A 54,721-nucleotide genomic window follows, 5' to 3' on the forward strand; every position below is an offset into this window, starting at 1 on the left:
AAGGAGCCCAGATCCAATGGATGTTCACGACCCAAACGGCGCGCGAAAAACTCCGCAAGGCCTACCCCGTCAAAGAGTCATAATCTCTGTGGCGTGGTACTAGGGGGATATTCGCAGTCGGTTACAGGCGCGCGCGGGGATGGTTCCGATTTCGAGTTATTTCCGGGCCGTTGGCGGACGGGTCGTGCTGTTCCGCCAGTATTGTTCACCGGAATCGTGCAATATCGTCCGACGCCGGCTCGGTATCAGCCCTGCTGCAGCGCGCGGCCGATCTCCATGAAGTCCGCGCGCAGCGTCTCGACCTTGTGCGGATCGAACGAGATCGCGCAGTCGAGAAGCGTGCGCCTGGCCGATTCGTAGAGGTGCTTGAGTGCCCCCGCGACGTCCGAATCGCCGGACACGCCGAGTTGCAGCGCGGTGATCGCCGTCAGGGCGCGGGTCATCGAGCTGCTTTTCAGGCTGTTGTCGCCGATGCCGTGGGCATGGATCGCTGTGCCGAGCGCGCTGACGAGATGCTCGTAGCACAAGTGGACCAGCTCGGCCGGGCTCGCGCCATGCACGCGCGCGTCGAAGTCGACGCGGCGGTAGGCTTCGTGGGGGGTTCTGTGGGCCAGCATATCAGTCGTTCGAGCTATTCCAGGCGTCGATCTGGTTCTGGAGGAACGTCAGCGTCGACTGGGACGAGGTGATCCGCGATTCGGTGACCGCGAAGCGGGAAATGAGCTGGATGCGAAGCGCCTCCTGCTTTTCGGACAGCTCGGTCAGATCCTCGGAGGCCTGCGTGAGCTGCTTGTTGTAACGCTTGATCGAGCTTCCCAGCGATCCGGGATCGGTGGTGCTGGAGGCCCCGCGGTAAAGCTTGTCGAAGCTGGAGTAGACCCCGTGAATGCCGGTCGTGAACATCGCGACGACGCCGTCGGGATCCGCCTCCATGGTCGCGTTGAACCGGCTCGTGTCGAACGTGAATGTGCCGTCGCGTTCGGTCTTGAGGCCAAGATCGGCCAGCGTCCTGGCGGTGCCGGTCGCGTTGGGCATCACCACCGCGCCGGCGAACTGCGAGAGCTTGCGCTTGAGCGCCCGCGTCCCGCTGTCGTTGGCGAGATCGCCGCCGATGCCAGTTGCCGCGTTGAGTTCGCTCATGATCTCGTTGAGCGCGTCGGTGAAGTCCCGCATCGCCGAGGCAATGGTGTCCTTCGGATCGTTGAAGCTGATCGTCGTGGGCGAACCGGCATTCGTCCCCGTGAGGGTCAACTTGACGCCCGGAATGGCGTTGGCCGCAGTGTTCGAGCTGGCGGTCATCGAAAGGCCGTCGATCTTGAACGCGGCGTCCGTCGCGCCGGCGAGCAGTTGGCCGGATCCCGACGACGGGGTCCAGGCAAGATTGGAAAGCCCGGGATCGGCCACGTCTTCCGCCGCTTCGAGAATGAAGCCGTTGGCCGCGCCTTCCTGCCCGCGCAGGACAAGCTGCGCGCCGTCCACCGTGTTGGCGATATAGGCGGTCACGCCGGAATTCTTGGCATTGATCGCGGTCGCCACGTCGGCAAGCGTGGCGCCGCTCGCAACGGTGATGTCGACCGCGGCGTGCCCCGTATCCTCGGTGAAGGTCATTCCCGAGACGGTGCCGAAGCGCAGAGTGAGCGTGCCCGCGCCGACCGTGTCGGTCGATGCGGTATAGGCGTTGCTGGCAAGACGTTGCCCGCTCGCCAGTTGCGTGACCTCGAGCGAGTAATTGCCCTTGGTGGTCGCCGTGCCGGTCAGCGCGGCCGTCGCGACCGAGCCGTTGGCGACCATCGGCGTGCGGGCGAGTTCGCCGGAACGGACCAGCGTGCCGAGCGAGGTATTGAGGTTCAGCATCATCGACCGGATGTTCGAAGCCGCGGAAATCTGCGCTTCGAGCGTTTCGGACTTGGCGGTCAGCCGGTCGCTGCGGGCCGCGAACTGCGCGGCCGAAAGGTTCGTGGCCAGTGCCCCGAAATCGATCCCGCTTCCCGCGCCGAGCGACTGGATCAGCGACGACGTTGCCGACGTCGATGAGGAGGTGCTGTCTACCATGGGTCTTCAGAACGGTCCTGTTGCGTGCGAGTTAAGGGCATGAGTCAGGAAACCGAGGCCGGATCGAGGCGGCCCTCCGCGTCGAAGCGCAGGGTGACCGGCACCGCGACTTCCGGCCGGACCCGCTTCTCGCCGCGCTTGAGCGACAGCACGAAGGCGAGGATCGAGGCGACGGCGGCATAGTGTTCCTCGCGGATCATCTGGCGCTCGCGGGTGGTGTAGAACACCGAGCGGGCCAGCGCGGGGTATTCGAGCACCGGTACCGCGTATTCGGCGGCCAGCTCGCGCATCGCCAGCGCCTTCTCGCCGCGGCCCTTGGCGAGGACGATCGGCGCGTGGGCCTTGTCCGGGTCATAGGCGAGCGCGACCGAGAAGTGCGTCGGGTTGGTGATGATGAACTGCGCTTCCTTCATCGCCGGGATCAGGCCGCCCATGGCGATCTTGCGCTGACGGTCCCTGATTGCCGCCTTCTTCTCGGGCGAGCCTTCGCTTTCCTTGTTCTCGTCGCGCATTTCCTGGAGCGTCATCTTCAGGCGCATGAGGCGGCGCACCATCTGCACCGGCATATCGATCATGGCGATCACGAACAGGCCGGCGGCGAGCAGGAACAGCAGCAGGATCACGCCGTTCCAGGCATAGGCAAGCTGGCCCCACAAGTCGCCGCGTCCAAGGCGGGCGATGGTTTCGATCCGCCCGCTGGCCCAGAACCAGGCGATCGCGCCGAGCAGACCGACCTTGGCGACGCCCTTGGCCATCTCGATCCAGCCGGTCGGCCCGAACATGCGCTTGAGGCCGGAAGCGGGATTGATGCGCGATGCCTTGGGCGCGATATTGCCGCCGATCCAGCGGCCCTCGCCGAAGCCGAGCTGCGAGACGAGCGAGACGGCGATGATCGCCAGACCCAGGACGAACACCGGCGGCAGCGCGGCGATGGCGGCGGCCTCGATCAGCTTGCCGGGCGCGAAGTCCATGATGGCGCCGCGGTCCCAGGTGAAGCCGGCGCGCAGCGTGTCGGTCAGGCGGCCAAGCACCCAGGGGCCGGCCGCCAGCAGCCAGACCGCGCCTACGGTGACCGCGCCCGCCGTCGCCAGCTCGCGCGAACGCAGCACGTCGCCTTTCTGAGCCGCGTCGCGTTTGCGCTTTTCGGTTGGCGCAAAGTTCTTTTCGCCGCTCTGTTCGCTCATGGTTTCATCAGGTCCGAAGTGGCGCCGATGGCATCGGCGGAAAGGCGCACGACCAGGTCGGTGAGCACCGGGGCGGAAATCAGCAGCGCGGCGATGCCGGCCAGCACGCCGGCGGGCAGGCCGAGCGCGAAGAGGTTGAGCGAGGGGGCCGAGCGACTCAGCACGCCGGTCACCACCTGGACAATCAGCAGCACGAGGCTGACCGGCAGTGCGATCATCACCGCCGTGGTGAACATGTAGGTGGCAAAGCCGGCGATCTCGGCGAAGCGTTCGGGGCCGAGCCAGGTCTGGCCCGGCGGAAAGGCCTTGTAGCTTTCGACCACCAGCGAGAACCACTGCAGGTGTGCGCCGAGCGCCAGGAAGATCAGCGTCACGACGACCGAGAAATACTGCCCCAGCGCGGGCGACTGCGCGCCCGAGTTGGGATCGACCGCGGTTGCCATGCTCATGCCCATCGAGCCGCTGATGATCTCGGCCGCGAGCACCGGCGCGGCGAAGGCGAGCTGCAGGATGAAGCCGAGCGAGAGGCCTACCAGAACTTCACCCGCCACCGAAACCAGGCCCGAAAGCGACAGCAGCGCTTCGGGCGCCTGAACCGGCGTCCAGGCGCAGATCAGAACGGCAATGGCTCCGGCGGCGACCACGCGCAGTTGCGGCGGCACGCTTGGCGTTCCGAACAGCGGCGCGGCGACCAGCGCCGCGCCGATGCGCGTCATCACGAAAAGCAGCCGCCAGAATTCCTGCTCCAGCGCGCCAAAGCCGAAGTCGAGGCCGATCACCGGATGACCCGCTCGGCCTGGGATATATTCGCGATCTGGGCGAAGATCTCCTGCGTGAAATCACCGATGAGGCCCATCATCGACCCGCCGAACATCACCAGCACCAGCGCGGTGATCGCCAGCTTGGGCACGAAAGTCAGCGTCTGTTCGTTGACCGAGGTGGCCGCCTGGACGATGCCCACGGCAAGGCCGACCGCGAGCGAGGCGATCAGTACCGGCGCCGCGACCAGCGCCGCGACCCAGAGCATCTTGTCGGCAAGGCTGAGGAGGTTGGAGATGTCGTCCATGGTTCAGCCTAACCGAAACTCGATGCCAGCGAGCCCATCAGCAGCGCCCAGCCGTCGACCATGACGAAGAGGAGCAGCTTGAAGGGCAGCGAGACGACCATCGGGCTCATCATCATCATGCCGAGCGACATCAGCACCGAGGAGACGACGAGGTCGATCACCAGGAATGGCAGGAACAGCATGAAACCGATCTGGAACGCGGTCTTGAGTTCGCTGGTGACGAAGGCCGGCAGCAGGATCGAGAAGGGCACGTCGGCCGGCCGGGCGAACCTGGGCGCGCCTGCCATCTCGGCAAACATCATCAGGTCGCGTTCGCGGGTCTGGCGGATCATGAACTTGTGGAATTCATCGCCGGCATTGGCGATGGCCTGTTCGGCATTGAGGGTCCCGGCGGAGTAGGGCGCGATCGCGGTCTGGTTCACGCGCTCCAGCGTGGGCGCCATGATGAACAGCGAGAGGAACAGCGAAAGCCCGATCAGCACCTGGTTGGGCGGCGATTGTTGCAGGCCCAGCGCCTGACGCAGGATCGCCAGCACCACCAGGATGCGGGTGAAGCTGGTCATCATCAGGATCAGGCTGGGCAGGATCGTGAGAAGCCCCATGATGAGCAGGAGCTGGAGCGAGAGACCCATGCCCGGGCCTTCGGTGCCGCCGAGCGAACCGAAGGCCCGGTCGAGCGCGCCGGGGATCGCGGAGTCTGAAGGGGCGGCCGGCATCTGCGCCTGGGCGAAGGCCACGGCGGGGAGGAGGAATGCTGAGATGGTTGCGCCCAGCCCGGCGAGAATGCCCACCCGGCTGCGACTACCCTTGCCTGCGGCAAGGCAAGTCTCGCTCCCCTCCCGCAGGCGGGAGGGGCTGGGGGTGGGCTTGGTCAGCGCTACGCGGCCGGTCACTCCGCGATCCTTTCACGCGCCGGCGCTTCGGCGAGCCGTGTGAGGCCGCCGCGCGAGGCCGAGACGAGGATCTCGCGCCCGTGGAACTCGATCACCGCGAGTTTGAGCGTGGGCGAGAGCATGGTCGTCTCGACGATGCGGATCGATTTCGATCCGGCGCCGATCCCGGCCTTCTCCTGCATCTTCTTCGCCAGCTTGAGACAGCCCCAGGCTATCGCGGCGATCAGCGGCAGCAGGATGATCAGCTTGAGGATGTACCAGAGCATCGAGTGTCAGGCCTCCGCGCCGACGGGCAGCGGGATCGCGCTCTCGTCGGCGGCATCCTCGGCGCCGACCATCGCGACGATGCGCAGGCCGAAGCGGCCGTTGTGCGACACGACTTCGCCCTTGGCGATCGGCTTGCCGTTGACCAGCACGTCGAGCAGTTCGTCGGTCATGCGGTCCAGCACGACGACGCTCTCGGGGCCGAGCGAGAGAATGTCCTTCAGCTTCATTTCGGTCCGGCCCAGTTCGACCGAAAGCTTGACGTCGACATCGCGCAGGAAATCGAAACCACGGGGATGAGTGCTCATGGGATGATCGTCTTTCGTTGTCAGAATGCGTTGGAAACCTGAACCGCGACGCAATCGTCGAGTTCGCCGATGGTGCCGGTGGCGATGGTGCGCTCACCGACCTTGAGCGGGACGCTGCGCGCGACCGCTACCGGCAGGACATCGCCGGGCTTGAGGCTGGAGAGGCGCGAGAAGCCGATCGTCATGTCGACCAGCACTGCCTTGACCGGCAGCGGCATCGACGCGAAGGGCTCGGCCGCCGGATCGGGCGCGGCGGCGTTCGCGCGCGCCTTGCGGGGATGGCGCGGCACGGTGATGATCCCCGCCAGCGTCGCCTGCGGGAAGGCCAGCGACAGCGACCAGGGGTCGAAACCGTCCTCCTCGACCTCGAGCGAGAGCTGGAGAAGGTCCTCACCGCGTTCGAACGGGGCGAGATGGCGCAGGCTGGTATCGCGGCGCAAGGCGCGGACCACGTGCTCCGCGTCGCCGCCGAACGCGGCCGAAAGAGCCTCGGCAACGGTCTGTTCGATGCGGGCGATGAGCAGTTCGGCGGAGAGCGGGAAGGCATCGGGCAGCGGATCGGGCACGTCGCCGCGGCCGCCGAACGTCCGGTCGACCAGCCGGAACACCGGTGCGGCCTCGAACGTCGCGAGCATCGGCCTGCCTTCGGGGCCGACGGTCATCAGCGTGTGCGAGGCAAGGCCCTCGATGTCGGCCTGGATCGAGGCGAGAGTGCCGTCCATCGGCATGCCGACCCGCACCACCGGCGCATCGTCGCCCAGCATCGCCGCAAGGCCCGCGCTCAGCGTGCGGGACAGCCGTTCGCCGATCAGCGAAAGCGCGGGGACGAGCTGGTCGAGCGTCGGGCCGGTGCCCAGCAGGTCTTTGCTGTGCCTGGCCTTCACGCGTTCGGCGCCATGGGGAAGAGCGGTGTTCATGGGCGGATCACTGGACGATGAAGTTGCGGAAGTAGACGGCGTCGACGCCGCCGAAGCCTTCCTTGCGGGTCAGGACGTCGTTGATCGCGGCGGTCATTCGCTTCTGCAGGCGCTCCTTGCCGGGGATCGTGTAGACGTCGTCCTCCGCCGTGTCGGCGATGATGGCGAGAAGCTGTGAACGGATCGCCAGCTCGTGCTTCCTGAGCCAGATCAGCACGCGTCCGTCGCGGCGCGTGGAACAGACCAGCGAGATCTGGACGAGCGCTTCGGAGTTCTTGAGGTTCGAAGTGAAATCCTCGCCGAAGGTGAAGTAGGCCGTGCGGTATTCATCGCCGCCCTCGCCATCGACATCGATCGCGCCTTCGTCCTTGTCCTTGTTGACCGGGGCGTAAGGATCGACTTCGCCCTTGCGGATCAGCTTGGGCGTGTTGTCTTCCTTTTCCTGCTGATGGCCGCCGCCGATCACGCCGGCCTGGACCAGGCCGAACATGCCTCCGCCGCCCACGGCCAGAAGGCCGGCCGCGCCCAGGATCAGGCCGAGCTTGCCCTTGGCCTTCTTGGACTTGCCTTCCTTCGCAGACTTGTCGCTCATGTGAAGTTCCCCCGAAATTTCAGATGTCAGGCGTAGATGCCGCTACGCTGGTTGTCGGTGCCGGTCCGGCCGGATGACCCGGTCCGGTCCTGCTGCGCGCCGGCCGAACTGGCCTGCCCGCGATGAAAAGCGCGCTCGCCTTGCTCGGCGCGGGCCTGCGCGGCCTGCTGCTGCCCCTGGCCATTGCCCGAGGAGGCGGACTGCTGCTGGGCCGCGCTCTGCTGCTGCTGCTGTTGCTGGTTCTGCTGGCCTTCGCCGCGCTGCTGTTCGCCATTGCCGGCGGCATGGCCTGCCAAGGAGGCGGCCACGGCGGTCTGGACGGCGGAAGTGAAGCCCGGGTCGGCGTTTGCCATGGTCACGCTCAGCTTCGCGTCGTCATGACGGAACTGGAGCGAGACCCTGCCGAACTCGGCATGCTGGAGCGCGGTGCGCACGACCTGCGGCGAAGCGGCCTCGCGCGCTTCGGTCAGGCGTTCGACGAGCGTGGCGAAATCGTGCGGCTGCTCGGCGCTCGCCGGAGCGGACGTCGCGGCGAGCGCGGGATCCGCCGGGCGGGCGGCGGCAGCGGCCTGCGCAAGGTTGAAGAGGGGCTGCTGCGGCGCGCTCTGGATGGCCGGGCTCGTGACTTCGGGGCCGGACGGGGCTTCGGCGGTCATGGGCGAAGCAGGCATGGCGGGGGCGGATGCTTTCGGCTCGGCCCTTGCATCCGTGGTCATCACTCTGGCCTCAGGGGCGGTGGCGGGCGCGGCCTGTGCGCCGATGACCGGCGACGGCGCGGGGGTGAAGATTCTCGGAGCAGCGGATGCTGCCCGCTCGTCCCCTCCGGCAGTGCCGGACGCGGCGGAGGCGGTGCGTGTGTCGGCTGCGGTTGCAGGTTCGGCGGTGGCTGGCGCAGTGGTCGTGGCGGCAGACGCGGGCGCGGGCCTGATGGTGACTGCGGCGACTGGTTCAGCGACAGCGGTCGGCGCGGCATTGTTGGCGATTTCAGGCGTGGCCCTGACCGTGGCTGCCGGAACGGTTTCGCGAGCCGCCATCGCAGGCGTTGTTGCCGCGCCCGTCATGCCGGGCACCGGCATCTGTGCGGCGCTGGCTGTCGCCGAACGGAAGGTGGTGGCGGACGCTGCCGGCGGAGCCTCGCCCCCGACTTGCGGCTGTGCGTCGGCGAGAATGATCGGAGAGAGGCTGACGCGCATGACCTGCGCGCGGGCAATGCCATCGGCGGCCGCCTGTCCAATGATCGGCACGCTCGCCATGATGCGCGTCACTTGCGCGGTGGCTTCGGGAAGCGTCGGACGCGGGATGGCCGGGGCGGGCGCGGCGGAAACGGGACCCGCTGCCCGGAATTCGACAGGACTGTCGTTACCGGGCAGCGGTGGGACGATGAGCGGCAGGACGGGAATGGCAGCCGCGATGGGCACGTCTGCCTGATCTGAAGCCGCGTCGTCGGGAGCTTCGTGGGTTTCGGGGGCACTGGGAATGGCAAGGCCGGTATCGGTGGTTCCGGCAACGGCGGGGGCGGCAACCGGCAAAGTCTTGCCGCCTTCCTTGCCGGCATTGCCGCTCGGCAACCCGGCAAGCGACGCCGCGATGGCGGCAGCCATGTCTTGCGCGGCGGTTTCGGGTGTGGCGGTGAGGCTGCCGGCCGCGCCCAGGAGAGCGGCGAAACCGGCCGATTCCGCGCCCTGCGCCGACGCCGAGGGCATCATGCCGTTCGTGCCGGGGGCATTCGCCGAAATCAAAGGAGCCGAAACCTGGATCATGCCTTGCTGGACCTCGCGGTTAACCATGCAAGGTACTAATCAAGATCCGTGCCAGATCCCTTTCTGCCGCCAAGAGCCGGGCTTTGCGCCGCCTTGGCGATCATGCGTTCCTGCAGGAGCGCGCGTTCCTCGATGGCGGCGCGGCGACGCTCCGCCTCGGCGAGCAGGCGCTGCTTGGCATCGGCGATGGACTGGGCGCGCAGGGCATCGCCGTCGGTCGATTTGCTCAAGGCCTGAAGGCCGCTGACGAAGCTCCCGACCTGGTGAAGCGCGGCACCGTCGTCCATCTCGCGGCGGCTGGCATAGTCGCTCGCCATCTGGCGCGTGCGTTCGGACAGCGCGCGCAGCTGGGTGAGCGTGCTTTCCGCCTGCGCCGATTCCAGCGCGGCGGTCTGCTTGGCGATCTCGCGGATCTTCTCGAGCCGCCGCAGCCGCGCGAGGCGCTTGCGATCTTCCTTCACGGCGTGGCTCCGCGCTCATGACGTTTCACGGGCAGGCGCATGGCGCTCATCCCAACAATGCCGCGAGCTGGGCGGCGCTGTCGTCGAGGTCGATGATCTCGCCGGCGGGCTGGCACAGGAAGGCGGTCAGCAACTGGTGCATGGCGATCGCCTTGTCGAGCTGGGGATCGGCGCCGGCGCGATAGGCGCCCATCAGCACGAGATCGCGGTTGGCCTCGTAGCTGGCGATGAGTGCGCGGAACTGGCGGGCGAGCTGCTGGTGGCCGGAGGTCACGATGTCGTTCATCACGCGGCTCAGGGAAGCGGCGATGTCGACGGCCGGGTACTGGCCGCGCTGCGCGAGATCGCGCGAGAGCACGATGTGCCCGTCGAGGATTGAGCGGGCGGTGTCGACCACGGGGTCGTCCTGGTTGTCGCCGTCGGCGAGCACTGTGTAGAGCCCGGTGACCGAACCGCCGCTTGCCGCCGAATTGCCCGCGCGCTCGACCAGCTTGGTGATCGTCGCGAGCGCGGAAGGGGGATAACCGCGCGCCGCGCCCGGCTCGCCGAGCAAAAGACCGATTTCGCGCGCGGCATGGGCGACGCGGGTCAGGCTGTCGAGGATGAGCAGCACGCGCTTGCCTTGCGCGCGGAAGTGTTCGGCCATAGACGTCGCGAGCATCGCGCCGCGCAGGCGCAGGTTGGGCGCGTGATCGGCGGGAACCGCGACCACGACGGTCTTGCCCTTCTTTTCGGCGTTCATGTGCCGCTCGACGAAATCGGAGACTTCGCGGGCGCGCTCGCCGATCAGGCCGACGATGATGACATCGGCCGAAGCGCCGCGCGCGATCATGTCGATCAGCACCGACTTGCCGACGCCGGAGCCGGCCATCACGCCGATGCGCTGACCGACGCCGAAGGTGGTGAGGGCATTGAGCGAACGCACGCCGGTGTCGAAGCATTCGCGCACCGGGCTGCGGTCCAGCGCGGACGTGCGTATGCCGCCGGCCGGCCATTCCAGGCGGGTGTGGATCGGCAGGCCCCCGTCGATCGGGTGGCCCTCGCCGTCGACCGCGCGGCCCAGGAAAGCATCGCCCACCGGCAGCATGCCGGGGCGCCCTTCGGGACAGACGCGCGCGCCGGGGCGCAGCAGGATCGTGTCGCCGAGCAGCATCATCATCGTCTTGCCGTTGCGAAAGCCGATGACTTCGGCCGAGAGCGTCTTGCCGCGGCCATGGCCGACGCGGCACATCGCGCCCACCGGCACGGACAGCCCGCTTACTTCGAGTAGGCCGCCGTCGCAGGCCGTGACCAGGCCGAAGCGGCGCGGCGAGAGATCGACCGGCTCGTCGGCAAGGTCGGCAAGGATCGGGTTCCAGAGCTTCAGCACGGGCCGGTCAGCAATGCTGGAGCGCTTCGGCGATGGCGAGGCGCCAGGTCGCCGGGCCGTCCTCGACGCCGCCATTGGCGGTTTCGATGCGGATCGTGCCGCGCTCCATCGCCGGGTCGGGCTCGATTGTCCATTCGGCCGACATGCGCTGCGAAATCAGCCGGATGTCTTCCGGGTGAAGCCGGATCAGGCGGTCGTCATCCGCGCGCGACAGCATCGCGATGGCCGCTTCGATCCGGCGCAGCAGCGCGTCCTGGTCGATGGCGAGCGGCGCCACCGCGCTTTCGCACAGCGCCGCGACGGTCTCGCGAAGGCGCATGCGCAGTTCCTCTTCCTGTTCTGCGTCGAGGCGGGTTAGCGCCAGCGCCAGCCCTTCGCGCGCGGCCGCCTCCGCCTCGGCCCTGGCCCTGGCTTCTTCCAGCGCCTGTTCGTAACCGGCGGCAAAGCCCTGGGCGAAGGCCTCGTCCACGGGATCGGGCGGCGCAGGCCCCTCCTCGATCGGCTTTGATGGCGGTTCCGGCGGCGCAAGCGCGCCGAACCGTGCGTCCGCGCGAAAGCCCGAGGGCTGGGCGAGCGCCTCGAACAGGCTGGCGCCCTGGACCGGAATCTTGAATCCGAGGTCAGACATGGCGGCGCTCAGACATATTCATCGTCGCCGCCGCCGAACACGATCGCGCCGTCGGCCGCGAGCTTGCGGGCGGTGACCACGATCTCCTTCTGCGCCGCGACGACATCGGCCAGCTTGGTGCGTCCGCGCGCGGCGATCTCGTCCTTGACGCCGTCGGCAGCGCGGCTCGACATGGCCCGGAAGAAGAACTCGCGTTCGTCCTCGGTGATGCCCTTGAGCGCATCGATCAGGGCATCGTTGGGAATGTCGCGCAGCAGCGTGCCCATCGACATCGGATCGAGCACGAAGAGGTGCTCGAACTTGAACATCTCGTTCTCGATCTGCTTCGCGAGCGCCTTGTCGAGCTTGCCGATCTCGCCCATTATGCGCTTTTCCAGTACCTTGCCGGCGCCGTTGATGATGTCGGCGGCTTCCTTCGGCCCGCCCATGGCGAGCGGGCGCTGGCCGTGGCATTCGGTGATGCGGCGGGTCAGCAGCTCCTCAAGCATGGCGAGCGCCTGCGGCGAGACCGGGCCGAGCGTGGCGATACGGTGGACGATCTGCGACTGTTCGCTGGCGGGCAGCGCGTGCAGCACTTCGGCGGCGACCACGGGGTCGAGCTGGACCAGCAGCACGGCGATCGCCTGCGGGTGTTCGCCCTTGACCAGCGGCACCAGCGCTTCCGAGGTGAGCCAGCGCGCCAGTTCCAGCGGCGACGTCTTCTGCTCCTCGGGCGCGATCTTGCGCATCACGTTCTCGGCCTTCAGCTCACCGACCGCGCGGCTCATCATCGTGCGGACCTGGCCGACGCGGTCATGCGCGACGAGGCCGAGCTTCTCGGTCTTGTCGACGAAGCCGGCAATGGCCTCGGCGATGATCTGGGGGCTGATTTCGCCGAGCGCGCACATCTTCTCGCCCAGGCGCCGCAGTTCGTCGGGTTCCAGCTCGGCAAGGATCCGCGAGGCGTGGTCGTTGTCGAGCAACATCACCATGACGGCGGCGTTGTCGGCCGGGAAAAGGGGGACGACTTCGCTCACTGGGCGAGCTCCTTCCTGTCGGCGGTCTCGGCCGGCATTTCGTTGAGCATCTGGCGCAGCGCGGCGACCGCGCTGTCCGGCCTCTCGGCGACGAGACGCTGGGCGAGGCCAAGCTGGCGGCTGAGCAGATCGGAGCGCGTGATATCGAATTCGGCGTCGTTGCCGCCCGGCAAGGCGCGCCGCCGGGACGCCCCTTGCAGGACCGGCTGCCCGTTCGCATCGAGAATGGCGTCCTCGTCGCCGTCAATTTCGTCTTCGTCGTCCCCGGCGGCACCTTTCGCGCCCTTCGGCTTGTCGCCGCGCAGGGCCTTGATCATCGGCCGCACGCCCAGCAGCAGGACGAGAAGGACCGCCAGCAGCGCGGCGCCGTAGCGCACGACCATGGCGAACCACGGCATCTGGTAGAAGGGCAGGACGGTCGGATCGGCGACCGGCTCGAAGCTGCGGGAGATCACCTTGACCTGATCCCCGCGCTGCGTGTCGGCGCCGACGGCGGCGCTGACGAGCGCCTCGATTTCCTGAATCTCGCTGCCCTTGGCGCCTTTCAGCGCCTCGGCGCTGATCGCCACCGCGACCGAGAGGCGCTTGATGCCGCCCGGCGTAGTGTTGGCGACCGAAACCTCGCGGCCGAGTTCGTAAGTGCGCGAGGAGCGGGATTCGCCGCTGGTGGGCGGTGTCGCGCTCGCCTGCGCGGCGGTGCCCTGGGGCGCGCCGGGCTGCGCCTGGGTAGCCGGCGGCGGCGTGTTGGCCAGCACGCCGGGAATGCCTGCGGCCGGCGTGGCGGCGGTCGATTGCGATTGTTGTTCGGTTTCGGTGCGGACGGCACCGTCCTTGTCATAGCTTTCGCGCGCCGATGTCACCTGGTCCATGTTGAGTTCGACCTGGATTTCCGAGGTGAAGTTGCCATCGCCGAGCATCGGACGCAGGAGCTGCGAGACCTGTTCGCGCAGTTTCGTTTCCATGCGCGATTGCAGGTCGAGCCGGTCGCTGTCGGCGCCGCCGCGGGTTTCGGACAGCAGTTCGCCGTGCTGGTCGACGACCCGCACCGCATCGGGCGAGAGGCCCGGCACCGAGCCGGCGACGAGATTTACGATCGCGCTGACCTGGCTTTCGGTCAGCGAACGGCCGCGCGCGAGGCGGACCATCACCGAGGCGGTGGGGGCCACGTTCTCGCGCACGAAGACCGACTTTTCGCCTTCCGCCAGATGTACGCGCACGCCTTCAACGCCGTCGATCTGCATGATCGTCTGCTGCAGGTCCGCCTCGCGGGCCGAGCGCAGGCGCTGGCCCTCGAGGGTACGGCTCGCGCCCATCGGCATGTTGTCGAGTATCTGCGCGCCGCTTTCCGGCGTGGCGAGCGAGCCGTCGGACGCGACCAGCATGCGGGCCTTGTAGTAGTCGCTTTCCGAAACGGTCAGCGCGCCGGTGCCGTTGTCAATCTGATAGGCGATCGAGGCCTGGTCGAGCGCGGCGGCGACGCTGGCGCGGCCGGAATCGTCGAGCTGCGCGTAAAGCGTGCGCTGCGGCGAGGGCGCGAGCGCGCTCCAGGCGAGAAGGGCTCCGCCTATGGCCGAAAGACCGACGAAAACCGGCAGGACCTTGCGGACCGCCGGCTGCGCGGTGAACGTGCCGAGGCGCGTGAGGATGCCGCCGCCCGCCGGATCGGTGAGCGGAGCGAACATCGAGGGCGCGGCGGGCAGCGAGGCCGCCGGGGCGCCGTTAGGCGTGGCTGGGACGAGCTCGGGCATGATTCATTACACCCCCATCCTCATGATGTCCTGATAGGCGGACAGCAGCTTGTTGCGGACTTGCAAGGTCGCTTCGAAAGCGACGCCGGCTTCCTGGCGGGCCAGCATGACCTTGGCGACGTCGGTCACCTCGCCGCGCTGGTACGCGTCGGTGATCGTCTCGGACTTGGCCTGGACCGCGCGGACGCCGTCGAGCGCGGACTTCAGCGTATCGGCAAAGCCCTGGGCAGGGGCCTGGACCTCGGGCTGGCTCGCGCCGCCGATGCCGCCCGTCTGCTGGGCGCCTTGCGTCGAATGAAGTTGCTGGAGCAGTTCGTTTCGCTGGATGATCTGCTGGCGCATCGCCATGATCTGTTGAATTCCTCCAGCGCCACCCCCGATGCCGGAGACGCCGCTCATCGGCGGCCTCCAGCGGCCATGCGGCCGATTTCAATCCCGGCGTCACGCATCGAGGCAAGGCGATAGCGCAGGGTCCGTTCGGAAATGCCCAGTTCGCGCGCGGCACGCACCCGGCTGCCACCGCAGGCCTCCAGCGTCTCAACGATCGCGCGGGCTTCGGAAAGCTGGACGATCGAGGAAAGCCGGCGGGGGCCATCGGTCTCTTCGGGCATGTCCGGCGCCGGGGCGACGCCGAAGCCGGCGGCGGCGACGGGCGACTGGATGAGGCGCGCGGGGCTGTCGAACACGATGTGCTCGGCGGCGATGGCCTGCTTGCCGTGGGCCAGCAGCAGCGCGCGGCGGATGACGTTCTCCAGTTCACGCACGTTGCCGGGCCAGGAGTGCAGCTTGAGCATCGCCAGCGCGGCGTCGTTCAGGCAGGGGACGTTGGCCGGGTCCGGCGCGTGACGCAGCGCCATGGCGTAAGCCAGCGGGGCGATGTCGTCGACACGCTCACGCAGCGGACGCAGCGCCAGCGGGAAGACGTTGAGGCGGTAGTAGAGGTCGGCTCGGAAGCGGCCTTCAGCCACTTCCGTCGGCAGGTCGCGGTTGGCGCAGGCGATGATGCGTACGTCGACCTTGATGGCGCGGGTCGAGCCGATCGGCACGACTTCCTGTTCCTGCAGCGCGCGCAGGAGCTTGGCCTGGAGCTGGATCGGCATCTCGGCGATCTCGTCCAGCAGCAGGGTGCCGCCGTCGGCGGCGCGCATGAAGCCTTCGCTCGCCTGGGTCGCGCCGGTGAAGGCGCCCTTCTGGTGGCCGAACAGCAAGGCCTCGAGCATGGTTTCGGGCATCGCCGCGCAGTTGACCGCGATGAACGGCCCGTCGCGGCGCTTGCTGCGGGTGTGGATGAAGCGGCTGAGCACTTCCTTGCCGGTTCCGGTCGGGCCGTTGATCAGCACCGGAATGTCGCTTTCGGCGAGACGGCCGGCGAGGGCGAAAACGGAAAGGCTTTCCGGATCGGCCGCGATCGGCTCGTCCGCGCCGGCCATCGCCGCGAGCAGCATGGCCAGCGAGCTTTCGCTCAAGGGATCTGCGTAGGTCAGAGCGACCTGCGATGCTCCCTTGCGGCCCAGCGCCGGGGCCTTGCCCCTGCTGAGGTGAACAGCACGCGTCCGTGGACGCGCAGGCCCCCCGTCAGCCGCGTCGCGCAGGTCGATGGCATCGCAGTCGAACAGCGATGCGGCGATCGCCGCGCCGCGCTGTGCGAGCGGCCCGTGTTGCCGAGCGAATTCGGTATCGAATTGAACCCCACGCATGTCTCGAAGGTCCCCCGTAATGTTTAACCAATCTCCGAGGCCGCTTATGAAGGTTAATTGGTTAATGGTTCTAAAGAATGGGCAGTAGGGGTTTGCACTAGTTTCGGACCGATTTGGGCCTTTTTGCCCCTTATCCGATCATCTTTTTGCCGGACCGGCTTAAATTTGCCGGTGGCTTGCCGGTCTGGGGTTCGGCAGCGGCGCCGGATGGGCCGGCAAAGCTGTTCGGGAATTCGGGACATTAAACGGGAGCTACCTATATGTCTGTAATCAATACCAACATCAGCGCGGTGAAGGCGGCCAACGCATCCAATTCCGCCAACAAGATGCTGAGCACGTCGATGGAGCGCCTGTCGACGGGCAAGCGCATCAACTCGGCCAAGGACGACGCCGCCGGCCTCGCCATCTCGACCTCGATGACCTCGCAGATCAAGGGCATGAGCCAGGGCATCCGCAACGCCAACGACGGCATCTCGATGGCCCAGACCGCCGACGGCGCGCTGTCGGAAGTCACCAACATGCTGCAGCGCGTCCGCGAACTGGCCGTCCAGTCCTCCTCGGGCACCTACCAGGACTCCGACCGTGACGCGATGCAGCAGGAAGTGACCGCACTGACCGAACAGATCGGTGATGTTCTCGCCAACAGCGAGTTCAACGGCAACGCGCTCTTCTCGACCACTTCGGGCACGGACGTCACCATCGACATCCAGACCGGCGCCAACTCGGGTGACACGGTCACGCTGACCTCGACCGCGATCGACGGCACCAACATCGACGCCACCGCGCTCGACGTCTCGACCGCCACCGCCGCCTCGACCACGATCGACAACGTCGATACCGCCCTTGCCGACGTCAACGCCTCGCGCGCTTCGCTGGGTGCCGGCCAGAACCGCCTCGAATCGGCAATCAACAACCTCACCAACAACGTGACGAACCTTTCAGACGCCCGTTCGCGGATCGAGGATGCCGATTATTCGGCGGAAACCACCGCCATGGCCAAGTCGCAGATCCTCTCGCAGGCTTCGACTGCCATGCTTTCGCAGGCGAACCAGAGCCAGCAGAGCGTGCTCTCGCTGCTCCGCTAAGCGGTCAAAACCGACAATAGCCTGCCTCGGCAGGCTAGGGCTCCGGCGGTGCTTTCCCCAGGCCGCCGGGGCCTTCTCCGTGCCTGCTTTCGGCGCGGACGCCCCAGGTCCGATCCGGATATATCGGATAGGTATATTTCCCCAACCATATAGGTTGCATGCCGTGCCCGTCAGTTCCGTGCTCACGCAAGTGGGGGGAGCGGGAGCGCAAAAGCGCTTCGCTTCGTCGCTCCCGCGATCACGGCCGTTCGTTCGGGCATTCCCCTCAGCGAAAACCACAAAGGGGCGCAGGCGAGCCCTTCGCAGCCTTACCCGCCGTGGCAGGATGCCTATCCAGCCATCCCCTCGGGAAACTCGTCTATCGTGAGCCTGTAGGCGCGCCACAGGAATTTCCATTCGTCTCCGATACGCAGGAGCCGGTCGTCATAGTGGCCGCAGAGTTTGAAGATCGCGCCGTTCTTCATCTTCACCACCTCGCGGGCAAAGGAACGCACGCTGGCACTGTCGCGGGCGATGTCCATGGCACCGATCTCGCCCATGAAGGCGACCGTTTCCCAGTCCTTCCATAGGCCGTCCCAGGTCTCGCGCAGCGCGTCGTGCCCGGTCGCGTCGAACAGGTGGCTCGACCAGCGACCCTCCGGGGCGAAGCAGGAAACCCATTGCTCGCGGTCGCCGCGCCAGCTCGCATCGGAATAAGTCCCGTAGAGTTCGCGGATCGCGAGACGATCCTCAACCGGCCCGGTGAATGCCATGGTCCTCTCTCCCTCAGTGTGCTTCCGAAGGTGAGGGAAAGGCGCACCCATGCGCAAGCGCCGCGACGTGCGCGGGCAAAGCGATCACTTCGGCGATGAGGGCAGGCGGCAGGGGCGGGTGGTGGCGGGAGCGGAGATGGCGACGGGGGCCGTCATCTCGGACCGGGAGACTGGAGATCGGAGTCGGTCCGATTCGCGTCCCGCCACTGATGTGGCGGAACCGAACCCGGTATCCACCACACTGAAACAGTTGGGGCTCAGTCGAGCAGAGTGATCGAGATGCGCCGGTTGCGCGGATCCTGCGGGTTGTCAGGGATCAGCAGCTCCTGGTCCGCGACGCCCTCGATGCGTTTGAAGCGGCTCTCGTCGATGCCGTCGCGCAGGAGCGCCTGGCGCGTGGCTTCGGCGCGGCCGGCGGAGAGCGACCAGTTGTTGCCGTAAGTGCCGGGGCGGTACGGCAGCGCGTCGGTGTGGCCGCGGATCGTGAGCTTGCCCCTGTCCGGCCCGACGGCCTCGGCGATCACGCCGATGAGTTCCGCGGCATCCGGCGTGAGCACGGTGGTGCCGAGGCGGAACATCGAGAAGTCGGCATCGTCGACGAGGTCGATCCGCACGCCCATCGTCGTGTCGACCAGGCGGACCTGCTTGGCCAGCTTGCGCAGGTGCTCGCTGGACTTCAGCTTCTCCTCGAGCGCGGCCTTGGCGCGGGCCGAGCGCTTGATCTTGCTGCCGCCTTCCTTGGGGCCGCCGGTGGCGTCGCGCGGGATGGTCATGGACTGGGTGCCGGTCTGGCCCGCGGCGTGGGGATACTTGTCGGCGTCGACCATCGATGAGCCGCCGAGCAGGCCGTTGGAGGAACCGGCGGCGGATTCCCTCGTCTTGACCAGCGTGGGGGTGAAGTAGTCTGCAATGCCCTTGCGCTGTTTCTCGGTCGTCGCGCCGAGAATCCACAGCAGCAGGAAAAAGGCCATCATCGCGGTCACGAAGTCGGCATAGGCCACCTTCCAGGCGCCGCCGTGGTGGCCGCCTTCGACCAGCGTGATCTTCTTGACGATGATCGGCGGCAGCGGTTCGTTCCTGCCTCGCTTGGCGGCCATGTCAGCGTCCCCTCATCGCGTCGAGCAGCTCGGAGAGGCCCGGGCGGAAGGAATGGCCGAGGCCCGAGCGCGCCGATTCGACGACCAGCGGCTGCGGCCAGCCGTGCAGGCTGGCGATCACGACCTGCTTGACGGCGTGGAAGATCTGCTCGTCTTCGCCGTTGATCTGCTTGAGGCGGCCCGCCATCGGCGCGACGATGCCATAGGCGAGAAGCACGCCCAGGAATGTGCCGACCAGCGCCGAGCCGATCATCCCGCCCAGGATGGCGGGCGGCTCGTCGATCGAACCCATCGTCTTCACCACGCCGAGCACGGCGGCGACAATGCCGAGCGCGGGCAGCGCGTCGGCGAGCGTCTGGAGCGCGTGCTGGGGTTCGTGCAATTCATGGAAATGCGTCTTCATCGCATTGTCCATCACGTCCTCCACAGCGTGAACTTCCAGCGTACCGGACGAGACCACGATCAGCGTCAGGGTGTCGCAGATGAGGTTGGCCAGCGCGGTGTTCGCGAGCAGCCGCGGGAACTCGGCGAAGAGCGAGGAGGACTTGGGATCGTTGACATGGCTTTCCAGCGCCACCGGGCCTTCGGTGCGCAGGATCTTCATCAGCCGGGTGGTCAGGATGATCGCGTCGACGTGGTCCTGCTTGTTGTGCCGGGCGCCCTTGAAGACCCGTTTCAGCGCGCCGCCGAGTGCCTTGAGCTGGTGCATCGAGTTGCCGGTCACGATCGCGCCGACGGCGGCGCCGCCGATGATCAGCATTTCGTGCGGGATCGCGTGAAAGACCGGACCCAGCGCGCCGCCGGTCAGGGCGAAGCCGCCGAATACCATGATCAGCAGGATCACGACGCCGACAAGTGCAAACATGGTTAGCAGTCCCCTGTAGAATTAGGCCCGTTTCCTGACTTGGGATCGGGTGTCACGATCAGCTCAGCTGATTGAAAAGCGAAAGGTTGGAGAGCTTGGTGAAGCTGGCCTGGCTGGCCTGGAGCACCAGCATCGTTTCCTGCAGCGTGGCGATCGTGCTGGTAATGTCCGTGGCACCGAGGTTGGCCTCCTCGGTGGAGCGCAACTCGCCAACATTGGTGCGGCGTTCGGATGTCAGGTCGATCCAGGAAAGGCGCGTGCCGATCACCGTCTGCGCGGTCGTCAGCGTGTCGAGGCCGGCCTTGAGCGATCCGAGTGCGTCCCTGGCAGCACCGGCGGGATCGGCGACGCCGCCCTGCAGCGCGCTGGCAAGGTCCTTGACGACACCCAACAGATCAGTGGGCGTGCCATTGACCGAGAATTCCAGAAATTCCGGTCCGGTCAGCGAGCGTGTCACGGTCTGCCCGTCGCCCAGCGAAAGATCGCCCGAAGTGGCGGTGCCGGCATATGCGGCGTTGCCTGAAGCGTCGACGGTGTAGGCATCGCCCGCGCTTTCGCCGCCGAACAGTGCGTGGCCGTTCGAATCGCGCGAGTTGGCGAGCGAAACGAGCGTGCTGTAGATGGACTCCACTTCCTTGCCGAGGGCGGAGCGCTGGTCCTCGGTGAGCGTGCCGCTGGCGGCCTGCGTGGCCAGTTCCTGCATGCGGATCACGGCCTTGGCCATGTCGCCGAGGGCGGCGTCGGCCAGCGTCAGGTCGGCGTCGGCGCGCTGGGCGTTGCTGGCATCGATGTTCGTGAGCTTTTCCAGCCGCGACAGCGTCCGCAGCCGGGACGCCGCGACCGGATCGTCCGATGAGCGCGACAGCTTCTGGCCGCTGGAGAGCTGGCTCTGCAGGCTCTCGGCCTGCGAACGCAAGTCCTTCATGCTCACGCGCGCCCGTTCGAAGAAGGCGCCGGTGCTGGTGGAAATCGTGGCCATGACCGCCTTACCTGATACCTAGGATGGAATCGAAGATGTCGCTTGCCACCTGCATCACCCGGCCGTTGGCCTGGAATGCCTGCTGGTAGCGGACGAGATTGACCGCCTCTTCGTCGAGGTCGACGCCGGCCTGGGCCTGGAGCGCGATCCTGGCGGTGCTGGCGATGGAACTGAGCGCGTCGCGCGTGACGGTGCGGCCGGCCACGGCGCTGGAGACGGTGAACAACAGCGTGTTCATGGTTCCGGCGGGATCGGCCGCAGTCAGCGCGGCCCGTAGCGCCGAGAGGCTCGACGGGTCGCGGCTGCCGGCGGCGGCGCCCGAGGGGGCGGTGGCGATGGCGCTGGCGCCGGTGGCGATCATGGCGATGTCGGCGGCACCGGTGCCGGAGAACAGCGCCTGCCCGGCATTGCCCGCAAGGTCCACGCCGTTCGCCTGCGCCGCGTTGACGACGCTAACGATGTTGGCGGCCAGCGCGTCGAGCTGGCTGCGCGTGTCGGCGAGCTGGGTGAGCGCCTGGCCCCGGCCGGCCAGTCCGCCCGAGCTGATCGTTGCCGCGCTGCCGTCGAGCGTGAACGAGATGGTGCCGTCGGCCGCGGTCGCCATGGCCAGCGTCGAGGCGGTGCCCCCCGCCACCAGCGTCTGGCCGGCGGTGCCGCCGATGGTCACGCTGACGGTCTTGTCCTGATTATAGGTGGCGGTGACGTTGACGTGCTTGCTGAGCTGTTCGAGCAGCGAGTCGCGCTGGTCGAGCAGTGTCGTCTGGTCGCTCGATGCATCGGAAGCGCGCGAAAGGCGCAGGTTCACGCGGGCGAGTTCGCCGGCGACGCGGTTGACTTCGTCCACCCCATCCTGCGCCTCGAAGCGCAGACCCTCGCCGACCGCGTCGAGGCTGGAGGCCGCGACGTTGAAGGTCTGGGCCATGGTGCGGCCCTGTTCGAGCACGGCGGCGCGCAGCGATCCGTCGGTGGGATCGGAGACGAGCTGCTGCAGGCTGGCCTCGAAGGCGACGATGGAATTGTAGACGCCGGTCTGCTCGACCGCCGCTTCGATGTTCTCCAGCCCCTGGACCTCGGCCGAGGCGCGCGCGGCGTCGGCGCCGGTGCGGCGCACTTCGGCCTGGCGGAACACGTCGGCATTGCGCGTGACCCCGGTGATCCGCACGCCGGCGAGGTTGATCGCGGTCGGCGAGGCGGCGCCGGAATTGGCAGCAAGTTCGGAAACGGTGAGCGTGCGCCGGACATAACCCTCGGAAGAGGCGTTGGAAATGTTCTGCGCGGTCAGGTCCAGCGCCGCGCGGGCCGCGGCTGCACCGGACTTGGCGATCGAGATGAGGTCTGCGCCCATGGCCTATCCTTTCGCCTCGGCGCCTTCGGCAGGCGTGGTTTCGGCGGGCAGATAGCGCGCCATCTGCGCCTCGATGATCGTGGCGAGGCCGAGCGAGCCGGTGCCGGCCGCGACATCGGCGAAGTGTTCGTCCTGCAGCTGACGGAAAGTCTGCATCGCCTGACTGCCGAACGCATCGCCGCCGAAGTCGGTCTTGCGCGCGGCGGCGAGCATCTGGCGCACGAAGATCGCCTCGAACTGCTTGGCCGTGGCGTGCAGCTTTTCGCGGTCGGTCGCCTGAGGCGCGGCGGTCAGGCCCGGAAGGGTGGGGAGGATGACGCTCATATCACCACCATCTCGGCCTTGAGTGCGCCGGCCTGTTTCAGCGCCTCGAGGATCGCCACCAGATCCGAAGGGGTGACGCCCAGTATGTTGAGCGCATCGACCACCGAGGAGAGCGAGGCGCCGGGCTTGAACATTGCGACGGAGCGCTTTTCTTCCTCCAGCGAGATATCGCTGTTTTCCTCTACGGCGGTCCTGCCCCGGCTGAACGGCGCGGGCTGGATCACGGTGGGATCCTCGTCGATGCGCACGGTCAGCTTGCCGTGCGCGATCGCGGCGGGCGAGAGGCGAACCGCGCTGTTGATGACGACTGTGCCGGTACGGCTGTTGACGATGACGCGCGCCGCCGTTTCCGCCGGTTCGATCTCGATCATTTCGATCGCGGCCATGACGCTGGCGCGGGTGTTCGAATCGGGCGGCAGGCGCAGGGCGAGCGTGACGCCGTCCTCGACCGAGGCGGTTCCCGGCATGCGGCGGTTGATCGCGTCGCGCACGCGCGCGGCGGTCAGGAAGTCCGCATTGAACAGGTTCCAGCGCAGCATGGGTTCGCTGTCGAAGCCGGTAGCGACGGCGCGCTCTACGCTGGCGCCGTCGGCGATGCGCCCGACGGTCGGAATGTTGACGGTGAGGTTGGAGCCGTCCTTGGCCGAAACACCGAGGCCGCCGACCGCGAGGTTGCCCTGGGCCATGGCGTAGATCTGGCCGTCCGCACCGTAGAGCGGAGTCATGATGAGGGCGCCGCCGCGCAGGGATTTGGCCTTGCCGATGGTGGAGACGGTAACGTCGATCCGCTGGCCGGGCTTGGCGAAGGCGGGCAGGTCGGCGGTAATCATCACTGCCGCCGCGTTTTTCAGGCCGGGCGAGACTCCAGGCGGGAGCTGCAGGCCCATGCGGCCCGACACGCCTTTCATCGCCTGGGTCAGGTATTCGAGGTTGTCGTCACCGGTGCCGGGCAGGCCCACGACGATGCCGTAGCCGGTCAGCTGGTTCGAGCGCACGCCCTGGAACTGCCCGAGATCGCGCACGCGTTCGGCATGGGCGATGGTCGGCACGAACACCATCAGCGCGCAAAGCAAGCTGACCCAGAGCTTCCCCTCCCGCCAGCGGGAGGAGAGAAGGTGGGCGATCGCCTTCGGGATCGAAAGTTCCATCACACCCTCCTCAGAACGGCGAGATCATGTTGAAGAACTTGCCGAGCCAGCCCTGGCGGCTCGCGCGCTGGAGGGCGCCCTTGCCCGAATATTCGATTTTCGCATCGGCCACGCGGCTCGAGAAGATCGCGTTCTCCTGGTCGATGTCGGAGAGGCGAATGATGCCCGAGAAGCGGACCCATTCATCGCCCTGGCTGAGCAACATCTGCTTTTCCCCTTTGACGAGCGCGGTGCCATTGGGGCGCACTTCGGCGATGGTGACGGAAAGCGTCGAGGCGAGCGAACTCGTCTGCCCCGCGGTTCCCTGGCCGTTAAAGGTCGAGGAGCTGCTGGCTTTAAGCGCGTCGGGATTGAGGAACGACAGAGGGCCGGCCGTCGGCGGGATGATCGAGGCGCCGCCGCTCTTCTGGCTTTTCGAGCTGACCGCCTTGGACGCGGTGGTCGCTTCTACCAGAAGGATCGTCACCGGATCGCCGACCATGCGGGCGCGGTTGCCTTCGTAGAGCGGCGCATAACCCGCCGAGACGTTGAAGATGCCGCCGGTCGGCGCGGCCGGCGCGGCGGGGCGCGCAAGGGGCAGCGTCGGTTCGAAACCGGAGAGCCCGTCCTTCTTCCGCGCATCGGCCGGCCCGGCGGTAAGCACGCAGAGCGCGGCGGCGGCGATAAGGGTTTTGTGGAGCATGGCAATCACAGCGTCTGGTTGGCGTTCTGCAGCATTTCGTCGACCGCCGAGATCATCTTGGAGTTGATCTCGTAGGCGCGCTGGGTCTCGATCATGTTGACCAGTTCCTCGACGATGTTGACGTTGGAGGCTTCGAGCATGCCCTGGCGGATCTGGCCGCGCCCCTGCTCGCCGGCCGCGCCGATCTGGGCCGGGCCGCTTGCGGCGGTTTCGAGCATGAAGTTGTCCGCGCCGGCCTGCAGGCCGCCCGGATTGGTGAAGCTGGCAATCGTGATCTGGCCGAGCTGCGTCGGCTCGGCCTCGCCGGCGATCTGCGCCGAAACGGTGCCGTCGGTCGAGATGGTGATCGAGGTCGCCTCGGCGGGTACGGTGATCGGCGGCTGCAAGGCGTAGCCCTGCGCGGTCACGAGCTGGCCGTCCGCCGAGCGCGTGAAATTGCCGGCGCGGGTATAGCCGAGCTGGCCGCCGGGCATCTGCACCTGGAAATAGCCGGTGCCGTCGAGCGCGAGGTCGAACGAGTTGCCGGTGGTCTCCAGCGACCCTTGCGTTTCCATGCGCGTGGTCGACTGCACGGCGACGCCGGTGCCGAGGTTGAGCCCGGTGGCGTAAGTCGTCTCGGTCGAGGAATCGGCGCCGGCCACGCGGCTGTCCTGATAGGCGAGCGTCGCGAAGTTGGCGCGGTCGCGCTTGAAGGCGGTGGTGCCGACGTTCGCCAGGTTATTGGCGATGACACGCATGCGCTGGTCTTGCGCTTCGAGACCGGTACGGGCCACCTGGAGTGCGGAACTGGGCATGGCTTTTCTCTTCCTCAGCTATCAATGCGCATGAGACGGGCACTGCCTTCGTCGAGCTGCTTGGCGGTTTCGACGAGCTTGGTGCGCATGTCGAAAAGGCGCTGGGCGGAGATCATCTCGACCAGCACTTCCGATGCGTTGACGTTCGACTGTTCGAGCGCGCCGGGAATCAGGCGCGCGTTCTCGTCGATCGGCAGGACGCCGCCGCCACGTACGCGGAACTGGCCGGCAATGTCCTTTTCGATCTGCGATCCGGCGGTGCTGACCAGCTTCAGCCGGTCGAGCCGCACCGGCGGCTGGTCGGGCGTCGCCGGATCGGTCACCAGCACGCCGCCATCGGGCGCGATGGTGATCTGCGAACCGGGCGGGACCGTGACCGGGCCGTTGTCCCCCAGGACCGGCAGGCCATCGCCGTTCTCGATCACGCCGGTGACCGAGACGGAAAGGTCGCCGCGGCGGGTATAGGATTCGCCGCCGTCGTAAGCCTGGAGCGCGAGCATGGCATCGCCTTCGAGCGCGATGTCGAGCGGGTTGCCGGTGTTCGTCACCGCGCCTTCCTTCATCGAGGCGCCGCGCACTACCGTGCTGGTCATCGCGCGCGCTTCCAACTGCGAGCCGTCCAGCGTCATCGGCGTCGCCTGGATCATCTCCTTGCGAAAGCCGATGGTCTGGGAATTGGCCATGTTGCTGGCGATGACGCGCTCGCGCGTCATCGAAGCGTTCATGCCGGAAATGGCGGTGTAGATCAGCCGGTCCATGGGGTCAGGTCCTTACGAGACGTCAGTTCCGCAGGTTGATGATGGTCTGCGAGATCTGCGTGGCCGTATCGACGGCCTTGGCGTTGGCCTGGAAGTTGCGCTGCGCGGTGATCAGGGCAACGAGTTCCTCGGCGATGTCGACGTTCGAGCGCTCGATCGAGCCCGACAGGAGATCGCCGTAAAGGCCGGAACCGGGCTGGCCGTAGCTCGCGGCGCCCGAGATGCCGGTCGCCTCCCAGCCCGCGTTGCCGACCTGCTTGAGCCCCGTCGGAGCGACGAACGAGGCCATCGCGACCACGCCGACCGAGGTGTTGGTCCCGTCGGCATAAGTGGCGAGTACGTCGCCATTGGCGCTGATGCTCACGCCCGCGAATTCCGCGCCCCCGGCATTGGTCGCCGGGATCTGGACGTCCTGCAGGGCGGTCGTGGATGTGATCGCGCCGTTCGCATCCACCGGGAAGACCTGGAGGCGCGCGCCTTGGGGCGTGTTGACGTAACCATCGCCGTCGACGGTGAAAGCGCCGGCGCGGGTAAATTCGGTCTGCCCGGAGACCGGCGAGACCACGGTGAAGAAGCCGTCGCCGTTAATCGCGACGTCGAGCGCGTTGCCGGTCTGCTCGATCGCGCCGAGCCCGAAGTTCTGCGTGATCGACGCGACGCGCGCGCCGATGCCCACGGTCATCTTGGCATCGGCGAACACCGAGTTGGAAACGATGTCGGCGAAAGAGGCGTTGCTCTTCTTGAAGCCGCTGGTTTCGGCGTTGGCGATGTTGTTCGAGATGACGTTGAGGTCGGTCTGCGAATTCTTGAGGCCGGTAAGCGAAGTGTAGAAGGACATGGCATAAGTCTCCTGAAAATGCGGATCAGGCGGTGGTCGTGGTATCGGTGATGGATGAAGCGGCGACCTGCTTCGCGAGCGCGGTGACCGTCTGGTTGGTGGCGGTCTGCGCGGTGACGAGCGTGTCGAGCTTGGCGGAAATGGCGCTCAGCGTGTCGGACATCTCGGTCGTGCCCGCGAGGGACGAGAACTGGGCCATCTGGGCCAGCATCTCGGTCTGGTCGGTCGGGTTGAACGGATCCTGCTGCTGCATCTGCGTGAGCATGAGCTTGAGGAAGTCGCCCTGGTCGAGCGCTGAAAGCGTGGTCTTGGCGATGGACGAGGTGTTCGTCGCCGCGCTCGCGGAACTGGTGGAAGTCACGGTCATTTGAGCCTCATCGTGTCGAGCATGAGTTGCTTGGCGGTGGACAGGGCCTCGACCAGGTTCTGGTACTGACGCGAGGCTTCCAGCATCTCGACCATCTCCGCGTTCTCGTCGACGGGAGCTGCCCAGACATCGCCGTTCTCGTCGGCGAGCGGGTGGTCAGGATTGTGTTCGCGCACTGCCGCGGCCTGTTCGCGGACCACGCCCTGCACCTGGACGGTGGCAAGGCCGCTGGCCTGATCGAGGCTTTCGGCAAAGACGGCGCGGATCGGCTTATAGGCTTCCGCCTCGCTGGCCGAGACGGTGCCGGCGTTGGCGAGGTTGGACGCGGCGGCGTTCATGCGCACGAGCTGCGCGGACATACCGCGCTGCGCGAGGTCGAAGATGGTGAAGGGCTGGCCGGCCATCGTCATTCGCCCCGCAGCGAGCGCTTGACGGTGTCGACGCGCGAGCGGATGAACTCCAGAGTCGTCGAATAGCCGACCGCGTTTTCCGAAAAGGCGAGCTGCTCGTTCTGCAGCTCCACCGTGTTGCCGTCGAGCGAAGGCATCACCGGCACGCGAAAGAGCGTCGCGGCCTGCGCGGCGGCATCGACGTCGGCGCCGCCGTTCGCCGAGCGCAGCGCAGCGGCGAAATCGATGTCGCGCGCCTTGTAGCCCGGCGTCGCGGCATTGGCGATGTTCGAGGCGATCAGGCCCATGCGCTGGGAGCGAAGCTCCAGCGCCTTGCCGTGAATTCCGAACAGGTCCTGTGACATTCGTCTTGGCTCCAGGTTTTTCCCGCTGACGCTCTACGCAAACACCGTGCCAGTTCCGCGAGCACGCATGTTTTCGTCTCCTGAAGCTGCCGGATGCCGGGCGCGGGGCAGGCAAAGCGGCAAGGCTTTGCCGGCGGGCGGCAAAATTGTGCTCTTTCCCCCCTGAAATCTCGCCGCCGCTGCCGTTCTCGATTCCAAAGGAGAACCTGCGTCATGCAGATCGACAACCTGTTCGATCCCACCAGCGGCCTGATCGTCCTGGGGGGAACGGCGCTGGCAACGCTGATGCGCTGCGGCTTCGCGGATACCGGCGCGGGGCTCGCCGCCCTGTTCGGGCTGCTGGGCAAGCGCTTCGATGCCGCCCTGGCGCGCGCGGAGCTTGCCGTGCACGTGCGCGAGATGCAGACCGACGGCGTGATCCGGACGAGGCCGCACCATTTCGGCGACGCGGAATTCGACGAGGCGACCGACGCGCTGATCGGCAGCCGCTCGATCGGTGCGCTGCAGCTTGCCCACGCTTCGCATAAACGGCGACGGGCCGCGCGCAACCGGCGCGCGGTACGGACTTTCAACCAGGCCGCCGATCTTTCCCCCGTGTTCGGCCTTGCCGGCACGCTCGTCTCGCTCAGCCAGCTTTCCGGTGCTTCGGGAGACTTTGCCGGGGCCATTTCCATGGCCGTGCTGACGACGCTCTACGGGTTGCTGCTGGGCAATATCGTGTTCGCGCCGCTCGCGCGCGTTGTCGCGCGCGCGGCCGCGCACGAGGAGAAGGAGCGCCAGAAGGTGCTCGACTGGTTGGAAGAGCAGGTCGTGGTCGCGCTGCCGGTTCATCACCGGGCGGCGTCTCACGCGCGCCCTGCCGTGGATCAGCGGCAGGCGGCGCATATGCGGGGTGCGGCGGGCGGAGCCGCCAGGCCGTGAGTGCGCGTGCGGGCGGCTGGCAGACGGCGCTGGCCGACCTTTCCCTGATCCTGTTCATGGTGACCGCCGCGGCGGTGGGCCAGCAGTTGCCCGCGACGCGCGAGAGCCGCGAGATGGATCCGGGGCACGCGGTTTCCGCTCCCCCGCTTCAGGCAGAGCCGCTTGCCGTCTATGTCGACGCACCCGGCGCGCCGCCGCTGGCCGATTGGCTGGACCAGCAGGCGGTCGATCCGCGTCAGCAACTGACGGTCACGGCGCGCTACGGTCCCGCGCCCGGCGCCCAGGAACGCGCGCTCGCCACCGCCGTGCGACTCGTCCGCGAGGCGGGAAGGGCAGGACACGCGGCGCGCATCGTCATCGAGCCGGGCGAGGGGCCTTCGCGCGTCGTGATCGCTTTCGATTCATCAGGCGAAGTGGCACAAGGCTTGCTTGCTACGAGGTGAGAATTCAGCTCACGCCACGGGAACCCAAATGATGACCACCGGCCTTATCCTGATCGCCGCGGCCGCCGCCACCGGCGCCTTTGCCGATCTCGAAGCCATCGACCGTCAGGTCGCCGGATTCACCGGCGCGCCCGTCGGCGCGGTCGGGGGCGCCGTGACGCCGGTCGACAGGCGCCTTCGCCTCCAGCGCTGCGGCAGCGGCCTTTCGCTGTCCTGGCGCACGACCCTGCACGACAGCGTCGTCGTCCAGTGCGGCGATGCGAACGGGTGGCGGATATTCGTGCCTGTCAGGCAGGCGGCACACGTGGCTGCCGCGCAGCAGCCCGACGCGATCCGGCGCGGCGATGCCATCTCGATCGCGATCAGCGGTGAGGGCTTTTCCGTCTCGCAGCCCGGCGAGGCGCTGGATTCCGGCGCTGTGGGCGAGTGGATCAACGTCCGCCCCGCCAGCGCGGCCAGGAACCGCGCGGACCCCATCCGCGCCCGCATTGTGCGGCCCGGGCTGGTAGCCGTTCCCCTGCCCTGAACGCGAACCTTCGGTTTCCCCCTATGGGCACGCGGGCGGATTGGAAATTTTTTCCCCCGCGCCCTTAAAAGATCCTTATCCGCTCCGTTCTGGTGTTCAGGAATTTCAATGGAGCGGCATCATGCCACCTATGGAAGTGGGACCTGTACGTGCCATCGGCGCTATCAGTGCCAGGATCGCCCGCAAGGCTGGCGATGATACGCTGCCAGGCGCCAACGGTGTCTCGGCAGGCAAGACGGCGGCGCCCGACAGGCCATCGGCGGCGGCAGCGGGCGCGGCCGTGGAAACCAGCGAAGCGCTCGATCCGGGCGCGGCGCCGGTCGATACCGACCGTGTCGAGATGATCCGCAAGGCGGTCGAGGAAGGGAAATACCCTGTGGTGCCGGCCAAGATCGCTGATGCCATGATTGCAGCCGGCGTGCTGCTGAGGAGCGGCAAGTAATGACCCAGCACGAACTGCGCGACACGTTGCGGCAGATGGTTGCCGTCCTGGAAGGCGAGCGGCAGGCTCTTGCCGGTCTCGACATCGACGCGATCGTCGGCGCGACGAGCGACAAGGATCGCCTTTGCGACACGCTCGGCGCTGTTGGCACGAACGAGATCGACGAGGAATGCCGCAGCCTGCTCGAAACCGCGAAGCGCCTCAATGAGGTAAACCGCCAGGTCCGCAACATCATCGCCGCGAACGTCACGACGCGCCTCAATGCGCTGGTCGGCAGCCCGCAGGTCTACAGCGCGGCGCCCCGTTACGGGCAGATGAACGCCCGCATCTGACATTCTTGCTTAGCGGGCCGGTTTGGCACGGTCCTTGCTGAAACACTCCCGGTTGGTTTTCGACCGGGAGTTTCGATTTGAGCGATGCACCAGTCATCGGTGGGGCAGGAGGCCCGAATGGAGGCGGCACGAGAGTGCAGGCCGCCATCGCGCGTGCCGCCCAGGCGACGGGCGTCGATTTCAAATACCTGATGGCGCAAGCCAAGCTCGAATCCAGCATGGACCCGGGCGCAAAGGCGACGACGTCCAGCGCCGCTGGGCTCTATCAGTTCACCCAGGGCACCTGGCTCGAGACGCTTGATCGTCACGCCGGGCGGCACGGCCTCGACTGGATAGGCTCGGCCATCGACGGCGGCCGCGTGGCCGATCCCGCCGCGCGCGCGCAGATCATGTCGCTGCGCTACGATGCCGACATGTCGGCGATGATGGCGGCCGAGCTTGCCAGCGACAACCGCGCCGAGCTGACCTCGGTGCTGGGGCGCGAGCCGGATGCTTCCGAACTCTATCTGGCGCATTTCCTGGGCGTTTCCGGGGCCAGCCAGTTCCTTTCCGCGCTGAGCAGCAATCCATCGCAAAGCGCGGCGGCGATCCTGCCCAAGGCGGCGGCCGCCAATCGCTCGATCTTTTATCAGGGCGGCGCCCCGCGCAGCGTCGGCGGCGTGATGGACCTCATGCGCGGCAAGGTCTCGCAGGCGATGGAAGGCGGCGGCGCCGCGCAGTGGGCCGGCGTTTCGACCGGCGCGATGCTGGCGGCCTCCGCGCCCCCGGCTCAATCATCGCTGGGGCCGATCGCGCAGGAGTTCCACGCCGCGAGAGGGCAGGCGCCGCAAGGTGCGAGCCAATCGATGGCCGAAACGCTTCGCGGCACTTTCGGATCGGGCGGGGATGCCGCCCCGGCGCATGTCCGTGAGGCCTATGCCAAACTTGCGAGGTTCGGGCTGTGAACATGCTGAACCGCATCTCCGATCCCGGCGCGATGGCGCTGCCGGCGGGCATCCTGATCCTGATCGTGCTGATGATCGTGCCGGTTCCGGCTGTCATCCTCGACATTTCCTTCGTGCTCAACATCGCGCTTTCCGTTGCCATCCTGATGGCCGCGATGAACGCCAAAAAGCCGCTGGATTTCTCGTCGTTTCCCTCGGTCCTGCTCTTCGCGACGCTGCTGCGCCTCGCGCTCAACGTCGCCTCGACCCGCGTGGTGCTGGTCCACGGGCACGAGGGCGGAGAGGCAGCCGGCAAGGTGATCGAGGCGTTCGGCGCCTTTCTCATCGGTGGCAATTTCGCCGTCGGCATCTTTGTCTTCCTGATCCTCATCATCATCAACCTGGTCGTCGTGACCAAGGGCGCGGGCCGTGTCTCGGAAGTTTCCGCGCGCTTCACTCTCGATGCCCTGCCCGGCAAGCAGATGGCGATCGACGCCGATCTTGCCGCCGGCCTGCTGACCGCCGAGGAAGCCAAGGCCCGCCGCCGCGAAGTCGCCACCGAGGCGGACTTCTACGGCTCGATGGACGGTTCGTCGAAGTTCGTGAAGGGCGACGCCATCGCCGCTCTGCTGATCCTCGGCGTCAACATCATCGCCGGCTTCTGCCTCGGCATGATCAGCTATTCCATGTCGGCGGGCGATGCCGCGCAGACTTACGTGACGCTGGCCATCGGCGACGCGCTGGTGGCGCAGGTGCCCTCGCTGCTGCTTTCGATTGCGGCTGCGGTCATCGTCACCCGCGTTTCCGACAGCCGCGACCTTGCCGGGCAGATCGGCGGCCAGTTTGCCGCCCCCGGCACCTGGTTGCCGGTCGCCGTCGTGCTTGGCGCCATCGGCATGATCCCGGCCATGCCGCAGTCGATCTTTCTTCCCGCCGCCGGCCTTGCGTTCTGGCTGTGGCACGCGCTCAAGAAGCACCGCGACCGGCCCGCGCCCGTGGTCGAGGCATTGCCCGAGCCGGTCGATCCGCAGAAGATCGAGCTTCAGGACGTGTCCGACCACACGCTCGTCACCATCGAGCTCGGCTACGGCCTCGTGCAGCTCGTCGACGACCGGCGCGGCTCGCCGCTGGTCCAGCGCGTCACCGGGGTGCGCAAGCAGCTCAGTCAGGCCTTCGGCTTCATCGTGCCGCAATTCCGGATGCGCGACGCGATCGACATGCCGCCGCACGACTACCGCATCATGCTTGGCGGCGTGAACGTGGGCGGCGCGATGGTCCGGGCCGACAAAGTGCTGGCCATCGACGCCGGCGAAGTGCGCCCCGGGCACACACTCAAGGGCGAGGCCACGCGCGATCCCAGCTTCGGCTGCCCGGCGCTGTGGATTGACCCCGCGCAGCGCGACCATGCGACGGCCGAGGGCTTCCTGACGGTCGATCCCGGCACCGTCATCGCTACGCACCTCAACCAGCTCCTGTCCGAACGCCCGCAGGATCTGCTCGGCCCCGATCAGGTCAAGGACCTGCTGGAAGCGCTCAAGGAGCATTCGGCGGGGCTGGTCGAGACAATCCACCCGCAGCCGCTCACGCTCTCCGCGCTCACGCGTCTGCTGCGCGCCCTGCTCGAAGACCAGATTCCCATCGCGCACCCGCTGCCGATCCTCCAGAGCCTCAGCCGCGCGGTCCAACAGACGGTCGATCATGACAGGCTTATCGAGCTGGTCCGCGCTGACCTCGGCGCGCTCATTGTCGGCCGCGTTTGCCCGCCGCACGAGCGCCTGCCGGTGCTCACGCTCGACGCCAACCTGGAGGCCGCCATCGTCCAGGGCATGCAGGACCCGGTGACCGGCCAGCCCGTCATCGAGCCCGACCTGGCCCGCATGATCGGCGAGCGCGTGTCCGAACTCGCCTCCGCAAGAGGGCCGGGCGCGATTCCGCTGACGCTGATCGTCCAGCCTCGCGCCCGCCGCGCGCTTGCCGCGTTGCTGCGGTTGCGGGCGCCCTCGTGTCTCGTCCTTTCCATCGCCGAACTGCCGGCGACCCAGCCGATCGAGGTCATCGACGTGATCGGCTCTCCCGTCCCGCAGCATCAGGCCCCCGGCCTGCCGCATCCCGATTCCATCGACCCAGCCGAAAGCATGGCAGCATGAAGCTAGATCACAGCGCATTCGAGCAGCGGGCGCCCGCCCCCTGCCCCTCCCCGACCTACCGGATCCCCGCCGCCCAGTCGCGGCGCGGGACCGGCGGCTACCAGGGGGAGGTCGCCGACCGGGTCCGACGATTCCTGCCGATGGTCCGGCGCCTCGCCTGGCACGTCCACGGCACCGGGCGTGCCGGCATCGAGCTCGACGATCTGATGCAGGCCGGCCTCGTCGCCCTCACCGAATGCGCGCAGCGCCACCAGGGCCCGGGCGAGGACGGTTTCGCCGCCTATGCCAAGATGCGCGTACGCGGCGCGATGGTGGATCTGATCCGGCGCACCGTGCCGATGTCGCGCGGGGCCAGCGAGCGGCGCCGCCAGCTTGCCCGCAAGGAAGTGGGGCTGCGCGGCGAACTCGGCCGCGACCCGCTGCCGCACGAACTTGCCGAGGCCATGGGGCTGGACGAGAGCGAACTGCACGCCTTGCGCGATTCCAGCCAGCCGCTGCGCTTCGATTCGATCGACGAAGTCTATTCGGACCACAACGCGGCCTTCGCCGACGAGACGCCCGACAGCCTTTCGCTGCTCGAGGACGAGGAAATGCGCGACGCCGTGATCGCGGCCATCACCGACCTGCCCGAGCGGCTGCGGCTGATCGTGCAGCTCTATTTCGTGGAGGAACTCAACCTCGCCGAAATCGCGCAGGTGCTGGACGTCTCGGTGCCCCGCGTCCACCAGCTCAAGGCGCAGGCGCTGGCCAGGCTGCGCGAGGCGCTGGAGGACGTGGCACAGGTGCTGTGACGTCGCCTAGAGATTGAGGCCGCCCTCGGAGACCTTCTCCTTTGCGCGCTGGACATCAGCCGACAGTTGTCGCTCACCGGCCTCCACCATCGCCCAGGCCTTGGCGTGATTTGTGATGTTGACGGAAAATTTCGATGCGAGTTCGGGATTCTCGTCGTCGCGCTGGATGCTGTAGGAAACAGCGAACAGGCAGGGCGTCGCTTGCTGGAGCTGGACCCCCTGCCGCTGGCAGACAGAGTAGCTGGAATTGCCCGAACTGAGCTGCTGACCGTCCCGTGATCTGACTATCTCGCCTCGATCCCCTTTGTAGTATTTGCTGGTGTCGAAGGCCCCGTACTTGTCGGCCAATTCCTGCTTGATGCTGGCGACCGGCAGTTCCTTGCCTTCCGTGAACTCTATCGTGCGATCGACATGAACCAGCTGCTCGCTCCCGGAAGGACCGACAAACGTCGCATTGACCTTGTCCAGTCCTGAATCGGCACTGAGGTCGATTTGCGACATCTGGCCGCCGCTCGGCAAGGAGACGCTGCGCTCGTTGGTGTTTACGGCATAACTTGAATTCTTGCACTGCAGGACGTTCTGCACCTGCGCCAGCGTCATGCCTTGGCGCACCCCCAGTATATCGTCCGCGGGCTGCCCTTTCGGCGCGGTCTCACCTTTGAAATCGCCGCAATCGACTTTCGGAGAAGCAATGGCTGGAGACGCCGTTGCTTCCGCCTCGGCGGACGGATCGGACGTTTCGGCGACCGCCGTCTCGTCATCGGGGGCTTCGGCGCTACCGCCGCAGCCCGCCAACAAGACCATGCCGCTGATGCATAGAATATTGCGTAACATGACGATCAGTTCCCCCAATTACTCCATGAATTTGTCTCGATCGGCCCGTCGTGGTCGCGCAGGCCAAAAGCAACAGGATCGGTATTGGCGAGCTTTTCGATATGGAAGAGGCAGCGATGTCCAGAATACACGCCGCTAAGCCCAAACGAGCGACTCAATACCCATCAATTAAGCAAATTGAGCGAGCTGGAAGTCGCGCACAAGCCCAAAAACTCTCGGGCTATTGGCAATTTCGTAGTAACCTCCATGGTCTCTTGCTTTGGAGACGGTGACGCTGCGATCGGGGGCGTCAGTTCCGCGCTTCGCCGCCAGCAGAGCGGGCGTGAGCACCTGCGGCAGCGCTTCGGCGCTGCCGTCCTTGCCGTTCTACACATAGAACTGCGCCCCGGCCGCGCCGTGGGCCGTGGGGTAGCGGGGGATCTCTGGATCGCGGGGGGCCAGTCTCCGCGCAGGACAACGACGCCGGCCTTTTGAAGGCCTGCGTCGTTTCCTCGCGCTCGATGGCACACGCCGCGATCGCTCGCCGGACGCGCGAATCCGCGTTTTCCCGCCGGCGGGATCAGATCGCGAGCAGGCGCCCGAAGAAGGCGCGGTAGCGCTTCAGGGCAATGCGCAGGTCCTCGGTCGTGACGTCGCCGCCGCGATCCCATTGCTCTTCGAGATGGAAGCGCTCTTGCGCGAACGTCTCGGCGAGCAGTTTCATCGCGCCTGCCACCAGCGTGTCCGCCTCCTCGACCGCGCGGCGCGGTTCGTCGACGAAGCTTGCCTGAATAGCCTCCCACCGTGTTTGGAGTTCCTGCGCGTCCCCGGGGGGAAACAGCGGGTCGTCGCCGGCTTTGGCGGCATCGGTTCCCCGGGTTGTGCCGGCCCGGGCGATATCGGCGGTGCCGCCTACGCTCTCGGGTGTAACGGCTCCATCTGTCCCTGGCTCGTGTTGGATGGGTTCAGCCACGATGAGTCTCCCGCTTCTTGCGCTTGTCGATCACGCGGCCGTCCCGGTGTTCGATCACCGGGCTGCTGTCGACCGGTTCGTGGACGAGGTCGTCAAACAGGGCGCGATAATGGATCATGGCCTGGCGCAGATCCTCGGTATCGGCCTCACCACGTGCGTGGCGTTCGGCAATCGTGTGGCCGGCGCGGTAGTTCTGCACCACGTCGCCGTGATCGACCGAAAGATCGGCGGAGCGCTGCTCGAAATCGGCGACCGGGTAGCCGCGATCCTCCATGACCTGCCCCAGCAGCACGTCGGCGCGCGTCACTGCGTCCGCCGGGGAATCGACGAAGCGTGTCTGCACCTTGCGCCATTCTTCGATGTAACGCCTGCGGCTCTCCGGCGAAAGCGGACGGATGTCGAAGCTCTCGACCCGCTTTTCGCGTTCATGCAGGATCGTTTCGGCGCGATGTGAGCTGCCGGCATCCTTGACCGTGCGTTCGTATTCGCCGCCGAACCGCGCCTTGAGCGAGTCGGCGCGCCGCTTGCGCATATAAACCACGCCCACAGCGACGATTACTGCAAGGACGATCAGACCGATGGTCAGTTCGAGCGGGGTAATGGTAATCATGTTCCTTCTCCCAGAGCATTTGTGCCCCTTCGGTGAAGCGCCGAGGCTTCCCGCCCCGCATGGGTTTAATATCCGGAAGAGGGATCGGGTTTCCGCCGGCGCAACGGCTCGTCGCAAATCCGGCGATGCCGGGCCGGCCCCGCATCAGTTGGCGCTGGAGGGCAGGGCGCAGGTGCTGTGACAGAGACCTTCGGGCGAAGTCGTGGCGGTGAATCTGCGATCACATGCGGAAGCACCGATGATATGATAGGATGAATCGCCAGCTTCCGGGGGTGAATGGGAGCAGCGCGGGAGGGCGGGCCTGTCTGAAAGGAGCCTCCAATGACCGAAATCGACAAAGAACGCGTTGTCACACTGCTGAACCGCATCCTTGAACAGGAACTGGCCGGCGTCGTCCGCTACACGCATTATTCTTTCCTGGTTTACGGCTATGGCCGAATTCCTATCGTCTCATGGCTGCGAAGCCAGGCCGATGAATCGCTGCTGCATGCCCAGGAAGCGGGTGAGATGGTGACTCTGTTGGGCGAGCATCCATCGCTCAGGATCGGCCCGCTGCTGGAATCGCATCAGCACGAAATCGGTGCGATCCTGCGCGAGTCGCTCGAGGCCGAGAGCGCGGCAACGGCCCTGTACAGGGAATTGTTGGAGGCCGTGGCCGGCAAGTCCGTTACGCTGGAGGAATACGCCCGCAAGATGATCTATGCGGAAGAAGTGCACGCCGGCGAGGTCGACAAGATGCTGCGCAAGCCCGGCGACATCAGGGCGTTCGTCGAAGACCCGCCGGGATAAGCGCGTCCGCGCGTCTCGATTAACTCCCCGCCTTCGCCGCCAGCAGCGCGGGCGTGAGCACCTGTGGCAGCTTTTCGGCCGTGCCGTCCTTGGCGTACCACACATAGAGTGGCACCCCGGCCGCGCCGTGGGCGGTGAGATAGCGGGTGATCTCCGGATCGCGGCGGGTCCAGTCTCCGCGCAGGACCACGACGCCCGCCTTTTCGAAGGCCTGCTTCGTCTCCTTGCGCTCGATGGCGATTTCCTCGTTGACCTTGCAGGTCAGGCACCAGTCGGCGGTCATGTAGACGAACACCGGCTTGCCCGAGGCGCGCGCGTCGGTGAGCGCTGCCTCGCTGAAGGGGCGTGTGTCGAGCACGCTTTCGACCTGCGCGGCGCCTGGGTCGGGGCGAGGCAGGAGAAAGAGGCCGGCGATGGCGGCGAACACGGCCAGCAGCGCGGCGGGCAGGGCGCGCTTGCCCCGGCGCTGCGCGAGGCCCGCCCCGGTGAGCGCGGCGAGCACCAGCAGCGTGAAGATCAGCGCGCCGGCCAGGAACCAGGGGCCGCCGATCTTCCAGGTGAGCCATACCAGCGCCAGCGCCGTCAGGCCCATCGGCACGGCCATCGCGCGGCGCAGGCCGTTCATCCACGGTCCCGGCCGGGGCAGGCGGCGGCGCAGTGCGGGCACGAAGGCCACCGCCAGGAAAGGCAGGGCAATGCCCAGGCCGAGCGCGGCGAAGAGCGCGAGCGCCGGCATGACCGGCAGCAACAGCGCGGCGCCCATCGCGCCAGCCATGAACGGTCCGGTGCAGGGGGTGGCGACAAAGGCGGCGAGCAGGCCGGTAGCGAAGGCGCCCTGCGTGTAGCTGCGCGGGCTTCTCCCGGCCACGAAGCCCGGGACGGCGAACTCGAAGGCACCCAGCAGGTTGGCGGTAATCGCGCTTGCCAGCAGCAGCAGCGCAACGACCACCAGCGGTTCCTGCAGCTGGAAGGCCCAGCCCACTTCCTCGCCTGCGGCGCGCAGGATCAGCAGCGCACCGCCGAGGCCGAGGCAGGCGACGATCACGCCCGCCGCATAGGCGAGCCCCTCGATCCGCGCATGGGCCTCGCTCTCGCCGGCACGGGCGAGGCTCAGCGCCTTGAGGCTGAGGATCGGAAAGACGCAGGGCATGATGTTGAGCAGCAGCCCGCCCGCCAGCGCGGCCAGCAGCAGCCACGGCAGGGCAGGCAGCACGGGATCGCCGCCGCTGGCGATGACCTCGCCGCCGGTGGGGACTTCGCCCGGCCGCGCGATGAAGAATACGCCGTTGCCGGCGTCGTCGAACTTGAGCACGCCGCCGACCGTCCCGGCCTCGCGCGCGGCGAACCTCGCGCGCGGGATGGTCACCAGCAGCAGGTCGCCCCGCCGCGCGAAAGTCTGCGGCGCGGCGTAATCGACCAGCTTGTCCTGCTCGATAAAGACATGCGGCGCAGTCAGCTCGACCGAGGCAGGCAGCGGAATCGCGAGGCGCAGCGACTTGTCGGTGATCGCCATTGTCGCGGGCGCGTCGAGCGGGGCGGGCAGGCGGCGCATCCATTCGGCAAAGCGCGCGTCGGTCGGCGCGGATCCCCCGATGACGACTTCCGTGGCCAGCTCGGCGCGTTCGGGCACGCAGATCTCGTCGGTGCAGGCGAGCCACTGCGCCTTGACGCGCACCGGCAGCCGGCTGCCCGGCGCGGCATCGGCGGGCGGGGTGAAGGGCACCAGCACCGCATAGTCGCTCTTGTAGACGTGGTTCATCAGGCCGGAGACGACCAGCGTATGCGGCACCGGGTATTGCGGTTCGCCGATACTGGCGCCCTCGGGCAGCGACCAGTCGAGCTGCATGCCGAGGCCCGCGTCGCCCGGATTGGTCCAGTAGCCGTGCCAGCCCTTTGCGGGCCGCATGTGGATCGCCAGCGTGGTCTCCTCGCCAGCCGCGACGGCGGCGGGAGCGATCAGTTCGGCGGCGATGTGATTGGACGCGGCCATGGCGGGCGCCGGGAGCAGGAGCAAGGCAAGCAGGCGACACAGGACTGCCACAAACAGGCGATAGCGACGCGGTTCCATGAAGCTCCCGTGCATCCGGCCGCCTTGCGAGACACGCTCATTCCGGCCACGGCTGCATCTGCCCGCTATGCGCCGACTTTTCAAGGAACCTGCCTATATGTCTTTCGCCCCGCGTCGCTGCCTGGTCCCCTTTGGCCTTGCTGCTGCGCTGACTTGCGCCGCCCCGGCGCTCGCCGAACACGCGCCTTCAGCCGAAACAGCCGCGCCGCAGGGCAAGCCGCAACTCGTCGTGGCGATCGCGGTGGACCAGTTCTCGGCCGACCTTTTCGCGCAGTACCGCGAGCATTACAGCCGCGGTCTCGCCCGGCTGCTGACCGGCGCGGTGTTTCCTTCCGGCTTCCAGTCGCATGCCGCGACCGAGACCTGCCCCGGCCACTCGACGCTGCTCACCGGCGTCCATCCCTCGCGCTCGGGCATCATCGGCAACAACTGGTTCGTCCCCGCCATCGGTCGCGAAGACAAGAAGGTCTATTGCGCCGAGGATGAGAGCAATCCGAAGAGCACGTCCGATGAGCCGGTGGTCTCGCCCGGTCACCTCAAGGCGCCGACGCTGGGCGACCTGATGAAGCAGGCCGATCCCGCCGCGCTCAACGTGGCCGTCTCGGCCAAGGACCGCGCGGCGGTGATGATGAGCGGGCACACGGCGGACGCCGTCTACTGGATCAGGGGCAAGGGCTTTGCGACTTACGCGGGCCGCAAGCTCTCGCCCGCCGCTAAGGCCGAGAACGCCGCGATGGCTGCGACGGTCGCCAGGGGAGCGGGCGAGCTGCCGGTGCCCGACTGGTGCGGCCCGGTCGATCATGCGACTAAAGTCGGCAACTTTACCATCGGCACGTACCGTTTTCCGCTCAGGCCCGGCGATTTCAGCGGTTTCAGCCGCAGTCCGCGCATGGACGCCGCCACCGCCGACATGGCGGTGCGCCTGCTCGACGAGCTGCCGCTGGGCAAGGATGACGTCACCGACGTGCTCTCGGTCAGCTTTTCGGCCACCGATTACATCGGCCACGCTTTCGGGCACGAGGGCGTCGAGATGTGCATCCAGATGGACCAGGTCGACCGGGCCATCGGTACCCTGCTCGATGCGCTCGACGCGCGCGGGATTGACTACCTCGCCGTTCTCACCGCCGATCACGGCGGCCTCGACACGCCCGAACGCCTGCGCGAACAGGGCGTGCCCTATGCCGGGCGCATCGACGCCTCGCTGACCAGCGCCGGGCTTTCGCAGGCGGTTTCGAGGGATACCGGGATTACCGCAAGGTCCGGCCCGCTGCTTTACGGCGCGGGCGCTTCGGGCGACATCTGGATCGCCGACGGTCTCACCGACGAGCAGAAGCGGAAAGTCATCGCGGCGCTCGTCGCCCGGCTTGAGGCGAGCCCGCAGATCGAGGCGGTCTATACCGCCGACGAACTGGCCGGGGTCAAGCTGCCGAACGGCGATCCGCAGGACTGGACGATGATCGAGCGCGTCGCCGCCTCGTACGACCCGGAGCGTTCGGGCGAAGTGCTGATGATGACGAAGCGCGCGCTCGTGCCCGGCCCCGCCCGCCCCGGCTATACCGCGACGCATGGCAGCCCCTGGGACTATGACCGCCGCGTGCCGATCCTGTTCTGGCGCAAGGGCATGACGCCGATGGAACAGCCGCAACCGGTCGCGACCGTCGACATCGCTCCGACGCTCGCCGCGCGGATCGGCCTCACCGAACCGGCGGGCACATGGGACGGCAGGTGTCTCGACATCGACGCCGGAGAGGCCGATAGCTGCTCTCGATGAGCGACTCGAATGCGATTGAGCAAGATGCGGCGCCCGAACGCCGCGACCTGATCATCCTCGGCGGCGGCCTCGTCGGCATGACGCTGGCGCTGGCGGCCGCGCGCGCAGGGATCACCAGCCATGTTGTCGACCGCGCCGATCCGGCCGACCTGACCGCCGAAGGCGCGGACGGGCGCGCCTCGGCGATCTCGACCGCCAGCTGGAACCTGTTTCGCAACATCGGCATCGCCCAAAGCCTCGAGCCGCTCGGTTGCCCGATCGATTCGATCGCGGTGACCGACGGTATGAAGCCGGGGCGCATCGATTTCACGCCAAAGCCGGAAGAAGGCTCGCTGGGCCGCATGTTCGCCAACCGCGATCTTCGCATCGCGTTGTTCGATGCCGCGCGGGAAGAGCCGAACATCGCCTGGCACGTGAAGACCGAAGCGGTGCGGCGCGATCGCGGTCCGTATGGGGTGGAAGTCGAACTGTCCGATGGCCGCGTGCTCGGCGCGGGCCTGCTCGTCGCCGCCGAGGGACGCCAGTCGCCCACCCGCGACGAGGCCGGCTTCGCGCTCGCCAGGTGGGACTACAAGCACCGCGCTTTCGTTGCCGCGCTGTTCCACGACAAGCCGCACGCGAACACCGCCTGGGAAATCTTCTATCCGGCCGGCCCCTTCGCGCTGCTGCCGCTGCGCGATGACGAAGAGGGGCGCCACCGCAGCGCGCTCGTCTGGACCGTCGCGGAGCAGGACGCCGCCGGTATCACCGCCATGCCTGATGCGATGTTCGTGAACGAAGTCGCGGCGCGGATGCACGGCGTGCTCGGCCGGATCGAACTCGCCGCGCCGCGCATGTCCTATCCCTTGCGCTTCCACCACGCCGGCAAGGTGATCGGTGAGCGCCTTGCCGTGATTGGCGATGCCGCGCACGGCATGCATCCGATCGCCGGGCAGGGCCTCAACCTCGGCCTGCGCGATGTCGGCGCCCTCGTCGAAGTCCTCACCGAGGGCATGCGCCTCGGCCTCGAGCCGGGCGACGCGCAGCTTCTCGCGCGCTACGAGAAGTGGCGCAGCCTCGATGCCTTCATGGTCATGTCGGTGACCGACGGCCTCACCCGCCTTTTCGGCATCCCCGGCCGCCTGCCCAGCGCCGTGCGCCGCTTCGGCATGGGCGCGGTGCAGCGCATGCCGACCCTCAAGCGCTTCTTCATGGACGAGGCGCGAGGGATGTCGGGCAAATTGCCCGAGCTGTTGCAGGGATAGTGACGACCGGCGTTGGACGGTAGCAGCCGGGGCAGCTTTCGAGAGGCAGTTTCGGCCTGCTGGATGACCGGAAAGTTGGGGGGAGCGGACGTGTCGCTAGGACGGCCCGCTGGTGGAGACGACAGTTACTAGGTGTTGCGGAGACGGGTTAGCCGTTTAAGGAACGTCGATGTTGACCCACTTGTTAGGAGGCATCTGTATGAGATTGGCTTTGCGCTGGCCGCTGCTGAGCGGCGTCATTCTCGGAATTTTCGGCACCACTGCCGTGACCACCTTCGCTGGGACATCGCCAGCTAAGAGCACCAGCCAAGTACTCTTCGAGAATGAGATGGTGCGCGTTAAGCAGGCCATTTTCATGCCCGGCGATCGCGAAGCTCCGATGCACACCCATGACCTTGCCCACGTGGGGATCCCTCTGGACGATGGGCGTCTGATCTTTCGCTATCCCGACGGCAAGTCGGAAACACTTGACTTGAAAACTGGAACCGTCGGGTTCCGCGAGGCCAACGTCACGCATCAGGCCATCAACGTTGGGAAAAATCCATTACGGGTGATCGAGGTCGAACTGAAACGTTCAAACTGAGCCCGCCCTGCTTTTACCAGTGCCTCCTCTAATGAATGGAGCGTGGCAGACGCCCTTGATCGGTCAACGACACTCCGACCGGTTTGTCGGCGCGACCGGCAAGCCCGCTTTCGAACTAAAATCCTGAAAGGCCGCCGTGGCCGCATCTCCGGGAGATTGAACGTCCTCGCAAGAGGGGGATTGCTCTTGCCTGTCCACTTCCCATCTCAGTGTTGGCGAGGCTGGATGCATCGGCTGTTTGATGGGCGTCAATGCATTCCGGTCGCAGCGGGAGAAGATGCACGACACAGTGAGAAAGGAGAAAGGCAATGGCTGAATTTCGTTCTCTCATCCCGTTTGGCTTCGGCTCGCTTTCGCGCGGAGGTCAGGATCCGTTCTCGGGCTTCCGTCAGGAAATGGACCGCCTGCTCGAAGATTTCGGACGCGGGTTGCCGGCCGCGATTTCGGGCGACAAGGCCGGCTTCATGATTCCCAAGGTCGACGTGGCCGAAACGGAAGCCGGTCTCGAGCTGACCGCCGAATTGCCGGGCTTTGACGAAAAGGACGTCTCGCTCGACATTCAGGACGACGTGCTCACGATAAAGGCCGAGCACAAGACGGAGCGCGAGGAAAAGGACGACAAGAAGAGGTACCATCTCGTCGAATGCAGCCGGGGCACGTTCCTGCGGCGCCTGGCGCTGCCCTTCGCGGCGGATGCCGACAAGGCCAGCGCCCACCTCGACAAGGGGCTTCTGAAAGTCACAGTGCCTCGTCTGGCCCCGGCCGAGAAGAAGACGAAGTCGATTCCGGTCGGCGGCGGCAAGTAAGAGGGGGGGCGGCCTCAGGGGTTCGGCGGCGGCGCCGCGCCTTCCGGCATGGCCGGCGTTGCCAGGGGGCTGGGTTGGTCGACCTTCTTTCCCTCGGCATCCTGCAGGCGGCGCGGTTCGAGCATTGCGGTCGTTTCGAGCAGTTCGAGCGCGCGCTGGACTTCCTCATAGCGGCGGGCGTCGGCGATCCAGCGCTCGGCGGCTTCGGCGCCCGGAAGGCGCTGGACTTCGGCGACGGCGCTGCCGATCCGCCGGGCGGTGAGCATGATACTGGCCCGGTCGATCCGGGCCGACGGCGAGAGCAGCGTCGATGAATCGCGGTGCACGGTGAACAGTCCCGCCAGTTCGCTGGTGGCCCGCTTCCACAGGCTCTGGTTATTTTCCACCGCGCTCAGTTCGGGAGAGAGCGCTTCGAGGCGGGCGCGCAGCTCGTCGATGGTCACGGGGTTCCTGGAAAAGTCGATGATGGTCTGCACGGCGCGGGGCTGGGCGTTGGCGAAGCGCAGGCGGAGCTGGTCGGCGACGTAACTGAGCGGCTCGCCGCGATCGACCATGCGGCGCGCGGCAAAGGCGATCAGCAGCCCTTCGGCGCGCGCGGCGTTGCCGGAAGCGGCGTCGGTCTGGAAATCAATGCGCGATAGCCGGTCTTCCAGCAGCGCGAGCCGGGCCTCGACAGACCCGATTTTGGCGATCTGCTCCGGCGTCGGCTTGGAGGTGGTCGTGGCGACCTCCGGCACGACGTTCTCTTCGTCGGTGATGATCGATTCCGCGGAGACTTCGGTGGCTTCCGGGGCGGGCTGCAGGTCGTCCAGGTAACCGCGCGTACTGGCCCAGGCGACGAGCAGCGCGCCGAACAGGAAAGCCAGCAAGCCCACGAAGATCACGCCGCTCCGTGAACGGGACGATGTGTGTTTCTGCAGCGTGGTGTTGTCCTGCATCGCGCCTTGTTCGGTCATGGAAGCCAGTTGGCGGAGTCTTGGCACATCTGCGCGGCCAAGGCCAGCAGCGCGGCATCGCTCGGCCGCGATATGCTGCGCGAGGCGGCCCAGCCTTCGCCGGCGCGCCCGGCGACGCGCGGTCCGATCGACGCGAGCGCGAGCTTGCCGCGATCTATCCCGGCGCGTTCGCACTCGCGCGCGAAATGCGCAGCGGCTTCGCCCGAATGGAGCAGGATCACGGCGGGGCGGGCGAGCAACTGCGCCAGCGCCGGAGGGAAAGGCAGCGGCTTGCTGGCATAGACTTCGCGCGTGGTCATCGTGACGCCGTCCGGCGGGTGGAGGTCCACCCGTTCGCGCCCGGCAAGGCGCAGCAGGCGGCGGTGGCGGCCCGAAAGAGCGCCGAGCATCGGTTGCAGCCCGCCCTTGCCGGTGGCGATCACCTCCAAGCCCGCCGCGCGGGCGGCCGCGGCGGTCGTCTCGCCTACCGCATAGGCCGGAAGGCCGCGATAGCGTTCCAGCGCCGCGCCTCCATGGCGAAGGGCATTGGCGCTGCCGAAAAGCAGCGCGTCCACTTCCCCGGGCGGAACCGGTTCCCATTCCAGCGCTCGCACGTCGAACAAGGGGAAGACGCGTGCGTCCAGACCCATCGTGCGTGCGGCCTCTCGGGTGGCCGAGGCGCCCGGTTCGGGCCGGATGACGACCAGCGGTGGCACAAGATCACTCACGCGGATCCGGCGAAATGAACGGCAATGGCCGGGACCGCGCGGGCCAGAAGGTCGGCGGCGAGCCTTGCGGGGCCTTCGCTGTCGCCCAGCGGAAAGAGACATTCGCCTTCGACCTTCTCTGCACCGTCCGGGCTGAAGAGCGCGCCGCGCAGCAGGATATCGCCGCCCTGAATGCGGGTCAGCACCGCGATCGGGCTGTGGCAGGTGCCGCCCAGCGCCGCCAGCAGCGCGCGCTCGGCGGCGACGGCGGCGCGGCTGGGCGCATGATCGATCGCGGCAAGGAACCGGCGGGTCCGCTCGTCTCCGGCGCGGCACTCGATCAGGATCGCGGCCTGGCCGGGGGCGGGGAGCCATTCGTTCTCGTCCAGCGGATGACCGGTGCCGGTTTCGCCCAGCCGCCGCAGTCCGGCGGAAGCGAGGAAGGTCGCGTCCACCTCCCCCGCGGCGAGTTTGGCGAGGCGCGTGGCGACGTTGCCGCGAAAGGTAACGACCTTGCAGTCCGGCCGGGCGTGAAGGAGCTGCGCGGCGCGGCGCGGGGCGCTGGTTCCGACGACGGCGCCTTGCGGCAGGGCGTGGATGCTTTCGGCGCCGATCAGCACGTCGCGCACGTCCTCGCGTGGGAGCACGGCGGCGATGGCGAATTCCTTCGGCCGGATCGTCTCGACGTCCTTGGCCGAATGGACCGCGAAATCGATATCGCCCGCCGCCAGCCAGGCGTCGAGTTCCCTGGTCCACAGCGCCTTGCCGCCGATTTCGGCGAGGGGGCGGTCCTGTACACGATCGCCGCTGGCGGTGACCGCGACGATCTCTATGTGCGCCGGTTCGATTCCATGCGCTGCCGCCAGCCGGTCGCGCGCCTCTTCGGCCTGGGCCATGGCCAGCGGTGAGCGGCGGGTGCCGAGGCGGAACTTGGTCTCTTGCTTGTCGTAAGTCATCGGCGGCTTGTGCTACCCGGCATTGTCGTTCAGGGAAAGTCACGATGAGGACAGTTCTCGGGATAGAATCCTCGTGTGACGAGACGGCGGCGGCGCTGGTGACGGACGGGCGCGTCATTCTCGCCCAGCGCATCGCCTCGCAGGACGAGGTGCATCGCCCCTATGGCGGCGTCGTGCCGGAGATCGCCGCGCGCGCGCATGCAGAGCGGCTCGCCCCGCTGATCGAGGCAACGCTGGCCGATGCGAACATGCGGCTGGAGGATGTGGACGCGATCGCCGCCACGGCCGGACCGGGGCTGATCGGCGGCGTCATGGTCGGGCTTGTCACCGCCAAGGCGCTGGCCATGGCGGCCGACAAGCCGCTGATCGCGATCAATCACCTCGAAGGCCATGCGCTTTCGCCGCGTCTGGCCGATCCGGGACTCGAATATCCCTACCTGCTGCTGCTGGTCTCGGGCGGGCATTGCCAGATCCTTGGTGTCGAGGGCGTGGGCCGGTTCCGCCGCCTCGCCACGACGATCGACGATGCTCTGGGCGAGGCCTTTGACAAGACCGCCAAGCTGCTCGGCCTCGGCTATCCCGGAGGCCCGGCGGTCGAACGACTGGCCGCGCGGGGTGATGCGAGGAAAGTGCCGCTGCCGCGACCGCTGGTGGGATCGGACGAGCCGCACTTCTCGTTCGCGGGGCTCAAGAGCGCGGTGATGCGGGCGAAACAGGCGATGGACAAAGGGGCCGGATACACCGAGGCCGATATCGCCGCCTCGTTCCAGCAGGCCGCGATCGACTGTCTGGTCGACCGTACCCGCCGCGCGCTGAAGAACGTGGGCGAGATGAATGCGCTCGTCGTCGCCGGCGGGGTTGCCGCGAACCAGGCGATCCGCTCCGCGCTCGAAACGCTGGCGGCCGAGCACAGGCTCGCGTTCGTCGCCCCGCCGCTCGCGCTGTGCACGGACAACGCGGCGATGATCGCCTGGGCGGGCGTGGAGCGGCTGGCACTGGGGCAGTCCGATCCGCTGGACATCGCGGCCCGGCCGCGCTGGCCGTTGGACCCCGATGCGGAAGCAGTACGCGGTGCGGGAGTGAAGGCATGAGGGGCAAGGTGGGGGTAATCGGCGCGGGCGCCTGGGGCACTGCGCTGGCGCAGTCGCTGGCGAGCGACGGCAGCGAGGTGCTGCTCTGGGCGCGCGAGAGTGAACTTGTCGCCGAAATCAATTCGAAGCACGGCAACAGCCTGTTCCTGCCCAGCGCGCGGCTGGCAGAAACGATCCGCGCCACCGGCGATCTTGGGGAGCTCGCGGCTCTGCCGGTGCTGCTCCTCGTCGTGCCGGCGCAGTTCCTCGCCTCGGTGATCTCCGAATTGCCCCGGGGGGAGCGCGATGTCGTGCTCTGCTCCAAGGGAATAGAGGCCGCGACCGGGCGCCTGATGTTCGACGTCGCCGCCGACGCGGCGCCCGACGCGCGCCTTGCCGTGCTTTCCGGGCCGACGTTCGCGCACGAAGTGGCGGCCGGGCTGCCGACGGCGGTAACGCTCGCCTGTTCGGGCGGTGAAGCGCAGTGGGACCGGCTCTCGCCGCTGATCGCGCGTTCCGGTTTCCGCCCCTACTATTCGGACGACGTGATCGGCGCCGAGATCGGCGGAGCGGTGAAGAACGTGCTGGCGATCGCCTGCGGCGTCGTCGAGGGGCTGGGGCTTGGCCAGAACGCGCGCGCGGCGCTGATCGCGCGCGGCTTTGCCGAGATGCTGCGTTTCGGGCTGGCGCGCGGCGCGCGGGCGGAAACCCTGTCGGGCCTGTGCGGGCTGGGCGATCTCGTGCTGACCTGCTCGTCCACATCGAGCCGGAACTTCTCGCTCGGCCTAGCGCTCGGCAAGGGCCTGTCCGCCGCCGAGGCGCTGGCGGGCAAGAACAGCGTGGCCGAAGGCGCGGCGACCGCCCCCGTGCTGGCCCAAATCGCGACGCACGAGGGGGTCGACATGCCCATCGTCCAGTCGGTGTGCCGTCTGCTGAAGGGCGAGGCCCCGGCCGGCGTCGTGGTCGAGGATCTGTTGGCGCGTCCGCTTCGCGCAGAGCAGGAAGCAGATACTTGAGCGAGGGTACCGGCGCCTTGGGCGCGCCCGGAGAGAGGCCCCGGGACGACATCGCGGCGCTGGCCAGAGGTGGACGGACCAACCTCTTCGGGTTTTTCCTGCGCCTCGCCGCGCGCATCCCGTTCCTGTTCATCGCCGGCCGGGCCGCGGCGTATGGCCCGGAGGCGCTCGGCCGCTTCGCCTCTGCGCTGGTGGTGATCGAGCTGACCGCGATGATCTGCACCATGGGCGAGAAACGTGGCCTCGCCCAGCGCCTGTCCGATACCGAGGGCGAGGTGCCCCCGGCCAATATCGTCGCCGACGGCATGATCCTCGCGCTCCTCGCCAGCGGCGCAGCGGCGCTGTTCTTCTGGTTCGTGCCGACGCCGATGTTCCCCGGCGGCAAGTACACCGAAATCGATCGGCTGATGGTTCTTGCCATTCCGCCGCTGGCGCTTACCGAGATCTGGCTGGCGGCGCTCGCCTATCGCCTGAAAATCGGCCCTTCGGTCTGGTCGCGCGCCATCGTCGAGCCGTGGACGATCTCGATCATGGCTGGCGCGATGATCTTCGTCGCGCCCGAAAGCGGCCTTTCGCTCGCCTACATTGCGTCGATCTTTGCCGCCGCCATCACCGCCTTCATCCCGTTTATCCGCGAATATGGCCTGCCCCACGGGTGGCGTCCGAGGCCTGTCGAGATGCAGCGGCTCGCGATGCGCTCGATGCCGATCGCGCTGGCCGACACCATCGAATGGGGCACGCGACGCGTCGATCTCCTCCTGCTCGGCTTCCTGGCGCCGCCTGCCGCCGTCGGCATCTATTATGCCGCGCAGCAGGTCGCGAGCCTGCCGCAGAAGCTCAAGACCAGTTTCGAACCGGTGCTGGGGCCGGTCATCACCCGCAACCTGAAGCAGAAGGACTATGGCGCCATCGCGCGGCAGGTCTGCCAGGTCGGCTTCTGGATCACCGCCGCGCAGGCCGGAATCGCGCTTGCGCTCGGCATCCCGGGTGAAGGCGTGATGGGCCTGGTCGGGCGCGAGTTCGTCGGCGGCACGGGCGCGCTTGCCTTCCTGCTCATCGCCGAAGTGGTCGCGGCCACTGCCGTCGTCAGCGAGGCGGCGTTGATCTATGTCGCGCGGGTCAAGAACCTGATCGTCTCGGTCGTCACCATCGTCCTGCAGGCGGCGCTGACGCTGGGCGGCATCCTGCTGATGCAGCACTATGGCTACAACTCGCTGTACCAGGCCGCCGCGGCGGCGATTTCGCTGACGCTGGCGCTGGCCTTCGCCTCGATCGTCAAGTCGCGGATGCTCGCGAAGATCCTGAACGAACGCATCAACAACTGGCGCTGGGCGCTGGTCTGGGCCGCATCGCCGGCCGTGATCATCGGCTTCCTCGCGACGCGGTACCTGCCGGAGTGGGCCGAACTTTCCTTCGGCATCCCGGCGATCCTCGGCGCCTATTTCTACGTGATCTGGAAAAGGGCGTTCGGCCCCGAAGACCGCAAGCTGTTCCAGAAGACCAAGGTGGCCCAGGCCGAATTCGCCGATGCCGGGGATACGCTTGGGGGCAACTCCCGCGGGGGAGGCTGACAGCGTTCGATTTGGCCCTTAGGCTTGGCGCATGAATCCGCGTCGAGCCCTGATTGTCGTTGCCGGAGCCGCGCTCAGCGTGGCGTTGTCGTTCGCGGGTTCCAGGTTCATCGCCCCGGCCTTCATCGCCGACCTCGAACGCAGGGCGAATGCCGCGCGCGACGCGGCGGGCGGGCAGGGCGTCGAGCTCGTCTTCCGCGACCGTTACGGCTGGCAGACGCGCCATCCGGTACTTTCGGGCGGCAGAAACCTTGACGTGGCGACCCGCACCCGCGTCGCTGCCGCCGTCGCGGCGGTTCCGGGCGTTGGCGGGGTAAGCTGGGCGCGCGAGAGGGACGGGAGGATGGCCGCAGCGCTGCCTTGCCAGGACGATGTCGAGACGATCCTGGAGACCCGCACCATCCGTTTTTCCGAAGCCAGCGCGCGCATCGATCCCGCGAGCGAACGCCCGCTCGACGAGGTGGCGCAGGCCCTGCGTCCGTGCGTCGGCAGCATCATCGCTGTCACCGGCCATACCGATGCCGGCGGCCACCCCCAGGCCAACGTGGCACTGTCGCTGGCGCGCGCGGAGGCGGTGCGCTGGGCGCTGATCGGGCGCGGCATTCCCGCCGATGGCCTGCGCGCCACCGGCGTCGGCTCGAAGGATCCGATCGCGGGGCTCGATCCGGGTGATCCCGCCAACCGGCGCATCGAGTTTTCAGTGATCGCCTCTGCGCCGGTCAAGCCCACGCCCATCGACACGCCGGGGCCGGGTTGAGATCATGGTTGCGGTGGACTACGCGCGCGGTATTTCGAGGCATGAAAGGATGCATTGATGCCGCTGTGGCTTGAAATGGCCGTCTCGGTGCTGCTGACCTATTTCGCGGGCTTTGGCATCGGCTGGCTCTTGTGGAACCGGAGGGGATAGAACCTTGGTACAGATGATCGAGGCCAACTGGCTGATCTTTATCGCCGCTCTGCTGATCGGCATCGTCGTTGCCTACTGGCTGTTCGTCCACGGCGCGAAGCCGCACAAGCGGCAGCACCGCCCCGACGTGCTGGACGAGGGCACAGGTCCCGCAAAGCGCAACCAGTCGCTGATCGACACGCCGCCCGCCGCGCATATCGATCCGCCGGCCATGGCCGGGACGATGGCCGGCATCGGAGAAGTCATTGCCGTCGCCGCGCAGGAGGAAGTCGATGCGGCGCAGGAGCGCAAGGAGGAGGAGCAACAGCGCCCGCCCGCCGAGCCCGCGCCCCAACCGGCTCCGGCGCCCGCGGCCGGGGAGCCCGACGATCTGCGCAAGATCAAGGGCCTCGGCCCCAAGATGCTCACGCTGCTGCATTCGCTGGGCATTACCCGCTTCGAACAGATCGCGGGGTGGACCGATGCCGATCTCGACGAACTCGACACCAAGCTCGGCTCCTTCGCCGGCCGTCCCCGCCGCGACAACTGGGTGGAACAGGCCAGGCTCCTCGCCGACGGCAATACCGCCGGCTACGAGGAGAAGTTCGGCAAGCTCTGACGCGGCCCCGGCGCTGCCGCGCTATTGGACGACGATCTTTCCGGTCATGCCGAACGCGCCGTGCAGGAAGTGCGTGCATTTGAGATCGTAGGTGGCCGGCGTGGCCGGGGCCGTCAGCATCAGGTCTACCGTCTCTCCGCCATCGAGTTCGATCTTGCCCCCGGATATCTTGGCCCTTTCCTCCTGCGCCATCGAGGCATCCGCGAAGAAGGCCTGGGCCTTGAAGCTGTGCCCGCCGCGCGATGCGTTCCTGAGATGCAGGTGATAGCGTTCGCCATGGCGGAACGTGACGACCCGGGGATCGAAGTCGAAGTTGGAAAGGATCACGTCGATCCGTTCAGCAGGGGCCGTCGAGGCGACCGGCGTGGCGGCGAGTATCGCGGCCAGCAGCAGCATGCGCATCGTCTTTCTCCCGGTTGGGAGGTGCGACTATACGCTTCAGGGGGCGTTTCGTCGCGTGGGAATTGGGAAAGGTGCTGGCGGTTACGCCGGAGACCGGGAACTTGAGCCGGCTGCGGGACCGCGCGCTACGCCGCGTCAAAGTCCGGCGGACCCACGGCGTCACATTCATCTTCACCCTGAACTTGTTTCAGGGTCCATTTCTCGTCGCGCGCGGACCTGAGTTGGGGCACGATGGATGCTGAAACAAGTTCAGCATGACGAAGAAGGGAGCATCTCACTTCTTCTCACCGATCCACTTGCCGATCTGGATACCGGCATAAGCGAACCCACCCGCAAGAACAACGATGGCGATAGTAAGAGTGATGGTTTCGTATGGGGTCATGACTGCCTCATTACTGGAACGGCTACGTGATAAGCAGTCTAAGCCGAGTTTGAATCGCTCCTCTACGGACGCTCCCGGTAACACTCAGTTCTACAGAGGTAGTCATCGCCGCCCACTTCAGCCGCGTCTTGCGTCCCCCGGCTTGCCATCGTGCATGTGTCTCATGCACTTGGCCTCAGTCCGGTCGACTTGCCTCACGCGCCCAAGGTCTGGACCGCCTCCCAGACCTCCCGAGCTTTCGCGGCGAACTTGGCGTCCGCTGTTATCAGCGGACACTCCCGCTCCATTGCCAGTGCGAGGTAGATGCAGTCCTTCAAAGGGTGGCCGAGGTCCATCGCAAGCCCGGCGGCCTGGGACATTTGCGGAGGCTCGATGCGATGGGCATGCAGCATCCCGGCTGCGAACAGATCGGCAAGATTGCCGATAGAGGCTTCCGTTTCGCTGCGGACCGCCTTGTCGATATTGGCGCGCCGCACCAGCGCGCTCATCACTTCGGTAACGAAGATATCGGGTACGATAATGGCGGACTGGTTTGCCGTGAAGATGTCATCGGCATCTTCTGACAGCGCCTCGTTCGCATACCATTTGACCGCGACGCTGGCGTCGATGACGATCACCAGGAATCGCGCTCTTCGCGCAGGAGGTCGAGCATGGTTCTGCCATCGGGTAGTTTGAGGGCATTTCGCTTCCTTATCGCGCGCATTTCCACAATCAGTTTCTCGGCGCGGTGTCGGCGGGCCTGCTCGGCAATCATGGCGCGAAGCTCGGCCGAAACCGAGCGCTGATTGGCTTCGGCCATTTCGGTCAGTGCGGCATAGTCGTCGTCATCCACATTCCGTACGGTTGCGGTGGCCATCGCGATGCTCCTTTCGAAGAATATTGCTAGCAAAAATTGAGAAATTTTGCAAGCATCACCGCCCCCACTTCCGCTGCGTCTTGCCGTACCGCATCTTCCGCGTCCCCGGCTTGCCTTCGTTGCTCCGCCCCACGCGCGCGGCTTTGTGCTCCGCGTCGGGCAGGCCCAGCTCCGTCGCTTCCAGCCGCCTGATTTCGTCCCTGAGCCGCCCAGCCTCCTCGAACTCCAGATCCGCCGCCGCCGCGCGCATGCGGCCTTCGAGTTCCTCGATGTAGGCGCGCAGGTTGTGGCCGACGAGTTCGTTGCGTTCCCCGTCGTCGATGTCGACGAGCACGCCGTCGCGGCTGGCGGTGTCGGCGACGATGTCGGCGATGCGGCGCTTGATCGTTTGCGGGGTGATGTCGTGCTCGGCGTTGAATTCCTCCTGCTTGGCGCGGCGGCGGTCGGTTTCGGCGATGGCGCGTTCCATGGAGCCGGTCATGCGGTCGGCATAGAGGATCACGCGACCATCCACGTTGCGCGCGGCGCGGCCGATGGTCTGGATCAGGCTGGTCTCGCTGCGCAGAAAGCCTTCCTTGTCGGCATCGAGAATGCACACCAGCCCGCATTCGGGAATGTCCAGCCCCTCGCGCAGCAGGTTGATGCCCACCAGCACGTCATAGACGCCCATGCGCAGATCGCGGATCAGTTCGATGCGCTCCAGCGTCTCGACGTCGCTGTGCATATAGCGCACGCGCACGCCCGCCTCGTGCATGAATTCGGTGAGGTCCTCGGCCATGCGCTTGGTGAGCGTGGTGACGAGCGTGCGGTATCCCTTGGCGGCGACCTCCTTGCACTCGTTGATGCAGTCCTGGACCTGGTCCTCGACCGGGCGGATTTCCACCGGAGGATCGATCAGCCCGGTGGGGCGGATCACCTGTTCAGCGAAGACGCCGCCGGTCTGCTCCATTTCCCAGCCGCCGGGCGTGGCCGAAACCGCGACCGTCTGCGGCCGCATCGCGTCCCATTCGTTGAACCTGAGAGGTCGATTGTCGATGCAGCTCGGCAGGCGAAATCCATATTCGGCCAGCGTGATCTTGCGCCGGTGGTCGCCCTTGGACATGGCGCCGATCTGCGGCACCGTCTGGTGGCTTTCATCGACGAAGAGCAGGGCGTTGTCGGGCAGGTATTCGAACAGCGTCGGCGGCGGCTCGCCCGGCAGGCGCCCGGTGAGGAAGCGGGAATAGTTCTCGATCCCCGCGCAAGATCCGGTGGCGGCGATCATCTCCAGATCGAAATTGGTGCGCTGTTCCAGCCGCTGCGCTTCCAGCAGCTTCCCCTCGGCTTCCAGCTCCTTGAGCCGCTCGGCCAGTTCGAAGCGGATTGCCTCGGCCGCCTGTTTCATCGTCGGACCGGG

At 67.1% G+C, this 54,721-nt stretch carries 62 protein-coding genes (1 of these 62 cut by a window edge); 19 read left to right on the plus strand and 43 right to left on the minus strand.

All coding sequences use genetic code 11. From position 1 onward, the window contains the following. Positions 1–245 precede the first annotated feature (245 nt). The 18 genes from IEX32_RS04805 to IEX32_RS04890 all read right to left on the minus strand — a co-directional run bounded on the left by IEX32_RS04805 (position 246) and on the right by IEX32_RS04890 (position 15,955). Positions 246–617: a flagellar export chaperone FliS gene (locus IEX32_RS04805; RefSeq protein WP_188769016.1), complete on the minus strand. Its 372-nt coding sequence runs from the start codon at positions 615–617 to the stop codon at positions 246–248. A gap of 1 nt (position 618) precedes the next feature. Beyond that, a complete protein-coding gene (gene fliD, locus IEX32_RS04810) occupies positions 619–2,052 on the minus strand; it encodes a flagellar filament capping protein FliD (RefSeq protein ID WP_188769023.1) in 1,434 nt (477 codons plus the stop codon). Between the two features lie 44 nt (positions 2,053–2,096). After that, entirely contained in the window at positions 2,097–3,236 is a 1,140-nt protein-coding gene (locus IEX32_RS04815; protein ID WP_188769025.1) for an EscU/YscU/HrcU family type III secretion system export apparatus switch protein, read from the minus strand. Further along, a complete protein-coding gene (fliR, locus tag IEX32_RS04820; RefSeq protein ID WP_188769027.1) occupies positions 3,233–4,015 on the minus strand; it encodes a flagellar biosynthetic protein FliR in 783 nt (260 codons plus the stop codon). Before fliR ends, IEX32_RS04815 begins: the two co-directional genes overlap by 4 nt. Then, on the minus strand, positions 4,012–4,302 hold the full coding sequence (locus tag IEX32_RS04825) for a flagellar biosynthetic protein FliQ (protein WP_188769029.1): 291 nt from the start codon (positions 4,300–4,302) through the stop codon (positions 4,012–4,014). Before IEX32_RS04825 ends, fliR begins: the two co-directional genes overlap by 4 nt. Before the next feature lie 8 nt (positions 4,303–4,310). Beyond that, positions 4,311–5,063, minus strand: coding sequence for a flagellar type III secretion system pore protein FliP (fliP, locus tag IEX32_RS04830; RefSeq protein ID WP_308421022.1), 753 nt, complete (start codon positions 5,061–5,063; stop codon positions 4,311–4,313). 128 nt (positions 5,064–5,191) lie between these two features. Then, positions 5,192–5,461: a flagellar biosynthetic protein FliO gene (locus IEX32_RS04835; protein WP_188769031.1), complete on the minus strand. Its 270-nt coding sequence runs from the start codon at positions 5,459–5,461 to the stop codon at positions 5,192–5,194. 6 nt (positions 5,462–5,467) lie between these two features. After that, positions 5,468–5,767, minus strand: coding sequence for a flagellar motor switch protein FliN (gene fliN / locus IEX32_RS04840; RefSeq protein ID WP_188769032.1), 300 nt, complete (start codon positions 5,765–5,767; stop codon positions 5,468–5,470). 20 nt (positions 5,768–5,787) lie between these two features. Next, positions 5,788–6,684: a FliM/FliN family flagellar motor switch protein gene (locus IEX32_RS04845; RefSeq protein ID WP_229736072.1), complete on the minus strand. Its 897-nt coding sequence runs from the start codon at positions 6,682–6,684 to the stop codon at positions 5,788–5,790. A gap of 7 nt (positions 6,685–6,691) precedes the next feature. Then, entirely contained in the window at positions 6,692–7,276 is a 585-nt protein-coding gene (locus IEX32_RS04850; protein ID WP_188769034.1) for a flagellar basal body-associated FliL family protein, read from the minus strand. 26 nt (positions 7,277–7,302) lie between these two features. Then, positions 7,303–9,063: a hypothetical protein gene (locus IEX32_RS04855; RefSeq protein ID WP_229736075.1), complete on the minus strand. Its 1,761-nt coding sequence runs from the start codon at positions 9,061–9,063 to the stop codon at positions 7,303–7,305. An 8-nt stretch (positions 9,064–9,071) separates the two neighbouring features. After that, entirely contained in the window at positions 9,072–9,497 is a 426-nt protein-coding gene (locus IEX32_RS04860) for a hypothetical protein (RefSeq protein ID WP_188769037.1), read from the minus strand. Positions 9,498–9,543: 46 nt separating this feature from the next. Next, complete coding sequence (locus IEX32_RS04865) at positions 9,544–10,866, minus strand: FliI/YscN family ATPase (RefSeq protein ID WP_188769040.1); 1,323 nt, start codon at positions 10,864–10,866, stop codon at positions 9,544–9,546. A 7-nt stretch (positions 10,867–10,873) separates the two neighbouring features. Then, on the minus strand, positions 10,874–11,494 hold the full coding sequence (locus tag IEX32_RS04870; RefSeq protein WP_188769042.1) for a FliH/SctL family protein: 621 nt from the start codon (positions 11,492–11,494) through the stop codon (positions 10,874–10,876). An 8-nt stretch (positions 11,495–11,502) separates the two neighbouring features. Next, the gene (gene fliG, locus IEX32_RS04875; protein ID WP_188769044.1) at positions 11,503–12,510 is read right to left on the minus strand and encodes a flagellar motor switch protein FliG; all 1,008 of its coding nucleotides are present in this window, start codon (positions 12,508–12,510) and stop codon (positions 11,503–11,505) included. Next, entirely contained in the window at positions 12,507–14,258 is a 1,752-nt protein-coding gene (gene fliF, locus IEX32_RS04880; protein WP_188769046.1) for a flagellar basal-body MS-ring/collar protein FliF, read from the minus strand. The genes fliG and fliF overlap by 4 nt, the downstream gene beginning before the upstream one ends. A gap of 6 nt (positions 14,259–14,264) precedes the next feature. Then, a complete protein-coding gene (fliE, locus tag IEX32_RS04885; protein ID WP_188769048.1) occupies positions 14,265–14,657 on the minus strand; it encodes a flagellar hook-basal body complex protein FliE in 393 nt (130 codons plus the stop codon). Next, complete coding sequence (locus IEX32_RS04890; protein ID WP_188769053.1) at positions 14,654–15,955, minus strand: sigma-54 interaction domain-containing protein; 1,302 nt, start codon at positions 15,953–15,955, stop codon at positions 14,654–14,656. The genes fliE and IEX32_RS04890 overlap by 4 nt, the downstream gene beginning before the upstream one ends. A gap of 260 nt (positions 15,956–16,215) precedes the next feature. On the opposite strand from IEX32_RS04890, the gene IEX32_RS04895 reads away from it, so the two are divergent. Beyond that, entirely contained in the window at positions 16,216–17,040 is an 825-nt protein-coding gene (locus IEX32_RS04895; RefSeq protein ID WP_188769054.1) for a flagellin N-terminal helical domain-containing protein, read from the plus strand. A 329-nt stretch (positions 17,041–17,369) separates the two neighbouring features. Here IEX32_RS04895 and IEX32_RS04900 read toward each other — a convergent pair whose 3' ends face one another. From IEX32_RS04900 to flgB, 14 genes are all read right to left on the minus strand, one after another. Next, entirely contained in the window at positions 17,370–17,792 is a 423-nt protein-coding gene (locus IEX32_RS04900) for a nuclear transport factor 2 family protein (RefSeq protein ID WP_188769055.1), read from the minus strand. Between the two features lie 257 nt (positions 17,793–18,049). Beyond that, entirely contained in the window at positions 18,050–18,889 is an 840-nt protein-coding gene (locus IEX32_RS04905) for a flagellar motor protein MotB (RefSeq protein WP_188769057.1), read from the minus strand. A 1-nt stretch (position 18,890) separates the two neighbouring features. Then, a complete protein-coding gene (gene motA, locus IEX32_RS04910) occupies positions 18,891–19,754 on the minus strand; it encodes a flagellar motor stator protein MotA (RefSeq protein ID WP_188769059.1) in 864 nt (287 codons plus the stop codon). A gap of 58 nt (positions 19,755–19,812) precedes the next feature. Beyond that, entirely contained in the window at positions 19,813–20,733 is a 921-nt protein-coding gene (locus tag IEX32_RS04915; protein WP_188769061.1) for a flagellin N-terminal helical domain-containing protein, read from the minus strand. A gap of 7 nt (positions 20,734–20,740) precedes the next feature. Then, entirely contained in the window at positions 20,741–22,078 is a 1,338-nt protein-coding gene (gene flgK / locus IEX32_RS04920; protein WP_188769062.1) for a flagellar hook-associated protein FlgK, read from the minus strand. Between the two features lie 3 nt (positions 22,079–22,081). After that, entirely contained in the window at positions 22,082–22,402 is a 321-nt protein-coding gene (locus tag IEX32_RS04925; protein WP_188769064.1) for a rod-binding protein, read from the minus strand. Next, positions 22,399–23,460, minus strand: coding sequence for a flagellar basal body P-ring protein FlgI (locus IEX32_RS04930; RefSeq protein ID WP_229736126.1), 1,062 nt, complete (start codon positions 23,458–23,460; stop codon positions 22,399–22,401). Before IEX32_RS04930 ends, IEX32_RS04925 begins: the two co-directional genes overlap by 4 nt. A gap of 100 nt (positions 23,461–23,560) precedes the next feature. Beyond that, on the minus strand, positions 23,561–24,232 hold the full coding sequence (locus IEX32_RS04935; protein WP_188769068.1) for a flagellar basal body L-ring protein FlgH: 672 nt from the start codon (positions 24,230–24,232) through the stop codon (positions 23,561–23,563). 5 nt (positions 24,233–24,237) lie between these two features. Then, positions 24,238–25,026 (minus strand): flagellar basal-body rod protein FlgG, encoded by a 789-nt coding sequence (flgG, locus tag IEX32_RS04940; RefSeq protein WP_188769070.1) that lies wholly within the window; start codon positions 25,024–25,026, stop codon positions 24,238–24,240. A 14-nt stretch (positions 25,027–25,040) separates the two neighbouring features. Beyond that, positions 25,041–25,784: a flagellar basal body rod protein FlgF gene (locus IEX32_RS04945; RefSeq protein WP_188769078.1), complete on the minus strand. Its 744-nt coding sequence runs from the start codon at positions 25,782–25,784 to the stop codon at positions 25,041–25,043. A gap of 22 nt (positions 25,785–25,806) precedes the next feature. Further along, complete coding sequence (locus IEX32_RS04950; protein ID WP_188769080.1) at positions 25,807–26,622, minus strand: flagellar hook-basal body complex protein; 816 nt, start codon at positions 26,620–26,622, stop codon at positions 25,807–25,809. 25 nt (positions 26,623–26,647) lie between these two features. Further along, positions 26,648–26,989: a flagellar hook assembly protein FlgD gene (locus IEX32_RS04955; protein ID WP_188769082.1), complete on the minus strand. Its 342-nt coding sequence runs from the start codon at positions 26,987–26,989 to the stop codon at positions 26,648–26,650. Continuing rightward, complete coding sequence (gene flgC / locus IEX32_RS04960) at positions 26,986–27,393, minus strand: flagellar basal body rod protein FlgC (protein ID WP_188769084.1); 408 nt, start codon at positions 27,391–27,393, stop codon at positions 26,986–26,988. The genes IEX32_RS04955 and flgC overlap by 4 nt, the downstream gene beginning before the upstream one ends. Before the next feature lie 2 nt (positions 27,394–27,395). Continuing rightward, positions 27,396–27,743, minus strand: a complete 348-nt coding sequence (flgB, locus tag IEX32_RS04965; protein ID WP_188769086.1) for a flagellar basal body rod protein FlgB — start codon at positions 27,741–27,743, stop codon at positions 27,396–27,398. Positions 27,744–27,956: 213 nt separating this feature from the next. Between flgB and IEX32_RS04970 the strand changes: the two genes are divergently transcribed. From IEX32_RS04970 to IEX32_RS05005, 8 genes are all read left to right on the plus strand, one after another. Continuing rightward, positions 27,957–28,664 (plus strand): MotA/TolQ/ExbB proton channel family protein, encoded by a 708-nt coding sequence (locus tag IEX32_RS04970; RefSeq protein ID WP_188769088.1) that lies wholly within the window; start codon positions 27,957–27,959, stop codon positions 28,662–28,664. After that, positions 28,661–29,107: a hypothetical protein gene (locus IEX32_RS04975; RefSeq protein ID WP_188769090.1), complete on the plus strand. Its 447-nt coding sequence runs from the start codon at positions 28,661–28,663 to the stop codon at positions 29,105–29,107. The genes IEX32_RS04970 and IEX32_RS04975 overlap by 4 nt, the downstream gene beginning before the upstream one ends. Before the next feature lie 31 nt (positions 29,108–29,138). After that, positions 29,139–29,633 (plus strand): flagella basal body P-ring formation protein FlgA, encoded by a 495-nt coding sequence (locus IEX32_RS04980; RefSeq protein WP_188769097.1) that lies wholly within the window; start codon positions 29,139–29,141, stop codon positions 29,631–29,633. 121 nt (positions 29,634–29,754) lie between these two features. Next, positions 29,755–30,075: a flagellar biosynthesis anti-sigma factor FlgM gene (gene flgM, locus IEX32_RS04985; protein WP_188769104.1), complete on the plus strand. Its 321-nt coding sequence runs from the start codon at positions 29,755–29,757 to the stop codon at positions 30,073–30,075. Beyond that, positions 30,075–30,407 (plus strand): flagellar protein FlgN, encoded by a 333-nt coding sequence (locus tag IEX32_RS04990; protein WP_229736077.1) that lies wholly within the window; start codon positions 30,075–30,077, stop codon positions 30,405–30,407. Before flgM ends, IEX32_RS04990 begins: the two co-directional genes overlap by 1 nt. A 77-nt stretch (positions 30,408–30,484) precedes the next feature. Next, positions 30,485–31,351, plus strand: coding sequence for a transglycosylase SLT domain-containing protein (locus IEX32_RS04995; protein ID WP_229736085.1), 867 nt, complete (start codon positions 30,485–30,487; stop codon positions 31,349–31,351). A 2-nt stretch (positions 31,352–31,353) separates the two neighbouring features. Further along, entirely contained in the window at positions 31,354–33,477 is a 2,124-nt protein-coding gene (locus IEX32_RS05000; protein WP_188769106.1) for a flagellar biosynthesis protein FlhA, read from the plus strand. Then, complete coding sequence (locus IEX32_RS05005; RefSeq protein WP_188769108.1) at positions 33,474–34,268, plus strand: sigma-70 family RNA polymerase sigma factor; 795 nt, start codon at positions 33,474–33,476, stop codon at positions 34,266–34,268. Before IEX32_RS05000 ends, IEX32_RS05005 begins: the two co-directional genes overlap by 4 nt. A 6-nt stretch (positions 34,269–34,274) precedes the next feature. On the opposite strand, the gene IEX32_RS05010 is transcribed toward IEX32_RS05005, so the two are convergent. The 3 genes from IEX32_RS05010 to IEX32_RS05020 all read right to left on the minus strand — a co-directional run bounded on the left by IEX32_RS05010 (position 34,275) and on the right by IEX32_RS05020 (position 36,664). Beyond that, entirely contained in the window at positions 34,275–35,120 is an 846-nt protein-coding gene (locus IEX32_RS05010) for a hypothetical protein (RefSeq protein WP_188769110.1), read from the minus strand. A 541-nt stretch (positions 35,121–35,661) separates the two neighbouring features. Continuing rightward, positions 35,662–36,054: a hypothetical protein gene (locus tag IEX32_RS05015; RefSeq protein ID WP_229736094.1), complete on the minus strand. Its 393-nt coding sequence runs from the start codon at positions 36,052–36,054 to the stop codon at positions 35,662–35,664. Then, the gene (locus IEX32_RS05020; RefSeq protein WP_188769112.1) at positions 36,047–36,664 is read right to left on the minus strand and encodes a hypothetical protein; all 618 of its coding nucleotides are present in this window, start codon (positions 36,662–36,664) and stop codon (positions 36,047–36,049) included. The genes IEX32_RS05015 and IEX32_RS05020 overlap by 8 nt, the downstream gene beginning before the upstream one ends. A gap of 321 nt (positions 36,665–36,985) precedes the next feature. Between IEX32_RS05020 and IEX32_RS05025 the strand changes: the two genes are divergently transcribed. Then, complete coding sequence (locus tag IEX32_RS05025; RefSeq protein ID WP_188769114.1) at positions 36,986–37,453, plus strand: ferritin-like domain-containing protein; 468 nt, start codon at positions 36,986–36,988, stop codon at positions 37,451–37,453. Between the two features lie 19 nt (positions 37,454–37,472). On the opposite strand, the gene IEX32_RS05030 is transcribed toward IEX32_RS05025, so the two are convergent. Further along, entirely contained in the window at positions 37,473–39,521 is a 2,049-nt protein-coding gene (locus IEX32_RS05030; RefSeq protein WP_188769115.1) for a protein-disulfide reductase DsbD family protein, read from the minus strand. Between the two features lie 97 nt (positions 39,522–39,618). Here IEX32_RS05030 and IEX32_RS05035 point away from each other — a divergent pair, with 97 nt between their 5' ends. The 4 genes from IEX32_RS05035 to IEX32_RS05050 all read left to right on the plus strand — a co-directional run bounded on the left by IEX32_RS05035 (position 39,619) and on the right by IEX32_RS05050 (position 43,925). Next, positions 39,619–41,292, plus strand: coding sequence for an alkaline phosphatase family protein (locus IEX32_RS05035; RefSeq protein WP_188769116.1), 1,674 nt, complete (start codon positions 39,619–39,621; stop codon positions 41,290–41,292). Then, positions 41,289–42,536, plus strand: a complete 1,248-nt coding sequence (locus IEX32_RS05040) for a UbiH/UbiF/VisC/COQ6 family ubiquinone biosynthesis hydroxylase (RefSeq protein ID WP_188769117.1) — start codon at positions 41,289–41,291, stop codon at positions 42,534–42,536. The genes IEX32_RS05035 and IEX32_RS05040 overlap by 4 nt, the downstream gene beginning before the upstream one ends. 199 nt (positions 42,537–42,735) lie before the next feature. Continuing rightward, entirely contained in the window at positions 42,736–43,119 is a 384-nt protein-coding gene (locus IEX32_RS05045) for a cupin domain-containing protein (protein ID WP_188769119.1), read from the plus strand. A gap of 308 nt (positions 43,120–43,427) precedes the next feature. After that, positions 43,428–43,925 (plus strand): Hsp20/alpha crystallin family protein, encoded by a 498-nt coding sequence (locus IEX32_RS05050; protein ID WP_188769121.1) that lies wholly within the window; start codon positions 43,428–43,430, stop codon positions 43,923–43,925. A gap of 14 nt (positions 43,926–43,939) precedes the next feature. Here the strand turns inward: IEX32_RS05050 and IEX32_RS05055 are convergent, their stop codons facing one another. Genes IEX32_RS05055 through hemC form a run of 3 tightly spaced genes read right to left on the minus strand, consistent with a single transcriptional unit; the run spans position 43,940 to position 46,523 of the window. After that, on the minus strand, positions 43,940–44,881 hold the full coding sequence (locus IEX32_RS05055) for a mitofilin family membrane protein (protein ID WP_229736096.1): 942 nt from the start codon (positions 44,879–44,881) through the stop codon (positions 43,940–43,942). Further along, positions 44,878–45,588 (minus strand): uroporphyrinogen-III synthase, encoded by a 711-nt coding sequence (locus tag IEX32_RS05060; RefSeq protein WP_229736099.1) that lies wholly within the window; start codon positions 45,586–45,588, stop codon positions 44,878–44,880. The genes IEX32_RS05055 and IEX32_RS05060 overlap by 4 nt, the downstream gene beginning before the upstream one ends. Then, the gene (hemC, locus tag IEX32_RS05065; RefSeq protein ID WP_188769133.1) at positions 45,585–46,523 is read right to left on the minus strand and encodes a hydroxymethylbilane synthase; all 939 of its coding nucleotides are present in this window, start codon (positions 46,521–46,523) and stop codon (positions 45,585–45,587) included. Before hemC ends, IEX32_RS05060 begins: the two co-directional genes overlap by 4 nt. Positions 46,524–46,567: 44 nt before the next feature. Between hemC and tsaD the strand changes: the two genes are divergently transcribed. From tsaD to IEX32_RS05090, 5 genes are all read left to right on the plus strand, one after another. After that, complete coding sequence (gene tsaD, locus IEX32_RS05070) at positions 46,568–47,614, plus strand: tRNA (adenosine(37)-N6)-threonylcarbamoyltransferase complex transferase subunit TsaD (protein WP_188769138.1); 1,047 nt, start codon at positions 46,568–46,570, stop codon at positions 47,612–47,614. Then, positions 47,611–48,609: an NAD(P)H-dependent glycerol-3-phosphate dehydrogenase gene (locus tag IEX32_RS05075; RefSeq protein ID WP_188769142.1), complete on the plus strand. Its 999-nt coding sequence runs from the start codon at positions 47,611–47,613 to the stop codon at positions 48,607–48,609. Before tsaD ends, IEX32_RS05075 begins: the two co-directional genes overlap by 4 nt. Further along, positions 48,606–50,180, plus strand: coding sequence for a lipopolysaccharide biosynthesis protein (locus IEX32_RS05080; RefSeq protein ID WP_188769143.1), 1,575 nt, complete (start codon positions 48,606–48,608; stop codon positions 50,178–50,180). Before IEX32_RS05075 ends, IEX32_RS05080 begins: the two co-directional genes overlap by 4 nt. Before the next feature lie 31 nt (positions 50,181–50,211). Beyond that, positions 50,212–50,937 (plus strand): OmpA family protein, encoded by a 726-nt coding sequence (locus tag IEX32_RS05085; RefSeq protein WP_188769145.1) that lies wholly within the window; start codon positions 50,212–50,214, stop codon positions 50,935–50,937. A 163-nt stretch (positions 50,938–51,100) separates the two neighbouring features. Further along, the gene (locus IEX32_RS05090) at positions 51,101–51,685 is read left to right on the plus strand and encodes a helix-hairpin-helix domain-containing protein (RefSeq protein ID WP_188769439.1); all 585 of its coding nucleotides are present in this window, start codon (positions 51,101–51,103) and stop codon (positions 51,683–51,685) included. 21 nt (positions 51,686–51,706) lie between these two features. Here IEX32_RS05090 and IEX32_RS05095 read toward each other — a convergent pair whose 3' ends face one another. From IEX32_RS05095 to uvrB, 4 genes are all read right to left on the minus strand, one after another. Next, a complete protein-coding gene (locus IEX32_RS05095) occupies positions 51,707–52,087 on the minus strand; it encodes a plastocyanin/azurin family copper-binding protein (protein WP_188769147.1) in 381 nt (126 codons plus the stop codon). A 576-nt stretch (positions 52,088–52,663) separates the two neighbouring features. Then, positions 52,664–53,086, minus strand: a complete 423-nt coding sequence (locus IEX32_RS05100; protein ID WP_188769150.1) for a type II toxin-antitoxin system VapC family toxin — start codon at positions 53,084–53,086, stop codon at positions 52,664–52,666. Further along, positions 53,083–53,325, minus strand: coding sequence for a FitA-like ribbon-helix-helix domain-containing protein (locus tag IEX32_RS05105; protein WP_188769154.1), 243 nt, complete (start codon positions 53,323–53,325; stop codon positions 53,083–53,085). The genes IEX32_RS05100 and IEX32_RS05105 overlap by 4 nt, the downstream gene beginning before the upstream one ends. A 55-nt stretch (positions 53,326–53,380) precedes the next feature. After that, positions 53,381–54,721: the 3' portion of an excinuclease ABC subunit UvrB gene (uvrB, locus tag IEX32_RS05110; RefSeq protein WP_188769157.1), read on the minus strand. Its footprint extends 846 nt past the window's final position; the window shows 1,341 of its 2,187 coding nt (coding positions 847–2,187); its start codon lies beyond the right edge, outside the window — the gene reads right to left on this strand; its stop codon occupies positions 53,381–53,383.

The sequence above is a fragment of the Novosphingobium endophyticum genome, assembly GCF_014640675.1.
Taxonomy (GTDB): domain Bacteria; phylum Pseudomonadota; class Alphaproteobacteria; order Sphingomonadales; family Sphingomonadaceae; genus Novosphingobium; species Novosphingobium endophyticum.

Bases quoted from the DNA above. Each gene is read 5' to 3' on its own strand.
- IEX32_RS05055 (WP_229736096.1), bottom strand. From the start codon at position 44,881: ATGACCGAACAAGGCGCGATGCAGGACAACACCACGCTGCAGAAACAC.
- fliF (WP_188769046.1), bottom strand. From the start codon at position 14,258: ATGCCCGAGCTCGTCCCAGCCACGCCTAACGGCGCCCCGGCGGCCTCG.
- IEX32_RS04930 (WP_229736126.1), bottom strand. From the start codon at position 23,460: ATGGTGTTCGTGCCGACCATCGCCCATGCCGAACGCGTGCGCGATCTC.
- IEX32_RS05025 (WP_188769114.1), top strand. From the start codon at position 36,986: ATGACCGAAATCGACAAAGAACGCGTTGTCACACTGCTGAACCGCATC.
- IEX32_RS04845 (WP_229736072.1), bottom strand. From the start codon at position 6,684: ATGAACACCGCTCTTCCCCATGGCGCCGAACGCGTGAAGGCCAGGCAC.
- IEX32_RS04955 (WP_188769082.1), bottom strand. From the start codon at position 26,989: ATGACCGTGACTTCCACCAGTTCCGCGAGCGCGGCGACGAACACCTCG.
- IEX32_RS04805 (WP_188769016.1), bottom strand. From the start codon at position 617: ATGCTGGCCCACAGAACCCCCCACGAAGCCTACCGCCGCGTCGACTTC.
- IEX32_RS05005 (WP_188769108.1), top strand. From the start codon at position 33,474: ATGAAGCTAGATCACAGCGCATTCGAGCAGCGGGCGCCCGCCCCCTGC.
- IEX32_RS05020 (WP_188769112.1), bottom strand. From the start codon at position 36,664: ATGATTACCATTACCCCGCTCGAACTGACCATCGGTCTGATCGTCCTT.
- IEX32_RS04870 (WP_188769042.1), bottom strand. From the start codon at position 11,494: ATGTCTGACCTCGGATTCAAGATTCCGGTCCAGGGCGCCAGCCTGTTC.
- flgB (WP_188769086.1), bottom strand. From the start codon at position 27,743: ATGTCACAGGACCTGTTCGGAATTCACGGCAAGGCGCTGGAGCTTCGC.
- IEX32_RS05050 (WP_188769121.1), top strand. From the start codon at position 43,428: ATGGCTGAATTTCGTTCTCTCATCCCGTTTGGCTTCGGCTCGCTTTCG.
- IEX32_RS04900 (WP_188769055.1), bottom strand. From the start codon at position 17,792: ATGGCATTCACCGGGCCGGTTGAGGATCGTCTCGCGATCCGCGAACTC.
- IEX32_RS04915 (WP_188769061.1), bottom strand. From the start codon at position 20,733: ATGGCCACGATTTCCACCAGCACCGGCGCCTTCTTCGAACGGGCGCGC.
- fliD (WP_188769023.1), bottom strand. From the start codon at position 2,052: ATGGTAGACAGCACCTCCTCATCGACGTCGGCAACGTCGTCGCTGATC.
- IEX32_RS04950 (WP_188769080.1), bottom strand. From the start codon at position 26,622: ATGTCCTTCTACACTTCGCTTACCGGCCTCAAGAATTCGCAGACCGAC.
- IEX32_RS05105 (WP_188769154.1), bottom strand. From the start codon at position 53,325: ATGGCCACCGCAACCGTACGGAATGTGGATGACGACGACTATGCCGCA.
- IEX32_RS04890 (WP_188769053.1), bottom strand. From the start codon at position 15,955: ATGCGTGGGGTTCAATTCGATACCGAATTCGCTCGGCAACACGGGCCG.
- IEX32_RS04855 (WP_229736075.1), bottom strand. From the start codon at position 9,063: ATGGTTAACCGCGAGGTCCAGCAAGGCATGATCCAGGTTTCGGCTCCT.
- IEX32_RS05090 (WP_188769439.1), top strand. From the start codon at position 51,101: ATGATCGAGGCCAACTGGCTGATCTTTATCGCCGCTCTGCTGATCGGC.
- IEX32_RS04980 (WP_188769097.1), top strand. From the start codon at position 29,139: ATGACCACCGGCCTTATCCTGATCGCCGCGGCCGCCGCCACCGGCGCC.
- IEX32_RS05085 (WP_188769145.1), top strand. From the start codon at position 50,212: ATGAATCCGCGTCGAGCCCTGATTGTCGTTGCCGGAGCCGCGCTCAGC.
- IEX32_RS04945 (WP_188769078.1), bottom strand. From the start codon at position 25,784: ATGGACCGGCTGATCTACACCGCCATTTCCGGCATGAACGCTTCGATG.
- IEX32_RS05045 (WP_188769119.1), top strand. From the start codon at position 42,736: ATGAGATTGGCTTTGCGCTGGCCGCTGCTGAGCGGCGTCATTCTCGGA.
- fliE (WP_188769048.1), bottom strand. From the start codon at position 14,657: ATGAGCGGCGTCTCCGGCATCGGGGGTGGCGCTGGAGGAATTCAACAG.
- IEX32_RS04850 (WP_188769034.1), bottom strand. From the start codon at position 7,276: ATGAGCGACAAGTCTGCGAAGGAAGGCAAGTCCAAGAAGGCCAAGGGC.
- hemC (WP_188769133.1), bottom strand. From the start codon at position 46,523: ATGACTTACGACAAGCAAGAGACCAAGTTCCGCCTCGGCACCCGCCGC.
- IEX32_RS04815 (WP_188769025.1), bottom strand. From the start codon at position 3,236: ATGAGCGAACAGAGCGGCGAAAAGAACTTTGCGCCAACCGAAAAGCGC.
- flgC (WP_188769084.1), bottom strand. From the start codon at position 27,393: ATGGCCGGCCAGCCCTTCACCATCTTCGACCTCGCGCAGCGCGGTATG.
- flgK (WP_188769062.1), bottom strand. From the start codon at position 22,078: ATGGGCGCAGACCTCATCTCGATCGCCAAGTCCGGTGCAGCCGCGGCC.
- flgG (WP_188769070.1), bottom strand. From the start codon at position 25,026: ATGCCCAGTTCCGCACTCCAGGTGGCCCGTACCGGTCTCGAAGCGCAA.
- IEX32_RS05035 (WP_188769116.1), top strand. From the start codon at position 39,619: ATGTCTTTCGCCCCGCGTCGCTGCCTGGTCCCCTTTGGCCTTGCTGCT.
- IEX32_RS04990 (WP_229736077.1), top strand. From the start codon at position 30,075: ATGACCCAGCACGAACTGCGCGACACGTTGCGGCAGATGGTTGCCGTC.
- motA (WP_188769059.1), bottom strand. From the start codon at position 19,754: ATGTTTGCACTTGTCGGCGTCGTGATCCTGCTGATCATGGTATTCGGC.
- IEX32_RS04935 (WP_188769068.1), bottom strand. From the start codon at position 24,232: ATGCTCCACAAAACCCTTATCGCCGCCGCCGCGCTCTGCGTGCTTACC.
- IEX32_RS04970 (WP_188769088.1), top strand. From the start codon at position 27,957: ATGCAGATCGACAACCTGTTCGATCCCACCAGCGGCCTGATCGTCCTG.
- tsaD (WP_188769138.1), top strand. From the start codon at position 46,568: ATGAGGACAGTTCTCGGGATAGAATCCTCGTGTGACGAGACGGCGGCG.
- IEX32_RS05030 (WP_188769115.1), bottom strand. From the start codon at position 39,521: ATGGAACCGCGTCGCTATCGCCTGTTTGTGGCAGTCCTGTGTCGCCTG.
- IEX32_RS05000 (WP_188769106.1), top strand. From the start codon at position 31,354: ATGCTGAACCGCATCTCCGATCCCGGCGCGATGGCGCTGCCGGCGGGC.
- IEX32_RS05075 (WP_188769142.1), top strand. From the start codon at position 47,611: ATGAGGGGCAAGGTGGGGGTAATCGGCGCGGGCGCCTGGGGCACTGCG.
- fliN (WP_188769032.1), bottom strand. From the start codon at position 5,767: ATGAGCACTCATCCCCGTGGTTTCGATTTCCTGCGCGATGTCGACGTC.
- IEX32_RS05095 (WP_188769147.1), bottom strand. From the start codon at position 52,087: ATGCGCATGCTGCTGCTGGCCGCGATACTCGCCGCCACGCCGGTCGCC.
- IEX32_RS04835 (WP_188769031.1), bottom strand. From the start codon at position 5,461: ATGCTCTGGTACATCCTCAAGCTGATCATCCTGCTGCCGCTGATCGCC.
- IEX32_RS04905 (WP_188769057.1), bottom strand. From the start codon at position 18,889: ATGGCCGCCAAGCGAGGCAGGAACGAACCGCTGCCGCCGATCATCGTC.
- IEX32_RS04895 (WP_188769054.1), top strand. From the start codon at position 16,216: ATGTCTGTAATCAATACCAACATCAGCGCGGTGAAGGCGGCCAACGCA.
- IEX32_RS05040 (WP_188769117.1), top strand. From the start codon at position 41,289: ATGAGCGACTCGAATGCGATTGAGCAAGATGCGGCGCCCGAACGCCGC.
- IEX32_RS04925 (WP_188769064.1), bottom strand. From the start codon at position 22,402: ATGAGCGTCATCCTCCCCACCCTTCCGGGCCTGACCGCCGCGCCTCAG.
- flgM (WP_188769104.1), top strand. From the start codon at position 29,755: ATGCCACCTATGGAAGTGGGACCTGTACGTGCCATCGGCGCTATCAGT.
- IEX32_RS04825 (WP_188769029.1), bottom strand. From the start codon at position 4,302: ATGGACGACATCTCCAACCTCCTCAGCCTTGCCGACAAGATGCTCTGG.